General features: G+C 68.6%; 50 protein-coding genes and 2 pseudogenes (1 of these 52 running past the window's edge). 26 read left to right on the top strand and 26 right to left on the bottom strand.

The genetic code is table 11. The annotated features are described in order from the left end of the window. On the bottom strand, positions 1–426 hold the 5' portion of the coding sequence (locus ACWF7A_RS36845) for a YihY/virulence factor BrkB family protein (RefSeq protein ID WP_452255124.1). The gene continues 495 nt to the left of window position 1, outside the view; only the first 426 of its 921 coding nucleotides appear in the window; its start codon is at positions 424–426; its stop codon lies beyond the left edge, outside the window. Next, positions 413–598 (bottom strand): hypothetical protein, encoded by a 186-nt coding sequence (locus tag ACWF7A_RS36840; RefSeq protein ID WP_452255123.1) that lies wholly within the window; start codon positions 596–598, stop codon positions 413–415. The genes ACWF7A_RS36845 and ACWF7A_RS36840 overlap by 14 nt, the downstream gene beginning before the upstream one ends. Before the next feature lie 83 nt (positions 599–681). Between ACWF7A_RS36840 and ACWF7A_RS36835 the strand changes: the two genes are divergently transcribed. Next, complete coding sequence (locus ACWF7A_RS36835; protein ID WP_452255122.1) at positions 682–2,295, top strand: hypothetical protein; 1,614 nt, start codon at positions 682–684, stop codon at positions 2,293–2,295. On the opposite strand, the gene ACWF7A_RS36830 is transcribed toward ACWF7A_RS36835, so the two are convergent. Genes ACWF7A_RS36830 through ACWF7A_RS36820 form a run of 3 tightly spaced genes read right to left on the bottom strand, consistent with a single transcriptional unit; the run spans position 2,288 to position 4,684 of the window. Continuing rightward, the gene (locus tag ACWF7A_RS36830) at positions 2,288–3,430 is read right to left on the bottom strand and encodes a cysteine desulfurase-like protein (RefSeq protein WP_452255121.1); all 1,143 of its coding nucleotides are present in this window, start codon (positions 3,428–3,430) and stop codon (positions 2,288–2,290) included. The two genes, ACWF7A_RS36835 and ACWF7A_RS36830, sit on opposite strands and share 8 nt — an antisense overlap. Before the next feature lie 4 nt (positions 3,431–3,434). Continuing rightward, positions 3,435–4,031 (bottom strand): TetR/AcrR family transcriptional regulator, encoded by a 597-nt coding sequence (locus tag ACWF7A_RS36825; protein WP_452255120.1) that lies wholly within the window; start codon positions 4,029–4,031, stop codon positions 3,435–3,437. After that, positions 4,019–4,684 (bottom strand): YqeB family protein, encoded by a 666-nt coding sequence (locus tag ACWF7A_RS36820; RefSeq protein ID WP_452255119.1) that lies wholly within the window; start codon positions 4,682–4,684, stop codon positions 4,019–4,021. Before ACWF7A_RS36820 ends, ACWF7A_RS36825 begins: the two co-directional genes overlap by 13 nt. Before the next feature lie 92 nt (positions 4,685–4,776). Between ACWF7A_RS36820 and ACWF7A_RS36815 the strand changes: the two genes are divergently transcribed. The 3 genes from ACWF7A_RS36815 (at position 4,777) to ACWF7A_RS36805 (ending at position 7,494) form a co-directional block, all read left to right on the top strand. Continuing rightward, positions 4,777–5,277, top strand: coding sequence for a DinB family protein (locus tag ACWF7A_RS36815; protein ID WP_452255118.1), 501 nt, complete (start codon positions 4,777–4,779; stop codon positions 5,275–5,277). Positions 5,278–5,356: 79 nt separating this feature from the next. Continuing rightward, positions 5,357–6,262 carry an NADP-dependent oxidoreductase gene (locus ACWF7A_RS36810; RefSeq protein WP_452255117.1) on the top strand — a complete coding sequence of 302 codons (906 nt, stop codon included), beginning with the start codon at positions 5,357–5,359 and terminating at the stop codon, positions 6,260–6,262. A 98-nt stretch (positions 6,263–6,360) separates the two neighbouring features. Continuing rightward, positions 6,361–7,494, top strand: a complete 1,134-nt coding sequence (locus ACWF7A_RS36805) for an endonuclease (RefSeq protein WP_452255116.1) — start codon at positions 6,361–6,363, stop codon at positions 7,492–7,494. Here the strand turns inward: ACWF7A_RS36805 and ACWF7A_RS36800 are convergent. After that, positions 7,481–7,927, bottom strand: coding sequence for an NUDIX domain-containing protein (locus tag ACWF7A_RS36800; RefSeq protein WP_452255115.1), 447 nt, complete (start codon positions 7,925–7,927; stop codon positions 7,481–7,483). The two genes, ACWF7A_RS36805 and ACWF7A_RS36800, sit on opposite strands and share 14 nt — an antisense overlap. Before the next feature lie 10 nt (positions 7,928–7,937). On the opposite strand from ACWF7A_RS36800, the gene ACWF7A_RS36795 reads away from it, so the two are divergent. Together ACWF7A_RS36795 and ACWF7A_RS36790 are read left to right on the top strand one after the other, a co-directional pair. Beyond that, positions 7,938–8,999: a DNA polymerase IV gene (locus ACWF7A_RS36795; RefSeq protein WP_452255114.1), complete on the top strand. Its 1,062-nt coding sequence runs from the start codon at positions 7,938–7,940 to the stop codon at positions 8,997–8,999. 28 nt (positions 9,000–9,027) lie between these two features. Next, positions 9,028–9,240, top strand: coding sequence for a hypothetical protein (locus ACWF7A_RS36790; protein ID WP_253323617.1), 213 nt, complete (start codon positions 9,028–9,030; stop codon positions 9,238–9,240). Here ACWF7A_RS36790 and ACWF7A_RS36785 read toward each other — a convergent pair. Continuing rightward, positions 9,219–9,953: a class I SAM-dependent methyltransferase gene (locus ACWF7A_RS36785; protein WP_452255113.1), complete on the bottom strand. Its 735-nt coding sequence runs from the start codon at positions 9,951–9,953 to the stop codon at positions 9,219–9,221. The genes ACWF7A_RS36790 and ACWF7A_RS36785 overlap by 22 nt on opposite strands. A 45-nt stretch (positions 9,954–9,998) precedes the next feature. On the opposite strand from ACWF7A_RS36785, the gene ACWF7A_RS36780 reads away from it, so the two are divergent. The 4 genes from ACWF7A_RS36780 to ACWF7A_RS36765 all read left to right on the top strand — a co-directional run bounded on the left by ACWF7A_RS36780 (position 9,999) and on the right by ACWF7A_RS36765 (position 14,135). Next, on the top strand, positions 9,999–10,826 hold the full coding sequence (locus tag ACWF7A_RS36780) for a hypothetical protein (RefSeq protein WP_452255112.1): 828 nt from the start codon (positions 9,999–10,001) through the stop codon (positions 10,824–10,826). A 214-nt stretch (positions 10,827–11,040) separates the two neighbouring features. Beyond that, positions 11,041–11,235 carry a DUF397 domain-containing protein gene (locus ACWF7A_RS36775; RefSeq protein ID WP_452255111.1) on the top strand — a complete coding sequence of 65 codons (195 nt, stop codon included), beginning with the start codon at positions 11,041–11,043 and terminating at the stop codon, positions 11,233–11,235. A 222-nt stretch (positions 11,236–11,457) separates the two neighbouring features. Beyond that, the gene (locus tag ACWF7A_RS36770; RefSeq protein WP_452255110.1) at positions 11,458–12,312 is read left to right on the top strand and encodes a helix-turn-helix domain-containing protein; all 855 of its coding nucleotides are present in this window, start codon (positions 11,458–11,460) and stop codon (positions 12,310–12,312) included. Positions 12,313–12,542: 230 nt separating this feature from the next. Then, positions 12,543–14,135, top strand: coding sequence for a toll/interleukin-1 receptor domain-containing protein (locus ACWF7A_RS36765; RefSeq protein ID WP_452255109.1), 1,593 nt, complete (start codon positions 12,543–12,545; stop codon positions 14,133–14,135). A gap of 1 nt (position 14,136) precedes the next feature. Here ACWF7A_RS36765 and ACWF7A_RS36760 read toward each other — a convergent pair whose 3' ends face one another. Genes ACWF7A_RS36760 through ACWF7A_RS36750 form a run of 3 tightly spaced genes read right to left on the bottom strand, consistent with a single transcriptional unit; the run spans position 14,137 to position 15,824 of the window. After that, on the bottom strand, positions 14,137–15,018 hold the full coding sequence (locus ACWF7A_RS36760; RefSeq protein WP_452255108.1) for an SRPBCC domain-containing protein: 882 nt from the start codon (positions 15,016–15,018) through the stop codon (positions 14,137–14,139). A 2-nt stretch (positions 15,019–15,020) separates the two neighbouring features. Beyond that, entirely contained in the window at positions 15,021–15,332 is a 312-nt protein-coding gene (locus tag ACWF7A_RS36755) for an ArsR/SmtB family transcription factor (RefSeq protein WP_452255107.1), read from the bottom strand. A 36-nt stretch (positions 15,333–15,368) separates the two neighbouring features. Further along, positions 15,369–15,824: a GyrI-like domain-containing protein gene (locus ACWF7A_RS36750; RefSeq protein ID WP_452255106.1), complete on the bottom strand. Its 456-nt coding sequence runs from the start codon at positions 15,822–15,824 to the stop codon at positions 15,369–15,371. Positions 15,825–15,899: 75 nt separating this feature from the next. Between ACWF7A_RS36750 and ACWF7A_RS36745 the strand changes: the two genes are divergently transcribed. Together ACWF7A_RS36745 and ACWF7A_RS36740 are read left to right on the top strand one after the other, a co-directional pair. Next, complete coding sequence (locus ACWF7A_RS36745; protein WP_452255105.1) at positions 15,900–17,036, top strand: aminotransferase-like domain-containing protein; 1,137 nt, start codon at positions 15,900–15,902, stop codon at positions 17,034–17,036. A 20-nt stretch (positions 17,037–17,056) separates the two neighbouring features. Beyond that, complete coding sequence (locus ACWF7A_RS36740) at positions 17,057–17,656, top strand: class I SAM-dependent methyltransferase (RefSeq protein ID WP_452255104.1); 600 nt, start codon at positions 17,057–17,059, stop codon at positions 17,654–17,656. 326 nt (positions 17,657–17,982) lie between these two features. On the opposite strand, the pseudogene rnhA reads toward ACWF7A_RS36740, so the two are convergent. The 5 genes and pseudogenes from rnhA to ACWF7A_RS36715 form a co-directional block, all read right to left on the bottom strand. Beyond that, positions 17,983–18,426, bottom strand: a pseudogene (gene rnhA / locus ACWF7A_RS36735) (ribonuclease HI); the annotation flags it as partial. A gap of 11 nt (positions 18,427–18,437) precedes the next feature. Further along, complete coding sequence (locus ACWF7A_RS36730) at positions 18,438–18,815, bottom strand: DUF1801 domain-containing protein (RefSeq protein ID WP_452255103.1); 378 nt, start codon at positions 18,813–18,815, stop codon at positions 18,438–18,440. A gap of 44 nt (positions 18,816–18,859) precedes the next feature. After that, positions 18,860–19,507 (bottom strand): hypothetical protein, encoded by a 648-nt coding sequence (locus ACWF7A_RS36725; RefSeq protein ID WP_452255102.1) that lies wholly within the window; start codon positions 19,505–19,507, stop codon positions 18,860–18,862. 133 nt (positions 19,508–19,640) lie between these two features. Then, positions 19,641–19,961, bottom strand: a complete 321-nt coding sequence (locus ACWF7A_RS36720; protein WP_452255101.1) for a hypothetical protein — start codon at positions 19,959–19,961, stop codon at positions 19,641–19,643. Next, a complete protein-coding gene (locus tag ACWF7A_RS36715; RefSeq protein ID WP_452255100.1) occupies positions 19,958–20,908 on the bottom strand; it encodes an amidase family protein in 951 nt (316 codons plus the stop codon). Before ACWF7A_RS36715 ends, ACWF7A_RS36720 begins: the two co-directional genes overlap by 4 nt. 10 nt (positions 20,909–20,918) lie before the next feature. Here ACWF7A_RS36715 and ACWF7A_RS36710 point away from each other — a divergent pair, with 10 nt between their 5' ends. Next, a complete protein-coding gene (locus ACWF7A_RS36710; RefSeq protein ID WP_452255099.1) occupies positions 20,919–21,500 on the top strand; it encodes a DUF7711 family protein in 582 nt (193 codons plus the stop codon). A gap of 5 nt (positions 21,501–21,505) precedes the next feature. Here ACWF7A_RS36710 and ACWF7A_RS36705 read toward each other — a convergent pair whose 3' ends face one another. Further along, the gene (locus tag ACWF7A_RS36705) at positions 21,506–22,183 is read right to left on the bottom strand and encodes an MBL fold metallo-hydrolase (protein ID WP_452255098.1); all 678 of its coding nucleotides are present in this window, start codon (positions 22,181–22,183) and stop codon (positions 21,506–21,508) included. Positions 22,184–22,321: 138 nt separating this feature from the next. On the opposite strand from ACWF7A_RS36705, the pseudogene ACWF7A_RS36700 reads away from it, so the two are divergent. Then, positions 22,322–23,281, top strand: a pseudogene (locus ACWF7A_RS36700) (acyltransferase family protein); the annotation flags it as partial. A gap of 47 nt (positions 23,282–23,328) precedes the next feature. Here the strand turns inward: ACWF7A_RS36700 and ACWF7A_RS36695 are convergent. Further along, the gene (locus ACWF7A_RS36695) at positions 23,329–24,081 is read right to left on the bottom strand and encodes a maleylpyruvate isomerase family mycothiol-dependent enzyme (protein ID WP_452255097.1); all 753 of its coding nucleotides are present in this window, start codon (positions 24,079–24,081) and stop codon (positions 23,329–23,331) included. A gap of 225 nt (positions 24,082–24,306) precedes the next feature. On the opposite strand from ACWF7A_RS36695, the gene uvrA reads away from it, so the two are divergent. The 3 genes from uvrA to ACWF7A_RS36680 all read left to right on the top strand — a co-directional run bounded on the left by uvrA (position 24,307) and on the right by ACWF7A_RS36680 (position 27,966). Continuing rightward, positions 24,307–27,186, top strand: a complete 2,880-nt coding sequence (gene uvrA / locus ACWF7A_RS36690; protein WP_452255096.1) for an excinuclease ABC subunit UvrA — start codon at positions 24,307–24,309, stop codon at positions 27,184–27,186. Further along, positions 27,186–27,368: a hypothetical protein gene (locus ACWF7A_RS36685; RefSeq protein ID WP_452255095.1), complete on the top strand. Its 183-nt coding sequence runs from the start codon at positions 27,186–27,188 to the stop codon at positions 27,366–27,368. The genes uvrA and ACWF7A_RS36685 overlap by 1 nt, the downstream gene beginning before the upstream one ends. 130 nt (positions 27,369–27,498) lie before the next feature. Continuing rightward, complete coding sequence (locus ACWF7A_RS36680) at positions 27,499–27,966, top strand: SRPBCC family protein (RefSeq protein ID WP_452255094.1); 468 nt, start codon at positions 27,499–27,501, stop codon at positions 27,964–27,966. Here ACWF7A_RS36680 and ACWF7A_RS36675 read toward each other — a convergent pair whose 3' ends face one another. The 3 genes from ACWF7A_RS36675 to ACWF7A_RS36665 are packed head-to-tail and all read right to left on the bottom strand — an operon-like array spanning position 27,967 to position 31,065. Continuing rightward, on the bottom strand, positions 27,967–29,187 hold the full coding sequence (locus tag ACWF7A_RS36675; RefSeq protein ID WP_452255093.1) for a hypothetical protein: 1,221 nt from the start codon (positions 29,185–29,187) through the stop codon (positions 27,967–27,969). It lies immediately after the preceding gene. After that, complete coding sequence (locus tag ACWF7A_RS36670) at positions 29,184–30,434, bottom strand: VWA domain-containing protein (RefSeq protein ID WP_452255092.1); 1,251 nt, start codon at positions 30,432–30,434, stop codon at positions 29,184–29,186. The genes ACWF7A_RS36675 and ACWF7A_RS36670 overlap by 4 nt, the downstream gene beginning before the upstream one ends. 34 nt (positions 30,435–30,468) lie before the next feature. After that, entirely contained in the window at positions 30,469–31,065 is a 597-nt protein-coding gene (locus ACWF7A_RS36665; protein WP_452255091.1) for a TetR/AcrR family transcriptional regulator, read from the bottom strand. A 75-nt stretch (positions 31,066–31,140) separates the two neighbouring features. On the opposite strand from ACWF7A_RS36665, the gene ACWF7A_RS36660 reads away from it, so the two are divergent. Together ACWF7A_RS36660 and ACWF7A_RS36655 are read left to right on the top strand one after the other, a co-directional pair. Beyond that, positions 31,141–32,295, top strand: a complete 1,155-nt coding sequence (locus ACWF7A_RS36660) for an FAD-dependent oxidoreductase (protein ID WP_452255090.1) — start codon at positions 31,141–31,143, stop codon at positions 32,293–32,295. Between the two features lie 72 nt (positions 32,296–32,367). Then, entirely contained in the window at positions 32,368–33,531 is a 1,164-nt protein-coding gene (locus ACWF7A_RS36655; protein WP_452255089.1) for a hypothetical protein, read from the top strand. A gap of 47 nt (positions 33,532–33,578) precedes the next feature. Here the strand turns inward: ACWF7A_RS36655 and ACWF7A_RS36650 are convergent, their stop codons facing one another. The 5 genes from ACWF7A_RS36650 to ACWF7A_RS36630 form a co-directional block, all read right to left on the bottom strand. Beyond that, positions 33,579–35,669, bottom strand: a complete 2,091-nt coding sequence (locus ACWF7A_RS36650; RefSeq protein ID WP_452255088.1) for an alpha-galactosidase — start codon at positions 35,667–35,669, stop codon at positions 33,579–33,581. 95 nt (positions 35,670–35,764) lie between these two features. Continuing rightward, entirely contained in the window at positions 35,765–36,319 is a 555-nt protein-coding gene (locus ACWF7A_RS36645) for a hypothetical protein (protein WP_452255087.1), read from the bottom strand. A gap of 4 nt (positions 36,320–36,323) precedes the next feature. After that, entirely contained in the window at positions 36,324–37,727 is a 1,404-nt protein-coding gene (locus ACWF7A_RS36640; RefSeq protein ID WP_452255086.1) for a GntP family permease, read from the bottom strand. Continuing rightward, on the bottom strand, positions 37,724–39,307 hold the full coding sequence (locus tag ACWF7A_RS36635; protein WP_452255085.1) for an N-acyl-D-amino-acid deacylase family protein: 1,584 nt from the start codon (positions 39,305–39,307) through the stop codon (positions 37,724–37,726). The genes ACWF7A_RS36640 and ACWF7A_RS36635 overlap by 4 nt, the downstream gene beginning before the upstream one ends. 13 nt (positions 39,308–39,320) lie before the next feature. Then, positions 39,321–40,601, bottom strand: a complete 1,281-nt coding sequence (locus tag ACWF7A_RS36630; protein ID WP_452255084.1) for an amino acid deaminase — start codon at positions 40,599–40,601, stop codon at positions 39,321–39,323. Positions 40,602–40,698: 97 nt separating this feature from the next. Between ACWF7A_RS36630 and ACWF7A_RS36625 the strand changes: the two genes are divergently transcribed. The 3 genes from ACWF7A_RS36625 to ACWF7A_RS36615 are packed head-to-tail and all read left to right on the top strand — an operon-like array spanning position 40,699 to position 42,803. Further along, a complete protein-coding gene (locus tag ACWF7A_RS36625; protein WP_452255083.1) occupies positions 40,699–41,664 on the top strand; it encodes a sugar kinase in 966 nt (321 codons plus the stop codon). Further along, positions 41,665–42,411, top strand: a complete 747-nt coding sequence (locus tag ACWF7A_RS36620; RefSeq protein ID WP_452255082.1) for an IclR family transcriptional regulator — start codon at positions 41,665–41,667, stop codon at positions 42,409–42,411. It begins immediately after the preceding gene. 11 nt (positions 42,412–42,422) lie between these two features. After that, complete coding sequence (locus tag ACWF7A_RS36615) at positions 42,423–42,803, top strand: RidA family protein (RefSeq protein ID WP_189159655.1); 381 nt, start codon at positions 42,423–42,425, stop codon at positions 42,801–42,803. A 63-nt stretch (positions 42,804–42,866) separates the two neighbouring features. Here ACWF7A_RS36615 and ACWF7A_RS36610 read toward each other — a convergent pair whose 3' ends face one another. After that, the gene (locus ACWF7A_RS36610; RefSeq protein WP_452255081.1) at positions 42,867–44,822 is read right to left on the bottom strand and encodes a tachylectin-related carbohydrate-binding protein; all 1,956 of its coding nucleotides are present in this window, start codon (positions 44,820–44,822) and stop codon (positions 42,867–42,869) included. Positions 44,823–45,033: 211 nt separating this feature from the next. Here ACWF7A_RS36610 and ACWF7A_RS36605 point away from each other — a divergent pair, with 211 nt between their 5' ends. From ACWF7A_RS36605 to ACWF7A_RS36590, 4 genes are all read left to right on the top strand, one after another. Beyond that, positions 45,034–54,846: a LamG-like jellyroll fold domain-containing protein gene (locus ACWF7A_RS36605; protein ID WP_452255080.1), complete on the top strand. Its 9,813-nt coding sequence runs from the start codon at positions 45,034–45,036 to the stop codon at positions 54,844–54,846. 104 nt (positions 54,847–54,950) lie between these two features. Further along, on the top strand, positions 54,951–55,526 hold the full coding sequence (locus ACWF7A_RS36600; protein ID WP_452255079.1) for a hypothetical protein: 576 nt from the start codon (positions 54,951–54,953) through the stop codon (positions 55,524–55,526). Between the two features lie 167 nt (positions 55,527–55,693). After that, positions 55,694–56,284 carry a hypothetical protein gene (locus ACWF7A_RS36595; protein ID WP_452255078.1) on the top strand — a complete coding sequence of 197 codons (591 nt, stop codon included), beginning with the start codon at positions 55,694–55,696 and terminating at the stop codon, positions 56,282–56,284. Beyond that, complete coding sequence (locus ACWF7A_RS36590) at positions 56,281–56,985, top strand: hypothetical protein (RefSeq protein ID WP_452255077.1); 705 nt, start codon at positions 56,281–56,283, stop codon at positions 56,983–56,985. The genes ACWF7A_RS36595 and ACWF7A_RS36590 overlap by 4 nt, the downstream gene beginning before the upstream one ends. Positions 56,986–57,023 lie beyond the last annotated feature (38 nt).

The raw sequence follows: 57,023 nt of genomic DNA, 5'->3' as shown, positions 1-57,023 counted from the left end.
GGTCTTCCAGAACGGCCGGCCCTCTTCGACGTCGTAGACGGCGTTGCACGCGCGCATGAACGCCCCGAGGTAACCGGATGCGGTCCAGAGCGCCGTGAGCAGACCGATGATGCCGAGCAGACTGGCCGCGTTCTGGCTCTTCCGCAGTTCCTCGATGGACGACTTCACCACGTCGCCCGCCTGTCCGGGCGCGACCTGGTCGACGTACTTCAGGAGCTCCTGCGTCGTCGAGTCGCCGAGAAGTGCGAGCACGGACGTCAGCACGATGATCCCGGGGAACAGCGACAGCACCGCGTAGTAGGTGAGCGCGGCCGCCCAGTCCGTCAGGTTGTCGTCACCGAACTCCTTGACCGTCCGTTTGAGAACGCCCCACCAGGCGCGCTTCGGCAACCTGGTGGGGCCTTCGACGGTGTCACCTGCGGGCACGGCGCCAGCTGAAGGAACGGGTGCCGGTGCCGACTCCTGCGAGGTGCAACGCGAGCAGCAGCAGACCCAGCACGATGAGCGTGTTCACGGTGATCACTTCACCGAGGGCCGCTTTGGCCAGGTCCAGGATCAGCGCCAAGCCGAATGAGACAGCAGCGATGATGGCCAGCATTTGTGTCCACCTCCGTATTAGGTGAGCTGCGGATACCCGGTTTCTTGCGGAGGAATCACGCCGTTCGGAGCAATGGACGTGTCATGATCGGTCCCGTGGACCTCCAGCGCTGGCAAGCGGCCGCGGTTCCGTGGTGGGTGACCAAGGTCGGGCTCGTCGGTGGGTGGATCGCCGCCTTCTACTTCGCCGTGAGCGCGAACGAGGCACCGTGCACGGCCGCGCAGCCGTGCCTGCCGGACCCGTTGTTCTCCCTCGCGGTGGTGCCGTTGCTGGCGACACCGTTGCTGCTGGTGTTCAACCGCGTGCTCACGGGCTGCGCGATGGGCGTGGTGTTCGGAGCGATGGACATCGTGCTCGACGGCAGCGCGGTGGCGAACGTGGCGTTCGGGCTGCACGCCGCCGCGTGCGCGGTGGTGGCGGCGTGGACGATCAGGTCGCGCGCGGACCAGCACGAGGCCGCGGGCTCGGGGCTCGTCTCCCTGCCGGACCTGCCGCCGCAGCGCGGGGTCCTGCGCGTCGTCGCCGTGCTGCTGGTCGTGTTCGGGTTCCTGACGTTCGTGCAGTACAGCCTCACCAACGACGCGATCGAGCAGCACGTCGCGAACGCCAGCCGTGTCGAGGCCGAGGTCGTCGAGATCAAGAACACCTACGAGGTGTGGGTGGAGCTTCCCGACAAGCAGCGCACCGCGTTCCAGCCGCTCGCGCCGGAGACCTACCACGTGGGCGACGACGTGCCGGTGCTCGCGGACGGCACCTGGGTGCGGATGGCGAACGAGCCCGAGGACGTCACGTGGTGGCTCACGATCGGGGGCGCCGCCGTGTTCTTCTCGATCATGCTGGCCGCGCGGGAACGCCGCCGCCGCTCGCTGTGGTCGGGCCCGGTGAAGGCGATCCGGGTGCAGGCCCACCAGATCGGGCCGCGGCGCGTCCTGTTGCGGCACGGCAAGAAGGACGTCGCCACGATCACCACGTTCGCCGACCTGGGGCTCGAGGAGCCGCTCTACCACGACACCGACCAGTTCGGCCGGGTGTGGCGCGGCGAGGAGGACCCGCCGTTGCAGCACGACCCGGCCGAGGTCCTCGTCGCGGGCGAGTGGCACCACGGCGGCCAGGTGGCGTTGCTGGTCGAGGGCGAGGTCGTGGCGACGAGCACGCTGAACCGCGTCCGCCCCCGCCACACCGTCCACAGTGCACACCTGCCGGGCGTGCCGGTCACCGCGGGCACACCGGTCGAGCTGCCGCACGCGATCTGGCCTGGAGACCGGCGGCGGATCGAGGGCGTGGCGCTGCTGCTCGCGGCCGCCGGCGCGTTGGTCGCGCTGAAGTACTACCCGGAGCTGATCGTGCTCGGGCTGATCGGCGTGCAGTGCGTGCTCTCGGCGGTCACGCGGTTCCAGCCGATGCTGCGCCTCGACCACAACTCGGTCGTGCTCTACACCGGCGTCTTCACCTACCGCGTGCCGTGGGCGCAGCTGCACGGCGTGCGCCGGTCCGGCCCCCAGCTCATGCTCGCGTTCGGCCCGCACGGCGACGTCCTCACGACACCGCACCTGCCGGACGCGCAGGCCGGCGAGAAGGTGATGTGGGCCCGCGCCCGGTCGTTGGTCGCCGAGCACCACGGCGAACGCGTGACGCGCAGGCTCAACATCAGCGTCCTGGTCGGTGCGGTCTACGCCGCCCTGGTCCTGTTCATCTGAGCTTCGCCACGGCCTGGAGCAGACGGTCCACATCGGACTCGTCGGTGTAGGGCCCGATGCCCGCCCGCACGGCGCCCTTGTCACCCAGGCCGAGCCACCGCGAGCACTCGATCGCGTAGAAGTGGCCGGCCGGCGCGTTCACGCCCTCGGCCCCGAGCCGGCGGTAGACCTCGGCCGGGTCCAGCCCGTCGACGGAGAAGAGCACGGTCGGCGTGCGCGACGCGGCCTTGCTGTAGACGCGCACGCCGAGTTCCTTGAGGCCGGTCTCCAGCTGCTCGCGCAGGCCGAGCTCGTACTCCTCCAGGCCTTCGAGCGAGCGCATGAACTCGACCGCGGCGGTCGTCCCGGCCAGCAGCTCGTACGGCAGCGTGCCCAGCTCGAAGCGTTCGGGCACGGCGTTGCTCGACGGCAGCAGCTTGTCCGGCCGCAACGTCTCCAGCAGCTCCGGTGCCGCCGCCAGCACGCCGAGGTGCGGCCCGAGGAACTTGTACGGCGAGCAGACGAAGAAGTCGGCGTCCAGCGCCTCGACGTCCACCGGCACGTGCGGCGTGTAGTGCACGCCGTCGACGTAGACGAACGCCGCCATCTCGTGCGCCGCCCGAGCGATCTCGGCGACGTCCGGACGGGTGCCGAGCAGGTTCGACGCGGCCGTGATCGCGACGACGCGGGTGCGGTCGGACAGCAGCTTCGTCACCGACTCGACGGGCAGCTCACCGGTCGCGCGGTCGAACGACGCCCATCGCACCGTGGCGCGGGCTGCCTCGGCGGCCTGCACCCACGGCCTGATGTTCGCGTCGTGGTCGATCCTGGTCACGATGATCTCGTCGCCCGGCCGCCAGTTCTTCGACAGCGTGCGGGCGAAGTCGTAGGTCAGCTGGGTCATGCTGCGCCCGAACACGATGCTGCCCGCGTTGAGGAACTCCGCCATCGTGCGCCGGGCGGTCCGCACGACCTCCTCGGCCCTGCGTTCCGAGGCCGTGACACTGCCGCGGTTGGAGATCGCCGAGGTCAGCGTGCTCCTGACCGCCTCGGCGACGACGTCGGGCACCTGCGCGCCGCCCGGTCCGTCGAAGTGCGCGGCACCCTCGCGCAACGCGGGGAAGTGGGCGCGGACCGCAGCGACGTCGTAAGCCATGCCCTCATGGTGCTGGAGCACCCACGAATCGGGAAAGGATCAAACGCAGGGTCATCACCTGTTCGGTCGCGTCGAAGTCCGGGTCGATCAGCCTGCCGAACAGGCCGTCGACCAGTGCCTGCGCCCAGCTCGCCGCCGTCAGGGCGCTCACCGGGAGCACGATCTGCCCGGCGTCGTGCGCCTGCTGCAGCAGGGCGGCCAGCTCGTCGCGCACGACCTGCTCGTTGCGGCCGACCAGTTCCCACAGCTCCGCGTCCCGGCTGGCCTGCGCCACGACCTCCAGCACGAGGCCCGCCACGGCCCGGTCCAGCGCGGGCCGGCACAGGTGGTCGACCATCAGCCCGACGCCGTCCCACGGGCTGAGCTTCCTGGCCTCGGCGAACACGGCCGCGTTGTCGTCGGCGTCCTGCACGAAGATCTCGCGGAAGATCGCGCGCTTGGTGGGGAAGTAGTGGAAGAGGCTGCCGGTGCTGATGTCCGCGGCCCTGCAGATGTCCGCGACGGTCGTGCGTTCGAAGCCCTTCCGGGCGAACAACCCCGCGGCGGTGTCGGTGATGTGCCGCTTCTTCTCCGCGTGCTTGACCGGATCTACCGTTCGCACCTGTAGTACTGCCTCTTCTTCTCGTCCCGCACGGAGACGCCGCGTTTGCGGATCTCCCGCGCCAATTCTGCGGCCTCCTCGTGCTCGTACCTCGAGATGGCCTTCCGGCGCGCCGTGAACAGCGCGTTCACGTCCGAGGGCAGGTCGGGGGCGTGCTCGATCCACATCCGGAACTCCCCGGCGAACGGGTCGGCGGCGCGCCACCGGTAGCCCTGCCCGGTGAAGGCCTGTTCGAGCCTCGCCCGGCTCAGGTCGGACTTCTCGCGGGCGAGCTCGGCGCCCGCCGGGGAGAGCAGCACGAGCTGCTTGCCGTCCGTGAACACCGACTCGACCTCGTCGCGGCCGAAGCCGAACGTCTTGTCGCCCTTGTGCAGCGCGATCCGTTCGTGGGAGACCTCGACCGACAGCATGTCGTTCGCCCAGAACAGCGCGAACACGAATCCCGCGACGACGCCGACGGCCAGGGCAACGAGCGTCGCCACCGGTTCCGGCATGTCCGTGACCAGCTCGAACACGCCCTGGAACGGGAACCACCCGAGCGTCGTGATCCATCCGGCTGCCAGCGCGAGCCCCCACGCCGCGGCGCCGCCGGCGACCGGGCACGCGACCCAGATGCCGTAGCGGACCGCCGCGCTCTCCTGCACGGTCGTCATGCGCGAATACTAGACCGAGCGCTCGGTTTATTCTGGTTTTCGGTGTGGAAGGAGGACGGTGGTTGTCCGCGAACCGGTTTACGGTCGGGCGCATGGACTGGAACAAGCAGTTGACGGACCAGCTCGAGTTCCACTGGAACGTGCAGGCGAGGCCCCGTCTCGAAGGCCTGACGGACGCCGAGTACTTCTGGGAGCCCACGCCGGACGCGTGGAGCGTGCGGGGGAACTCGATCGACTGGGAGTACCCGCCGCCCGAGCCCACGCCGGTCACCACGATCGCGTGGCGGATGGCGCACATCACCGTGGGTGTGTTCGCCATGCGGTCGGCCTCGCACTTCGGCGGTCCGCCCGCCGACTACGGGAACTGGCAGTTCGCGCAGAGTGCCGATGAGGCGTTGAAGCAGCTGGACGACGCGTACGAGACGTGGATGGCCGGCGCGCGCAAGGCTGACCTCTCTCTTGCGGTCGGTCCGGCGGAGGGTCCGTTCGCCGAAGAGCCGATGGCGACTCTCGTGCTGCACATCAATCGTGAGGTGATCCACCACCTCGCGGAGGTGGCGCTGCTACGCGATCTGTATCTGAGGGAGAGTTAGGCACTTTTGAGTGCCTACTTTCTAGGAGTTGGCGCTAACTGCAGGATGGTGCCCATCGAGGACGTCGGAGGGGATCATCATGCGAGTCATCACTCAGAAGACCGTGGGCGACGCGGCCGTGCTGGAGGTCGCCGAGGTGGCGACGCCGGTGGCCGGACCCGGTCAGGTGCTGGTCAAGGTGAGTGCGGCGGGCGTGAACCCGGTCGACACCTACATCCGCTCCGGCGGGTTCCCCGCACTCGGCGAGGCGCCGTTCACGCTGGGCTGGGACGTCGCGGGCACCGTCGAGCACGACGGTGAGGGGTTCGCGGCCGGTGACGAGGTCTACGGGCTGCTCGACTTCCCCGGCGCCGGGGGCGGCTACGCCGAGTACGCCGTGCTGAAGGCCGCCAACCTGGCGCGGCGGCCGTCGTGGCTGACCGTCGAGCAGGCCGGCGCGACGCCGATGGTGGCGCTGACGGCGTGGCAGACGCTCGTCGGACGCGGTGGCGTCTCCACCGGTCAGCGCGTGCTGGTCCACGCCGCCGCCGGTGGTGTCGGGCACGTGGCCGTGCAGATCGCCAAGGCCCAGGGCGCGTACGTGATCGGCACGGCGTCCGCGGCCAAGCACGACTTCCTGCGCTCTCTCGGCGTGGACGAGGTCATCGACTACCGCCACCAGGACTTCACCGAGATCGAGCCGGTCGACGTCGTGCTGGACACCGTCGGTGGCGAGTACGCCGAGCGGTCCGCCCGCGTGCTGAGGCCCGGCGGGGTGCTCGTGTCGATCATTCCCGGCAACCCGGGTTTTGACGTTGACCGAGCCGCGGCGCTCGGCATCCGGTTCGAGTTGTTCCTGAGCGTCACCGCGTCGGGCGCCGATCTCGCCGCGTTGCCGCAGCTCAAGGTGCAGGTCGAGCACGCGGTGCCGTTGGCGGAGGCCGCGAAGGCCCACGAGCTGGTCGAGTCGGGACGCACCACGGGCAAGGTCGTCCTGCTGCCGTGACCCCTCGTTAACCGAGCGTTGACCATGTACACCGATCGTGTGCGAAACATCCACACGATCGGGGAGTGCTCATGGCACGGTGGAGTCCACTTGCATTAGTGGCCGTTTTGTTGGCGGCGGTCGGCCTGTACGGGTCGACCGCCGCTGTCGCAGCAGCTCCGCTCACTGTCGCGCAGGCGATCGCGACCCAGAACGGGTCGTCGGCGACTGTGCGCGGGTATGTCGTCGGCCAACCCACGGCCACGACGACTGTCATCCGTTCGGGTTATACCAACGACTACGCGCTGGCGCTCGCCGACTCGGCGTCGACGACCAGCACGTCGAACATGGTCTACGTGCAGATCCCCTCGGCGTTCCGCGCCTCGTGGGGCATGCGGTCGAACCCGTCGCTGCTGGGCAAGCAGATCGACGTGACCGGCTCGCTGAGCGCGTACTTCGCGCACGCGGGCCTGACGTCGTCCACGGCGTTCGCTTTCGCCGGCACGACGCCGCCGTCGTCCACGACCACGCCGCCCACCACGACCACCAGCCCACCGCCTTCGAACTGCATCGCGTACTACGCGACGGCCTGTGAGAAGAGGGGCGCGGCGTTGAAGGCGGAGTTGAACTCGATCATCCGCAACCAGACCAAGCTCGGCTACGACCAGGTCTGGGACGCGTTGAAGGTCACCGACCAGGACCCGGCCAACGCGAACAACGTCAAGCTCCTCTACAGCGGTCTGTCGCTCCCGAAATCGGCGAACGGCGGCGGGGCCGACCAGTGGAACCGCGAGCACGTCTGGGCCAAGTCGCACGGTGACTTCGGCACGGCCACCGGCCCCGGCACGGACATCCACCACCTGCGTCCCGAGGACGTGTCGGTCAACGCCGCCCGCGGCAACCTGGACTTCGACAACGGCGGTTCAGCCGTGAGCCAGGGCGGCGGCAGCCTCGCGGACGGCGACTCGTTCGAGCCGCGCGCCGCGGTGAAGGGCGACGTCGCGCGGATGATCTTCTACATGGCCGTGCGCTACGAGGGCAACGACGGCTACGTGAACCTGGAGATCAACAACTCGGTCTCGAACGGTTCGCAGCCCTACATCGGCAAGCTCTCGGTCCTCAAGCAGTGGAGTGCCGGAGACCCGCCGGACGCGTTCGAGAAGCGCCGCAACGACCTGATCTTCAGCAACTACCAGCACAACCGCAACCCGTTCATCGACCACCCGGAGTGGGTCGCCTCTATCTGGCCGTGAGTCGTTCGAGGAAGGGGCGTTGCGCGGAGACGATCTTCGCGCTCGCCTCCTCCACGCTGAACCACTGGACGCGGTCCACCTCGGGGAACGACTTCTTCTGACCCGACTTCGGCGGCCACTCCATCTCGAACGTGCCCGGCGTGACCGCCTCCGGGTCCAGGTCGCCCTCGAGCGCCCAGACCGTGATGACCTTGCCGGAGCCCTTGGTCTCGCCGAGCGCGATCAGCTCGCCGTCCGGCACCGGCAGCCCGAGCTCCTCCTCGAACTCCCGGCGCGCCGCCGCCTCGGGCGTCTCGTCATCGGTGTACTCGCCCTTGGGCACGGACCACGCGCCGGCGTCCTTGCGCGCCCAGAACGGGCCGCCCATGTGCCCCAGCAGCACCTCGAGCTGGGTCGTTCGTCTGAAGAGCAGGATCCCGGCAGACCGTTTCATACTGTCCAGCATGGCGGACTGGGTCCTGCACGTGGACCTCGACCAGTTCATCGCGGCGGTCGAGGTGCTGCGCGATCCGTCGTTGCGCGGCAGGCCCGTGGTGGTGGGCGGCAACGGCGACCCGACCGAACGCGCGGTCGTGGCCACCGCGTCCTACGAGGCGCGCGAGTTCGGCGTGCGTTCGGGACTGCCGCTGCGGACCGCGTTCAAGAAGCTGCCCGACGCCGTCTACCTGCCGGTCGACCACGCGCTGTACGAGGCCGCGTCGGCCGAGGTGATGGCCGTGCTGCGCTCGTTCCCCGTGGTCGTCGAGGTGATGGGGTGGGACGAGGCGTTCGTCGGGGCGTCCGTGGACGATCCCGAGGAACTCGCACGGTCGCTGCAGGCGGCGGTGCTCTCGGCGACGGGCCTGCACTGCTCGGTGGGCATCGGCGACACCAAGCTGCGCGCCAAGATCGCGACCGAGTTCGGCAAACCCGCCGGCGTCTACCGCCTGACCCGCGAGAACTGGGCCGAGGTGATGGGACACCGGCCGACGTCCGCGCTGTGGGGGATCGGCACCAGGACCGAGCGCAAGCTGGCCGAGATGGGCCTCCTGACCGTCGCCGACCTGGCATCCGCGCCGGTGCACGACCTGGCCGCCCGCTTCGGCCCGCGGATGGGCCCGTACTACCGCACCGTCGGCCAGGGCGCGGGGGACACCGTCGTGAGCGCGACGCCGTGGGTCCCGAAGTCCCGGTCGCACGAGAAGACCTTCCAGCAGGACCTCGCGTCGTTGGAGGACATCAGGCGTGAGGTCGTGATGCTCGCGCATCAGGTGGCCGCGGACGTGGTCGCCGAGGGGCGCGCTGCAGTGCGTGTGGGCGTGAAGGTGCGGTTCGTGCCGTTCTTCACGAAGGTCCGGCTGATGAAGCTGCCTGCGCCGACGTCGTCCGCCGAGGAGCTGGCGGCGGCCGCCCTGGTCGTGCTGGACCGGTTCGAACACGGCCGGGCCGTACGTCTTCTCGGAGTACGCGCGGAATTCTCTGACGAAGATGTCGAACCAAAGCCTTCTTCTTCGACGTATCAGTAAGTAGAGGATTCACCGCTAGGAGAAGAAGATGACTGACTCATCGCTCACGCACCGCGACCGCGCCGTTCTCAGAGCCGTTGCCGACGGCCGTTGTGAGATCGCCGGAAGTGCCCTGCTCGTCGACGGCCTGTGCTGCGCCGACCAGTTCGCCGGCCTGCGCCTGAGGACTGCGGGCCTGATCAGCACCCGTCCCGGCCCCGCAGCGCTCACCACCGCGGGCTACGAGGTCCTGGCCGCCTGACCGTTCTTGCGGAAGACCGACATCAGGTACTTGTTCGAGAACCTGTAAGTACCGTCTGAGGTTCGGAACGGTTCAACGGCGGCCTTGATTTTTTGCACGACTTCTTCCTCACCCTCGCTTTCGATGATGCGCTGATAGCTGCCCACGCTCAGGAAGCTGCGCAGCATCGTGGCCTCATCGGGGTGAACCTGGGGAATGTCGATCGTGAGTTCTTCCTGAGGCACGGGCAACGTCGCGCCCTTGCGCGCACTACCTCCCCGCACAGCCCTGCCGACGAGCAACAGATCGCTGGGCAGCTCAGGATGCCACTGGCACACGACCACGTAGTCCTTGCTGACCCTCACCGCCTCCGCGAACGCCTCATCGGGGTCGCGCGCGAAGAACAGCGCGTTGAACGCCGTGACGACGTCGAACGTGCCGTCCTCCCAAGGCAGTGGCCCCAACGGCAGCTCGCGGAACTCGGCACTGCTGGCCTGTTTCGCCACCGCGATCATGGCCGGCGAGATGTCGATCCCGGTCGCCTCCGCGCCCGCCTCCGTCGCGGCGGCGCAGAACTCACCGCTGCCGCACGCCAGGTCGAGAACCTTGGTGCCCTTGGTGATGCCCGTGCGTTCGATCGCGATCTTCCAGGCAGGCACGGACATCTTCGCGCCGAGTGCCGCCCGTTGCGCGGCGTTGCGCCCCCACAGCTCGCCTTCCTGCACTTCGGTCATGGCTCTGACCTTAATCCGCTGGCGGGCGCGTGGATCATGGCAGGCATGGGCGTCCTGGAGCGCGTACTGCGATCGGTCGGCGGCGAGCAGGTGCTGGACCGCCTGGCGGCCCTGCCCGGCAGCGATCTCACGAGCCTGCTGCTCGCGCTGGCCCGGCGCCGTGCCGGTGCGCTGTCAGGTCCGGACGTGTTGCGGCAGTACCGGTCCGACCGGTTCGTATCGCCCTCTCCGGTTCCTTTTGGGGTGTTGCGCGCGGCGGAGGACCGTTTGCTGGGCGCGCTGCCGCCGTCGTTCTCCGTACTGTGCCTCGCTCCCGTGATGCCGTTGGGGACCTGTTCAACCGTGGCCGAGATGGACCAGAACAACGTCGTGTCGACCATGCGCGGCACCGAGGTCGCCGCCGACCCGACGAACGCGCTGGCGCTGGAAGCCGCGTTGCGTCGGCAGGCTGGGCCTTCTGATGTGCGGTTGGCGGCGGTGCAGCGGGTGGTGCGGGCGCAGTTGTTCAGCGGTGCTGGGCGTTTCTCCCACTTCACGTTGTTCGCGGTGGTGTCGGCCGGGCGTGACCGTGGGTCGCTCGGGTTCGAGCTGGAACACTTTGCCGAGCACGTCGCGTTCCTGCGTGCGGCCTGTGGTGACGTCGAGTTCCGCGTGACGGTGCTGGATCCTCGGTTCGAGGTGGTGCGCGGGGATCTTCCCGCCGACCTCTCGCGAACTACCGGGTACTACAAGGGGTTGTGCTTCAAGGTTCTCCGCGACGGGGTGGAGATCGGTGACGGTGGGTTCGTCGACTGGACCCAACGGCTGACCGGGAACCGCAAGGAGCGGTTGCTGATCAGTGGTGTGGGTGTGGACCGGTTCGCCACTCTCTGATTCCATGTCATATCAACAGAATCTGTTGGTGACCGTCCTTGAATTGTCCTCTTTCCCTTGCGGCGGCGTACCTCTGGCGGATGTTGATGGACGTCTGCATTGATTTACTCTGAGCTGTGGCCTCGTCGGGTTGGAGGCGTTCCTCCCCCGCCATCCCGGGGTGCACGCGGGTGGCCGGGCCGTGGACGGTGGGTCTGGTCGGGGACCCCGTGCGATGGGAGCGACGATGGCGGCAGAGCTCAGGTGGATCCGAAGCTCCTACAGCGGTACATCCGACGCATGCGTCGAGTTCGCAGCGAGCCCGCAGAAGGGCGTACTGGTGCGTGACTCGAAGGATCGCTCCGGGTTGCTGATCGACTGCTCCTCCGCCGCGTGGGCTGCCTTCGTGCGGCTGGCCATCTCGTCCTGAGTTCATCCCACCAGCGAGTTCGCTCGATCGAGCGAACTCGCTCAAGTGTGCGTCGACTTCGGTCCGACTCTGCATGTGGCATCCCGCCGTCTGGCGGTGTAAAACATGTCACTTTAAGGTCGTTCACTTTGCATGCGTTCAGACTACTTGCAATCAAGTTGCCAGGTGGCAAAATGATGGCAGGCATGCTGGCCATGTGTGCCATAGAAGGGGCGCTGAGCCTTGACTGGTAAGGGCAATCCCGTTGCGCAGCAGCGCAAACTGCTGAGTGAGCTGAAGCAGGCCCGGGAGGGGCGGCGGCTCACCCAGGACTCTGTCGCGGAAGCGCTCGACTGGTCCACCTCGAAGGTCATCCGGATCGAACAGGGCAGGAGCGGCATCTCGGTCACCGACCTGAAGGCTCTGCTGCTCCACTACGGCATCACCGAGCCCTCACGTGTGGATGAGCTGGTCGGCCTCGCTCGCGCGACCAAGCGGCCTGCCTGGATGGCGAAGTACCGGGGGTTGCCCAAGGGGTTCGCTCAGTTCATCGAGCTGGAGTCGGTGGCGATTCGCTGCCGGTACGTGCAGACCTTGCTGATTCCGGGCATGTTGCAGACCCGTCGCTACGCGACCGCGGTCGGAGTGGCGGGCGGCGAGACCCCGGAGGCTATGCAGCGAGGTGTCGACATCCGCATGCATCGCCAGAACCTGGTCAGCCCAGACGGGCCGGAGATGTTCTTCATCATCGACGAGTCGGTGTTGCACCGGGTGATCGGCAGCGCTGAGGTCATGCGCGAACAGCTCGGCCACATCAGGGAGTTGGTCGAGAAGGATCAGATCTCCCTGCAGATCGTGCCCTTCAAAGCTGGCCTGCACCCGGCGATGAAGGCGTCGTTCTCGATCCTCGAGATCAGCGAGGACGAGGAGGACTACTCCTTGTTCCTCGAGCAGTTGTACCGGTCGTCGCTGCTGCAGGACGACTCGGAAGTGGTGCGGGAGTACCTCACGTACTTCTTCCAGCTCGAGAAGTTCGCTCTGCCCGCCAGTGAGACGCCGCGCGTCATCGACGAGCGGCTCGAACACCTGGGAGGTTGATCAAGCGTGAGTTGGACGGGTGCCTGCGCCAACAGACACCCGTCCGATGGCAAACGCCGCTTACCAGCACCACAGCGCAAAGTGAGGCGAGTAGACAACGCCGTCGTCAGCCTATGACGTTCGACCGCATCTGACTGCCGCCATCAGGGCCCTTCCTGGTCACATGGCCTCGCCTCATCGATCCAGTGTGATCGGTGGCCGCAGGTCACCCCGCCGCAAGGAGGCCCGCAATGGAGAGGAACGGTCTCTTCGTCAGTTACAGCAGCAGCGATGGCGGCGTTGTCGCCAGAGCGCTGGTGACGTCGTTGCGCTCGCGGGGGTTCGACGTGTGGTGGGACGGTGACCTGCCGGTCGCCGCACCGTTGTCCGTCCCGTCGTGGATGGAGGAGGGGTTCCGCGACCGGACGGTGCTCGTGGTCGTGTCGCCGGATTACCTGCGTGCGTTGGAGACCAACGACTTCGTGGAACGCAAGGGCGTCAGGTACGAGGCGAGGCTCTTGCGGCACAAGCTCTACCACCACGGTGAGGCCTACCGGTGCGATGTCGTGCCGGTGGTGCCGCAGGGGTTCGACAAGAACCTGTTGCCCGCGGTGCTGCAGTCGCTGGTGATTCACACCTTCGACCCGGACACCGGGGCCGGGCTCGAGGTGCTGGCGAACGCGCTCGCGGGGGGCGCGGAAGGTGGTGTGACGATGAGCGTGGAACCTTCCACCGCATCGCCGAGCGTGCGGGAGTTGTTGCGGGACCTCGAAGACCTCGATCCCGCCGAGCCGGCGGCTCTCGCGCTGGCCTGGCGGCTGGCCGAGGTCGGCAAGGGTGACATCGAACTCGCCAGGGCGTTCGACTCGGTCGTGGGGGCGGCCAAGGCGCACGGGGACGTGGAGCTGGTGAGGCGCTTCTGCGAGATGTGCCTGGCCACGCTGTCCGCGACCGAGCGTCTGCGCGGTGAGGGCGCGCTCGAAGCGAAGATCCTCGTCGAGGGACAGGCGTGGTACCTGTTGCGCGAGCACCGGTTGGTGCGAGCGGCTGCGGCGGCGGAGGACGGCACGAAGATCGCGGAGAAGTACCGCGACCTCTACACGGCCGCGCGTGGAACCCTCTGCCACGCAACGGTGTTCCTGCGCATGGCGGCCGAGGGGGCGGACTTCGATCGGGACTTCTACCTGCGCAAGAGCAAGCTCCTTCTGCTGCAGGCGATCGAGAAGTTCACCGCGATCTCCGGCAGCGTGAGCGAAGAGGTCGGACTCTGCGCCTCCCTGTGGGCGGAGTGGTGCCTGGCGCGGTTCCACCTGACCGGCGACCGGGCCAACCTCGCCACCGCGATGACGAAGGCGAGGTCGGCTGAATCGCTGCTGTCGCCGGGGAGCGAGTGGTACCACTGGTTGATGGTGCTGCGCGCCCGCCTGTGCCACGCCTCCCGGAAGTACAACGACGGCAAGGCGTTCGTCACCGGCGTCATCGACGCCGACGAGTACCCGGAGGCGGTGGCCAGGGCCCACCAGGTCCGCGCCGAGCTCTCCCTCGGCAGCCGGGAGAAGGCGGGCGCGGTCCGCGACTTCCTGCTGGCGGAGCGCAGGTTCGGCGCTCTGGGCTACGACTACGCCGCGGCGATCTCCTGGTGGGCCGTCGCCAGGCTCGACCCGGCGAGGGTCACCGACGTCCGGCTCTCCGCCGCCGACCTCGACGACCTCGAGGACCTGGCGCCGGATCCGCGGACCCGGCGGCGGGCCGTGCTCGAGTACGAGCAAGCCAGCGCGCGCCGGTTCGGGCGCCGGTGTCCGCCGGACTGGCGCTTCCTCGTGGACCGCGTGCGGTACGCGTGACTCAGCGGCCCGCGTAGCGCTTGGCCAGTTCCTCCTCCCGGGCCTCCGGCCACGGGCAGCGGATCTCGCCCTGCGTGGCTGCGAAGAACAGCTCCAGGTGCACGTGCCACGCCGCGAGGGCTTCAGGGCCGTGGGCGTTCTCCTGGACGAGGGTGACCGTGGTGCCCTGCAGTGGCACGTGGTCGAACTCCCAGCGCACCTTGCCCTTCGGCTCGCCGTCCTGCAGCCACTCGTACTCCAGCAGGCGGGGTGCCTCGGACCTCGTGACCTCGCCCGGCGTGATGCCGGGGTGTGCGGCGCGGACCGGTACGCCTCGCTCGTCGCCCTCGGTGAGGAGCTTCCAGACGTCGTCCAGCGGCGCCCAGACCAGGTCGCGTTCGAAGCGGACGCCCTGTGGTTCGTCGGTGCCCTCGTCGAGGTTGAAGTGCCGGACGTAGTGCTCGATGCGCGACAGCCGGTCCGTCGGTGGCTCGAACTTCGTGCCGTCAGCGTGAGCTACCAGTGCGTCCAGGCAGGTGGCCCAGCCGGGTGCGTCGCGGCCGATCGACAGCCTGTTCGTGACGACCGCCGTGAAGACCAGCACGCAGCCCTCGGCGTTCGGGAGGATCTCGAAGCGCAGCACGTCGTTCAGCCAGCGGAAGGCGAAGACCTTCGGCGGGTCGGACTCGAGCAGCTCGCCCTCGCCGCCGTCGGCGTCCACCGGTGCCTCGTCCGGGAACGTGAAGCGCATCGTCCGGCCGTCGATGTCGACCTCGGCCGGGAACCAGTGCTTCATCTCGGCCGGATCGGTGACGACCCGCCAGACCTTCTCCGGCGAGTGCCGCAGTGTGCGCTCGAAGCGCAGCACGGGCTTGCCCTCGATCATCCGCAGTTCGGCGTCCACGGTCAGTCCCCTTCGATCTCGTCGAGTCGGCGTTCCAGTGCGTCGAGGCTCTTCTCCCACATCCGCCGGTACGGCGCGAGCCAGGCGTCGATCTCGGCCAGCGGCGCCGGCGACACCCGGTACCAGCGTTTCTGGGCGTCGGTGCGCACCTCAACGAGGCCGGCCTCGCGCAGCACCTTCAGATGCTTCGAGACGGTCGGCTGGGTGAGGGTCAGCCGGTCGACGAGGTCGCCGACCGGCCGCTCGCGTTCACGCAGCAGGTCGAGGATCTCCCGGCGACTCGGATCCGCCAGCACAGCGAATGTAGATGCCATGCCAGCAATATAGCTCGGTCGGCATATAGCCGCCACTCAGTCCGCGATGCGGATGGCCACCTCCGTCGTCCACTTGTTCAGGTCCGCCTCCACGGCGGGGTCGGTGAAGTACGTCTCGAGGCGCGCTCCCCACCTGTCGCCGTCGCGGTCGAACCGCACGGCGTGCGCGAGCAGGCCGTCGGTGACGGCCGCCAGCCCGTCCGGACTGCCCTCGTGCAGCACGACCGCGTACTGACCGGCGGGCAGCGTGGCCGTGAACACGTCGCCCTCGCCGGGCACCTCGGCGACGGTCGGGATCCCGGCCTCCAGCTCGAACTCCTCGGCGGTGACGCGTAAGTAGCGCAGGAACGGCGCTCCGGTGACCGGTAACTCGCGATCGGCCAGCCACTGCATGACCTCGGGGAAGCGGTCGGCGACCTTGCCGAACGTCTCCAGCGTCACCGTGCCCCGGACGGCTGCGTAGGGCTGTTCCGCGCGTGTCTCGATGTCCATGTCCACCACGGTAGTCACGAGCACCGACAGAAAATCGGCGTCCGGTGGCCGGGGGTGCCGATTAACGTGAAGTTCATGCACCGCACCCTCTCCGTGGCCAGTTCCCCCGTGCGCGACCTGCTCGCGCTGACGTCCCGTCCGGAGGTCATCTCGTTCGCCGGCGGCCTTCCCGCCCCGGAACTGTTCGACCTGGACGGTGTGCGCGCCGCCTACGACCTGGCCCTGCGAGACCGCTCGGTCCTGCAATACGCGCCCACGGAAGGGAATCAGGCCCTGCGCGAGCTCGTCTCGGCCCGCCTGACCGGCCGCGGGCTGCCCACGTCGGACGTCCTGATCACCACCGGCTCCCAGCAGGCGCTCGCCCTCGTGGCCACCGCGATGCTCGGCCCCGGCGCCGTCGTGGCGGTCGAGGAACCGACGTACCTGGCGGCACTGCAGTGCTTCCGGATGACCGGCGCCCGGATCGTGTCCGTCGCGAGCGACGCCGACGGCCTGGTCCCCGAGTCGTTGAGGTCCGTCGTGGCCAGGGAGAAGCCCGACCTGCTCTACCTGGTGCCGACGTTCGCGAACCCGACCGGCCGCACCCTCTCGGCGTCCCGTCGCGTGGAGATCGCGGAGATCGCCGCCGCTCATGATCTGTGGGTCGTGGAGGACGACCCGTACGGCGAACTGCGCTACCGCGGCTCGGCCATGCCGTCGTTCGCCTCGGTGAGCGACCGGACCATCTACCTGGGCAGCTTCTCGAAGGTCGGCGCGCCCGGGATGCGCCTGGGCTGGCTGAGGGCCCCGGCGGACCTGCTGCGCACTTTGACGATCGTGAAGCAGGCAGCCGACCTCCACACGTCCACAGTGGACCAGGCGGCCGCGGCGGCCTACCTGGCGCACAACGACCTCGACGCCCACATCGCCCGCCTGTGCGTCGAGTACGGTGCCCGCCGCGACGCGATGATCGCCGCGCTGCCCGCCACCATGCCCGCCGGTACGACGTGGAGCGACCCGGACGGCGGCATGTTCGTGTGGCTGCGGCTTACCGGCGACGTGGACAGCGCTGCGCTGTTGAAGGACGCCCTGGCGCACGACGTCGCTTTCGTGCCCGGCGCGGCCTTCTTCGCGACCGAGCCGGACCACGCGACGTTGCGTATGTCGTTCACCAGCAACACGGTGGAGGAGATCGGGGAGGGCATGGCGCGCCTGGCGAAGGTGCTGCTGTAAGCCTGCTGGACGACGAGGCGTTGTGGGGCTCGTCGGTCGTCGCCAACTGCGCGATGAACCGCGAACGAGGGCTGGGGGGCTATCGCCGTGAACTGGGCGCCGACCTCACGCTCAGATCCGGCGCCCGATGGGTGGACCTGTGCTGTGGCTCGGGAAAGGCGCTGGCCGAGGCCGTTCGGGACGACGTGACGATCACCGGGGTGGACCTGGTCGACCACCACGTGCCGGCGCGTGACGGCCTCGAGTTCGTCGTCGCGCCGGTCGACCGGTGGGAGCCCGCGGAGCCTGTCGACCTCGTGACGTGCGTGCACGGTCTGCACTACGTGGGGGACAAGCTCGGCCTGCTGGCGCGTGCCGCGTCCTGGCTCGCGGCCGACGGCCGTCTCATCGCGAACTTCGACGTCGCGAGCGTACGTCGCGCCGACGGGTCCCCACTCGGGCGCGTGCTGACCAAAGCACTGCGGGACAACGGTTTCAGCTACGACAACCGCTGGCGCCTGGTCGGCTTCGAAGGGCCGGGCAGGCCGCGGCTGCCGTTCGCGTACCTGGGCGCCGACGACCGGGCCGGCCCGAACTACACCGGCCAGCCCGCCGTCTTCTCTTGCTACGAGCCGTTATGACGCCTGGGGACCGACGCCGGCCACGCGGTCGACCGCGATGCGCGTGACGAACCCATGGCGACGCCGGTTCGCGGCTATGCGAAGAGTTCCAGCGCGTCCTGGTGGTGGTCGCAGCGGCCGCCACCGGTCGCGATGGTGCAGGGAGCACCCTTCCTCGTGAGGGCACCGCACTGCAACGCCGGGTCATGGATGTGACACAGGCCGTTCGACCCCGCCGTGATCGGGCAGGGCGTGCCCTTCTTCGTGGGCGCGCCGCACGGTTCGCCGCTCAGTTCGCGCGGCTGCCTGGGCTTCGCGGCCTTCTTCGGCTTCGCCGCGGGCTGGGTGACCTCGCGTCCCGTCACTTCCTCGACGCCGCGCACGGCCAGGCGGTCGGCGCGCTCGTTCTCCGGGTGGCCCGCGTGGCCCTTGACCCAGTGCCACTCGACCTCGTGCCGGTTGGCGGCTTCCTCCAGGCGGCGCCACAGGTCGGAGTTCTTGACCGGCTCACGGGCCTTCGTCAGCCAGCCGTTCGCCTTCCAGCCGTGCACCCACGAGGTGATGCCGTTCCGGACGTACGTGCTGTCCGTGTAGAGGTTCACGGTGGACGCACGCGTGAGGCTCTCCAACGCCATGATGGGCGCCATCAGTTCCATGCGGTTGTTCGTCGTCGGGCCGATGTCACCGCCGTACATGTCCTTCTCGTGCGCGCCATAACGCAGCACGGCGCCCCAGCCGCCCGGCCCGGGATTGGGGCTGCACGCACCGTCGGTGTAGATCTCGACCTCCATGCGGCATGAGGCTACCGACGAGGTCCGACAGTCTTGCGCTGGCGGTTGTTGGCGATGATGTGGCGGAACATCTCGACGAGCGCCGGCGCGTTGATCGGCTGGTCGCGGTACACGGAGATCATGCGCGCGGTCTTGTTGCCGTGGCCGCTCGTGATGATGTTGTGCGGGTCCGGCACGATCGCCTTGTCGTAGAGCATCACGTTCACGTGGTCCTTGGTGCCGAGCAACGCGCACACGTTGCCGTCCAGCACGAAGTACGGGCGGTTGGTGAACTTGATCGTCTCCTCGACGGCCGGATCGGCCTCGTGCACGAGCCTGCGCACCTCGCGGCAGATGTCCCGCTGCCAGTCCGGCAGCCCGGCGATGTAGTCGTCCACACGTGTGTCCATAGCCCTATGTCGCAGCCCCTCGCCGTTTCTCGACATGGTGCCTTCTAACGCGGCAACCAGCTCGCCACGTCCGCCATGGCGTCCAGTGTCTCGCCGCTGACCTTGCCCGACGCGGACTCGGTCTCGGCGATGACGATCGTGCTGCCGTCGGTCCGCGACTGGTAGTGCAACCCGGTGAATCGGACGTCCGCCAGGCCGAGCAGCGGGGCGCCGAGCGGGCTGACGTCCCCGGTGCCGTGCACGTCGATCAGCTTCTTGAACTCTCCGGCGTCACGCCGGTTCGGGAAGCCGACCCACGCCACGGACACCACCGCGACGTTGCCCTGGTCGTCGCCGACGGCGAACAGCGTGCGGTCGAGCGACTTGCACGGGTTGCGGACGAAGTGGTCGCGCACCTGACCGAATGAATGCGAGACGCACTCCAACGCGGGTTTGGCCGTGCGCTTGAGCGTCCTCATGTTCAGCTGACGCCACGCGCCGTCGGCGTCACTGTTGCGAGCGGACTTCTTGCCCTCGGACCTGGCTTTGCCGAGATTCACGCCTGCCGAGTCGACGGCGGTCGTGGACGCGCCTCCACCGACCGACAGTCCGCCGGTGAGCGACATCGCCAGGACCCCGGCGGCCACCACGGCGCCCGCCGTGCCCGCGCCCTTGTCCGATCCGCCCCCGGCCCCGCCGATTCTTCGTGCCATCCGTGGCCTCCTTCGGGTGACGAGGACACTGCACGAACCGTGATCAGCGAGGTGAATTGGGTCCAAAACACTCGATCGGGTGATTTGCCTCAGCAGCGCGGACGGCGGCGACCAAGTCCGACTCACGGTTCCGTCAGTTCAGGCGGTCCGGCTCGTCACGGATCGGCGGGACAGCCTCCATGACGTGTCTCAGCAGCGCGATCGGCGTGTTCTCAGGCGTGACCGGCATGTACTCGCTGTAGATCTCCACAGCGCTCCCGTCCTCGCCGTACAGGTCGGGGTGCGCGCCGAGGGAGAAGAACGTCATGCCGTCGCGGTGGTGCGCGATCTCGACCGGCGTGTCCGGTGGGAACCGGACCAGCACCGCGGTCCCGGGCAGGAGCGTGTACTGGTTGGCCCACGGCTCGAAGCACAACCAGAGGGACTGTTGTTCCGCGCGTACGACGAGGTTCATGGCGGCCAGGGTGCAACCTCCACCGCGCTGGAGGTCAACAGCGCGGCAGCGACCAGATCCGCCTCTCGGCCGTGTCGTGCCACGGCCTGCAGCCCGACCGGCAGGCCGCACGAGTCGAACCCGGCCGGGATGCTGATCGCTGGATGTCCGCTGAGGTTGAACGCCCAGGTCAACGCCGTGTTGATGCGTGCACCCGGGCCGTCGTGGCCGTGCGGCGGGCCGGGCGTCGTCGGGGTGAGCAGCAGGTCCGCGGTCTCGAACACCGCGTCCAGGGCGGGATTCGGCCCACAACGGCCGGCGAACCAGTCGTCCGCCGGGTCCTTCAACGCCAGCGGGACGGGCGTCGGGCGTAGGGGAGCGGCTGCCTGCCAGGCGATCGACGCCTGTTCGTCGTCCACCTCGGCGAAGCCCAGGTCCGTCGACCAGACGGCGGAGGGTGTTCCGAACTCGGTGACGCCCAGGTAGGTGGCGAGCAGTGAGGGGTCGCGGGTGAACACGCCGACGGCGGCACGTTCGGCCGAGGTCGTCTTCAGGCCGAACACGCCGCACCAGGCGGCCGGGATGCGGATCGAGCCGGCGCCGTCGACGCCCGTGGCCAGCGGCACGATGCCGGACGCCACCGCGACGGCCGAACCTGCGGACGAGCCGCCTGGCGTCCGCGAGAGGTTCCATGGGTTGCGTGTGAGGCCGCGAGAGTTGCGGCCCCACGTCTGCCACGGGGTGCTGCCGTCGGGCGTTGTGGTCAGTCCGATCGGTGTGCAACCCATGGTCACCAACGACTCTCGGTGGCTGGGGCGTTCGCCTCGTTTCACGGCGATGGGCATGCCTGCGAACGGCAGCGAGGGGTCCACGTCGAGAGAGGGCGTGCGGAACACCTCGTGGAACGCACACAGGGTGGGTTCCACGAGATCCAGCCGTGCCAGCGCCTCGGCGACGCGGTCAGGCATGATCCACCTCGTGAAATGGACTCGCGCTGTGCACCACCTGGCCGAACTCACCGAGAAGTGCGGCGAGCTGCCGAGCTCGTTCTTCCGGTTCCAGGTGGTCGAGGTGTGGGTCTTCGGCGCGCTGCTCGACGTGCCGCGCGACGTCGACGCCATCGAGGTCGCGCTGGTCACCGACCTGCCGGTCGACGAGGTGCCGTGGATGAGCGAGCCCGTCGGCGCCGAGCACTGGGCGAACTCGACGCGGCTGTCGCGCAACCCGTTCGAGGCGCGCTGGCGCTCGAAGGACGCCCCGGTGTGGAACCACCGCATCGAGCGGCCCGCACTCGTCTGGAGCGCGGCGGACGGCATCAACGAGGAAGCGCTCGTGGCGGTCGGTGACGGCACGGGGGAGCTGGTGCGCCAGGCCGCGCCGTCGCCCGAGGAGCTGCGGCAACGGGTCGAGGACGAGCTCGCCGTGAGCCTTCGGGCGGTGCGGCGCGAGAACCAGGCCTACACCGACCACCGCTGGAGCCCCGGCAAGCTCACCCCGTACTCCGACGCCCTGTGGCGCACGACCACCGGGTACCTGGACCTGCTCGACGAGGTCGGCTGAGGCTCCTACCAGCCCCGCGAACGCCACTCCGCGAGTGAAGGACGCTCCTTGCCGAGCGTCGAGTCGTCGCCGTGGCCGGGGTAGAACCACGTGTCGTCCGGCAGCACCGCGAACAGCCGGTCCTCGACGTCGTTGATCAGCGACGCGAAGTTGTCGGCGGACGTGGTCTTCCCCACACCCCCCGGAAAGAGTGAATCTCCGGTGAAGAGGTGCGGGTGGCCGCTCGGGTCGTCGTAGACGACGGCGATCGAGCCCGGGGTGTGGCCCCTCAGGTGGATGATCGAGAGCGGGACTTCTCCCACGTTGATGGTGTCGCCGTGGTCCACGAGGACGTCCGGTGGGACGGGGAGGACGGCGGCGTCCAGCTCGTGCGCGACGGTGCTCGTGCCGTGGGCTCCTGCCAGGGCTCCGAGTGCCTGCCAGTGATCGGCGTGCTGGTGCGTCGTCACGATCGTGCGCAGTCTCGGGCGGTCCGGGCTGAAGCCCAGGAGGTCCGACAGGCGCTCGTGGTCGTTGGCCGCGTCGATGAGCAACGCCTCGTTCGTGGACCGGCAAACCAGCAGGTAGGCGTTGTTGTCCATCGGACCGACGGAGATCTTCGTGATGGTCAGCGCGTCCAGCGTGCGCCGGGCCGCGGGACCCTCTGGATCGACGTGACCGGTGTAGTTCTCGTGTACGTCCACGGTGGCTGACGGTAGTCGCTCGATGCGGCGAGACGCACACCTTCAGGTTGCATACAGGTCTCACTCATAGGGTAAGTAAGGATCAAGCCTCGAAGCCCGTGTACTCCGAATGAACCAGCGAACAGGTCCCCGCCTCTCGTGATTCCAGCGCAACGACAGAAGCCCCGGACGGCCCGCAGGGTCAGCTGGGACGTCCTCCGCGTCGTCGCCATCGGGTGCGTGTTGCTCCACCACGCCACGCTCACGAGCGTCAGCAGTCACCCCGATCTCGGGCCGCTGCCGTTCACCTTCCCGATGTCGATGGGTGCCAGCACGCTGATGGTCGTCTCGGCCTTCTTCGCCTGTGCCTCGCTCAACAGCGGCAAGCCAGGGCAGTTCCTGTGGAGAAGACTCGCCAGACTGCTGCCCGCGTACATGGCGGCGGTGCTGCTCACCTACGCGGTGCAGAGATGGATCGCGCCCGAGGGGTGGAGCCAGCTCGACGGCAGGGACGTCGTCTACAACCTGCTGCTGATCAACCAGTGGATGCCGGACGTCAACATCGTCGACTTCGCCTACTGGACCGTGCCCGTGCAGATCGCCGCGTTCATCGCCGGTGCGGTACTCGTGAAGGTGCTGAGAGGCACGTCGCTGCGTGTCTTCCTGTGGGCGCTCATCGTCACGCCGCTGCTGCTGCGCCCGTTGCTGGACCACTCGCACACGTTGTTCATCGTCTACAACGGGTTCGCGCTGCACAGGGCCCAGTTGTTCGCCGCCGGCATCGCCATCTGGCTGTGGCACAAGGACAGGCTGAAGACGCCGCACCTGGCCGCGCTCCTCGTGGCCACGCTGGTCGCGCAGGCGATTCACACGACCGAGTACGGATCGACGCTCGGCTTCGCCGTGCTGCTGCTCATGGTGTGCGCGGCAGCCGCGGGACCCGACTGGGTGTTCTTCAACCCGATCGCGAAGCCGGTCACGTGGCTCGCGGGCATCTCGTACGGCGTCTACCTCGTGCACCAGCAGATCGGCACCGTGGTGATGGACCGCATGCACGCCGTTGGGCTGCGGTCCTGGTGGATCCTCGCCGGGTTCGTCACCTCGGCGCTGGTGCTCGGCTGGGCGATGACGAAGTTCGTCGAACGCCCCGCCTACCGCCTGCTCACTCAGATCCAGTCGGGTAGGTCCGGCAACTCCCCGCGCAGGTCGGACCCGTCGGTCCTGCCGGTCAGCCACCCCAGGACGGCGCTGGCGGACCCGCTGACGGAGCTGCGGCTCGCCGGGCCGTTGAGCGCCCAGATGCGCTGAGTGCCGTCGGGCAGGGTCACCTCGGCGGCGAACGGCTCGGCCCTGCCCTCGAACTGCTTCACCGCGTCGTCGAGGAACTCCTCGACGAAGTCGGCGGGCAGGTCGCCGAAGCCGACGCCCGCGTTCAGGTCGATGAGGTGGACCCAGATCTCGCGCAGGCGGAACCACGGCACCGTGGACGCCGGGATCGCCTGCCCCTTGGGCGCGGTGACCTCCGAACGCCACGCGTGCGCCGGGAACTCGCGGCACGCGACGTCGAACCGCTGGCACGCGGAGTCGAGGTCGGCCTTGATCACCTGGAGCAGCCGGTGGGAACCCTCTTCGATGTCGGCGTCGCGGTCCGCGCGCGACGCGTAGGCCTGGTGCTCGACCCCGGTCTTCGCCCAGGTGAGCAGGTTCACCAACGCGTCGGCGTTGCGCGCGAGGTGGGTGATGACGTGTCCGCGGGTCCAGCCGGGGAGCAGCGACGCGCCGCGCACGGCGGCCTCGTCCAGCTCCTCGACGACCTCGTACAGCACGTCCGTCGCCTCCCTCACCGCGGTGATGTGCCGGTCCGGCACCCCTCGCGGCGCAGGTACGGACGTGTGCTGCGTGGACGGCGTGTAGGTCATGTGCTGCCTCTCCCCGACGTTGAGGCTCGTGATCGAAGCGTCCAGACTATGGGTAATCCCAGATCAGGGGAATGCGACAGCCACCCGAACCGTTTTTGTCGGGGGTGCGACCTAGCATGGTCGGCGGGTCGGTCGCAGCCTCCGAACCGATGCTAGTACTCTTCGAACGCTTGTTCGGAAGAGTGTGGCGTGAGTGACCCGCCAATCGCAGCCGAAGGGACCCCAGTGGCAGACCGTCTTGTTGTTCGCGGCGCCCGCGAGCACAACCTGCGCGGCGTTGACATCGACCTGCCGCGGGACAGCCTGATCGTCTTCACGGGGCTGTCCGGCTCCGGCAAGTCGAGCCTGGCTTTCGACACGATCTTCGCCGAGGGCCAGCGCCGTTACGTCGAGTCGCTCTCGGCCTACGCGCGCCAGTTCCTCGGGCAGATGGACAAACCGGACGTCGACTTCATCGAGGGCCTCTCGCCCGCGGTCTCGATCGACCAGAAGTCCACGAGCCGCAACCCGCGCTCGACCGTGGGCACGATCACCGAGGTCTACGACTACCTGCGCCTGCTCTACGCCCGCGCCGGCAAGCCGCACTGCCCGCAGTGCGGCGAGGCGATCGGCAAGCAGACGCCGCAGGAGATCGTCGACCAGGTGCTCGCGATGGAGCAGGGCATCAAGTTCCAGGTGCTCGCGCCGGTCATCCGCGGCCGCAAGGGCGAGTACGTCGACCTGTTCCAGAACCTGCAGGGACAGGGCTACTCGCGCGCGAAGGTCGACGGTGTCGTCTACGCGCTCGCCGACGTGCCCAAGCTCAAGAAGCAGGAGAAGCACCACATCGCGGTCGTCATCGACCGCCTGAGCGTCAAGGCCTCCTCCAAGCAGCGCCTCACCGACTCGGTGGAGACGGCGCTGCGGCTCGCGGACGGCCTCGTCGAGCTCGAGTTCGTCGACCTCCCGGAGACCGACCCGAAGCGGATCAGGGGCTTCTCGGAGAACCTGGCGTGCCCCAACGGCCACCCGCTCGCGATCGAGGACCTGGAGCCGCGGTCGTTCTCCTTCAACTCGCCGTACGGCGCGTGCGTGGTCTGCACGGGCATCGGCGTGCGCAAGGAGGTCGACCCCGAGCTCGTCGTGACGGACGACGAGCTGAGCCTGGCCGACGGTGCCATCGCGCCGTGGGCGGGCGGGCAGACCGCGGAGTACTTCCAGCGCCTGCTGCAGTCGCTCGGCGAGACCATCGGCTACCGCATGGACACGCAGTGGCGGCACCTGCCCGCCAAGGCGCAGAAGGCGATCCTGCACGGCATCGACGAGCAGGTGCACGTCCGCTACAAGAACCGCTACGGCCGTGAGCGCTCCTACTACGCGAACTACGAGGGCGTCATCCCGTTCCTCGAGCGGCGCCAGGAGCAGACCGAGTCCGACTACATGCGGGAGAAGTACGAGGGCTACATGCGCGAGGTGCCGTGCCCCGCGTGCGCCGGTACCCGCCTGAAGCCCGAGATCCTCGCCGTCACGCTGCACCACGGCAAGAAGGGTGACCGCTCGATCGCCGAGGTCTGCGCGATGAGCGTCTCGGAGTGCTCCGACTTCCTCGACGGCCTCAAGCTCGGCAAGCGCGAGTCGATGATCGCGGGCGCGGTGCTCAAGGAGATCCAGGCCCGCCTGCACTTCCTGCTCGACGTCGGCCTCGACTACCTCTCGCTCGACCGCGCGTCCGGCACCCTGTCGGGCGGCGAGGCGCAGCGCATCCGGCTCGCCACGCAGATCGGCTCCGGTCTGGTCGGCGTGCTGTACGTGCTGGACGAGCCGTCGATCGGCCTGCACCAGCGCGACAACCACCGCCTGATCGAGACGCTGACGAGGCTCCGCGACCTCGGCAACACGCTGATCGTCGTCGAGCACGACGAGGACACGATCCGCGCGTCGGACTGGGTGGTCGACATCGGTCCCGGCGCCGGCGAGCACGGCGGCAAGGTCGTGCACAGCGGCCCGTACAAGAAGCTGCTCACGAACAAGGAGTCGATGACCGGCGCCTACCTGTCGGGCCGCAAGTCGATCCCGATGCCCGCGAAGCGCCGCAAGATCGACAAGAAGCGCCAGCTCACGGTCGTCGGCGCGCGCGAGCACAACCTGCGCGGCATCGACGTCTCGTTCCCCCTCGGCACGCTGACGTCGGTGACGGGCGTGTCCGGTTCGGGCAAGTCGACGCTGGTCAACGACATCCTGGCCACGGTGCTCGCGAACAAGCTCAACGGCGCGCGCCAGGTGCCGGGCCGGCACACCCGCATCAACGGCCTGAACGAGGTCGACAAGCTCGTGCGGGTCGACCAGTCGCCGATCGGCCGCACCCCGCGGTCGAACCCGGCCACCTACACCGGTGTGTTCGACCACGTCCGCAAGCTGTTCGCGGCGACCACGGAGGCGAAGGTCCGCGGCTACCAGCCGGGCCGCTTCTCCTTCAACGTCAAGGGCGGCCGCTGCGAGGCGTGCGCGGGCGACGGCACGATCAAGATCGAGATGAACTTCCTCCCGGACGTCTACGTCCCCTGCGAGGTCTGCAAGGGCGCGCGGTACAACCGCGAGACGCTGGAAGTGCACTACAAGGGCAAGACGATCTCCGAGATCCTCGACATGCCGATCGAGGAGGCGGCCACGTTCTTCGAGCCGATCAACGCCATCCACCGCCACCTGAAGACGCTGGTCGAGGTCGGTCTGGGCTACGTGCGCCTGGGCCAGCCGGCGCCGACGCTGTCCGGTGGTGAGGCGCAGCGCGTGAAGCTCGCGTCGGAGCTGCAGAAGCGCTCGACGGGCAAGACGGTGTACATCCTCGACGAGCCCACGACGGGCCTGCACTTCGAGGACATCCGCAAGCTGCTGGGCGTGATCAACGGCCTGGTGGACAAGGGGAACAGCGTCATCGTCATCGAGCACAACCTCGACGTCATCAAGACGTCCGACTGGATCGTCGACATGGGTCCCGAAGGGGGCTCCGGCGGCGGTATGGTCGTAGCAGAGGGCACGCCCGAGCAGGTCTCGCAGGTCGAGAAGAGCTACACGGGGCAGTTCTTGCTGCAGGTGCTCGAAAACGAGGAGGTGTCGGCAGCAGGGTGATGATTCCACTCGATGCGCTGGCCCACCGCGAGCGCGCCATTCAGGCGTCGCGCGGAGAGCCCTTGGCGTACCCCTTCAGCCTCGTGGAGGCGCTCGACTCGTCGGAGCAGGCACTCCGCCGCGTCGCGGCTGTCAGCTGGTTGCGGACCCTGGAACGGCTTCCTCATCTAGTCGACAAGTGAACACCTGCGGCCTAGTGAGGCCCTTGAGCCTCACTAGAGCCGTAGTACACGCGGTGGGGAATTTCCCGGTCACCTGTGAGTTCGGTCGGGAAACTGTCACTCCGCCGAGCTATCCGGGATGATGGCGGCCGTGTCACTCAACCGCTATCGCTTCCACAGCGTGTGGCACGTCGACGCGTCTCCGGCTGATGTGTACGAGGTGCTGTCCGACATCGCGAACTACCCGCTGTGGTGGCACGAGGTCCGGAAAGCCACGAAGATCGACGACGAGACCGGCGAGCTCCGCTGCCGGTCGTTCCTGCCGTTCGACCTCGTCGTGCAGGTCAAGCACAGCATCCGCAACCAGCAGGCCGGCCTGCTCCGGGCGACGCTGTCCGGTGACCTCGAGGGCTACGCGAGCTGGGAGATCACCGGCCGCGACGGTGGCACGGACCTCCACTTCGACCAGGAGGTGGTGGTCAACAAGGCGCTGTTGCGGCGCCTGGTGCTGATCGCCAAGCCGTTCTTCCGCGGCAACCACGACATGATGATGCGTGGCGGGTTCAAGGGCCTCAAGCAGGCTCTCGAAGCCAAGGCCGCCAGCCGTCCGGAGTCCTAGTCACCAGTTGTCGCCCAGCCGCACGACCGCTCGGTCGGCGTTGCGCTCGCACTGCAGCGGGTTGGCCACGTTCGCGCGATCGGGCATCGGGTACTTGGAGCACGTCCACTCGTCGGTGATCCAGAACGTCCCGGTGCCCTGCGTCTGACCCGCGCGGGCCGCGGCGAGGTACCGGTCGGCGATGTCGATCGCGACGGGGCAGCCGACATCGTTCATGTCGGTCACCTTCGTGACGTCGTCGGCGTCACGGCAGACGACCGGGTCGGGCGTGCAGCCCATGTTCCAAGCTTTCCAGACCTCCTTGGGGATTTCGCCGCAGGGGAACCCCGCCGTGCCCGTCATCCACATCTGCCACTTCCCGTCCTTCAGTTCGAAGATGACTGGGAACGACTGAGTGACACCCGGTGGCTCGAGGGCACCGAAAGCGCTCACGTACCGGTCTTGCTGGCAGTTGATGTCGTCGTAGAAGGTCTTGTACCCGTCGACTTCCGGAGGAAGGGGGTAAGCCGCCATCAGCACCTCCTGCGTCACGAGCTCGCAGGGCGACTTCGGCAGCACGACCTCCTGCGCCACCAACGAGGTCGGCACCGACACCTCTTTCATGGTGGTGACGAGCTCGGCGGTGTCGTCGGTGAAACGGGTGGCCTGCGCCTCGGTCGCGTCGGCGACGGTCTTCAGGACCTTGGCCTGCTCGGAGGTCAGCTTGTGCCCGACGAAGCGGAAGTCGATCTTCACACCGGCTCGTCCGGCGTGCTCCCTGATGATCGTGCGCACCTCGTCGGCGCTCTTGCCGCACGCGTCGGCGCCGCCGCGGGCGACCACGACGATCCGGTTGGTCTCGCTGCCGCGCAACGGATAGGTGCGCGCGAAGTCGTCGATCGCCGCGACGACACCGCTGAGCAACGTGGGCTTGCCCTTCGGGGTGATCGCGCGGGCCACGTCGCCGATCTTCGCCGCCTGACCGGTGCCGGGCGTGACGAGTTCTTCGGTGTCGGGGGCGTCGCACGTGCCACCGAAGCGGCGCAACGCCAGCGCGTCGTCCGGCGACATGTTCGCGGCCGCCGTGCCGACGGCGTCGGCGATGTCGCGGAAGTCCGCGGACTCGGAGGAGTCGACGAGGAACGTGGTGCGGTGGGCGGGGGTCAGGACCAGGTACAGGCCGCCGCTGACCAACGCCAGCACCACGACCACCGCCGCTCCCGCGAGCCACCACCGTCTCATCGCGCGCCCCCAGGCCCCTGGGCGCGCAACGAGGTGAGCGCCTCGGTCATCTTCTGCGCCTCGGCGTTGTACGCGGCCGCGGCACGGGTGTAGACGTCGAGCGGGCCGGCCAGGTTCCCTCCCGAACGAGCTGTGCCGAGCAACGCCTCCGCGCCCGCGACCACCTCGTCCTGCAACGTGCGCAGCCGCACCGACATGTCCCGCAACCGCACCGCGTCCGGTGAGGCGGTGCGGCCGTCGAGGTCCTCGATCTCTAAGTCGACGACGGCGGCGCGGGCCTGTGCCAGCGCGGACTCGGCGAGGTCGAAACGGCCGTCCTCCACCGACTTCGTCGCCGAGTTGAGCTTGTCCACGGTCGGGTTCAGGACGTTGACGACCGACTGCGACGAGCGCAGCACCGGCTCGATGGTGGTGAACCACGCGAGCACGCGCTTCAGTTCTTCCGGCGAGTCGGTGAACGCCGGTTCCTGCTGCTCGAGCTGGGCGGCCAGCCGGGTCAGCTGGTCACCGCCGTCGCCTACCTGGTAGCCGATGAACCGGAACTCGATCGACAGCCCGGCTGCCGCGACGCGGTCGCGGATCTGGCCCTGGACGAACTCGTCGTCGGGGTCGCACGCGTCCTTGCCGTGCCTCGTCACGACGATGATCCGGTTGACCTGCTTGGCCTTCAGCGACAACGGGGTGCTGAAGTCGCTGACCGCCTCGACGATTCCGCGCTGCAGCGTGGCCTTGGTGCTCTGCCGCACCGATCGGGCGGCCTCGGCGATCTCCTGCCGGTTGCCCGTGCCGAACCCGACGAGCTGCGTCGTGTTGTCGTCCGCCCCGCACTCACCGCCGAAGCTGCGCAACGACTGGGAGTCGTTCTCGCCCGAGTTGCCGACGACGGTCGTCAGCGCACCGGTGACGCTCGCCAGATCCCCTGCCGCGGCGTCGATCAGGAACATCGTCTTGTAGGTGGGCGCGAACATCGGGACGATCCACCGCACCACGACGAAGCTCGTGCTGACGATCAGGACCCCGGCGAGCAGAACGACCAGCAGCCGTCGCACGCTCTTCGGCAGTTCCCAGAAGGTGTTCCACTGCCGGGCGTTGTCGCCGACGACGACGCCCCTGGACTTGCTGACCTTCACCGTGTACTTGGCATCGGCGGCGGACTTCGCCAGTTTCCCGTGCGCCCTCTCGATCTCCTCGGACGTCGTCGTAGGCAGCTTGTTGGCCGCGTCGACGGGGAGTCCGTTCTCGTCCATGCGAAAACGGTACAGAGTTTGGGGGGAAAGGAAGTCAGGTTCGCGCAGACAGGTGCCGCACGAGCAGTCCCAGCTGCTGCGCGTACTTCGCGGCGAACTCCGGAGTCGCGGGATCCTCTCCGGTGATCTGGCCGGCGCTCTGCCGCAGCGTCAACGGTGCGGAGGCCGCCGCCATCAGGGCGAGCAGCAGGAACGCGGGGTCGATGCCGTCCGGCAGTTCACCGGCGGCCTGCCGTGCCCGCATCTGTTCCACCTGGGCCTGGAAGAACTCCTCGTCGGTGGGCGGGCTGTCGCCCGCGAGGTTCGCCCACGCCCACATGCGGCCGTGGTCGGTGAGCGTGGTCATCACGAACCCCGCCACCACCTCGTCCAGCGCCTGGCTCCGGCTCGCGAGCTCGGCCGCGGAGGAGTGCCAGCTCGTGGCGAGCTCCTTGTAGATGCCTTCCTTGCCACCGAAGTAGTAGGAGATCAGCTGCTTGTTGACGCCCGCCCGTGCCGCGATGTCGGTGGTGCGCGTGGCCGCGTACCCCTTCGCACCGAACTCCGCCGCGGCCGCCTCCAGCAGCAGGGCCCGCGTGCGTTCCGGGTCGCGCTTGCGCTCCGAGGCGCGGGGAGAACGGCGTTGATCCACGGTGTCACGGTAGCCGACGGCCTACTTTCAACCAATGAGTTGACTTAATCAACCAAGCGGTTGAAACTTGGCGGCATGAGGATCGCAGTGATCGGCGGGGGAATCGGCGGGCTGTGCCTGGCGCACGGGTTGCGCAAGGCCGGCGTGGACGTGGCGGTGTACGAACGCGATCTCTCGCGCACGGACCGCCTGCAGGGGTATCGGGTGCACATCAACCCGCACGGTGCCGCTGCGTTGAGAGAGTGCTTACCGGCGGCGAACTGGCAGCGGTTCGAGCAGAGCGCGGGATCCAGTGAGAACGGGTTCGGCTTCCTGACCGAGCAGCTCACGCCGTTGCTCGTGCTCGACCCGGACGAGGAGAAGCACTACTCCGCCAGCCGGATCACGCTCCGGCAGGTGCTGCTCGACGGGCTGGACGTCAAGTTCGGCAAGCGGTTCGAGCGCTACGAGCACAACGGTGATGGCATCACGCTGCACTTCGAGGACGGCACGACCGTCGAGTGCGACGTGCTCGTGGGCGCGGACGGCATCCGGTCGCGCGTGCGCGGCCAGTACCTGCCCCATGCCGGAACCGAGCCGGTCGGGATCACCGCGGTCGCGGGGAAGCTCTTCCTCGACGAGCACGACTGGATTCCCGAGAGGCTGCTCGTCAGAGCCAACTCGATCATCCCGACCAGCGCGTGCGGCATGTTCCTGGTGGCGCACGACGGGTTGGGCTACTCCGACGACGACGGCGTGCTGTTCGACAACGTGCGTCCGTACCTGATGTGGGCGTACGCGGCCAAAGACCTCGACATCACCAACGGCCTGCAGTCCGAGGTGCTGCGCAGGATCGAGAGGTGGAGTCCCGACCTGCGCAGGATCGTGGGGTCCTCGCACCCGGAGACGGTCAGCGAGTGGCGCATCAGGTCGTCGAAGCCGATCGCGCGTTGGGAGAGCACGAACGTCACGCTGCTCGGCGACGCGATCCACGCGATGACGCCGATGCGAGGTGTCGGGGCGAACGTCGCTCTCCGGGACGCGCAGCTGCTCGCGCGGTGCATCGCCGAGGGCGGTGACGCGATCGCCCGGTACGAGGCGGAGATGTACGAGTACGGGTTCGCGGCGGTACGGGACTCGCTGCGGGCTGCGAGGCAGTTCGCGGAGGGTGGCCCGGTCTCGCGCACCCTGTTCCGCACGGTGCTCAGGACGGCCGCGGCGGTGCCCGCGTTGAAGCGCGCGATGTTCTAGAAAAAAGTTTGAACCGTTCTGGCCTCCCCTGCGTGTGATGGGCGTTGGAGTGCAAGAGCCAGGAGGTTCAGGATGATCCGCAAGAGCGTTGTGGTCGTCGCGCTGGGGTTGATCTCGCTGACCGCCTGCGCGGGAACGCCGGAGAGCAAGCCGGTGGCACAGCAGCAGCAAGAAGGCGTTGTGGCACTGAAGATCGCGGAGATCGCGGACCTCGGTCCAGTTGTCACCGACGACCAGGGCTTCACCCTCTACCGCTTCGACGGCGACAGGCCGGGGGAGTCCACTTGCGACGGTGAGTGCGCCGCGGCCTGGCCTCCCGCCACGGTCGAGGGCGAGAACTTCTCGGTGGACGGCGTCGACAAGGGCCTGACCGGGTCGATCGTCCGCAAGGACGGCAGCCGCCAGCTCACCGTCGACGGCATGCCGCAGTACCGGTTCGCCAAGGACACCAAGCCTGGCGAGACCAAGGGGCAGGGCCTGCAGGGCAAGTGGTTCGCCACCGGCACGAACGGCGCACGCACCCAGCTCGCCGCGCGGACCGGGGTCATCGGCGGACTCGGCGCGGTGCTGACCAACAACGCGGGCCTCACGCTCTACCGGTTCGACGGTGACACGGCCCAGCCTCCGACGTCCACTTGCGACGGTGGCTGCGCCGAGATCTGGCCGCCGGTGGTCGTCGAGGGCGACACGCCGCGGGTGAAGGGCGTCGACCCGAAGCTGCTCGGAACGGTCGACCGCAAGGACGGCAAGAAGCAGCTCACGGTCGCGGGCTGGCCGCAGTACGTGTTCAAGAACGACAGCAGGCCCGGTGAGGCCAAGGGCGTCACGGTGCCGAAGTGGTTCGCCACCGCCACCGACGGCAAGAAGGCCCAGCAGAACAAGGCGATCGCGTTGACCAGCGCGACCGTCGCGGATCTCGGTGTCGTCGCCACGGACAAGGACGGCATGACGCTCTACCGGTTCGACAACGACTCCGCGGAGCCGCCGACGAGCACCTGCTCCGGTGACTGCGCGGTGCAGTGGCCGCCCGCCTTCGTCAGCGAGGGCTTCCAGGTGCAGGGCGTGGAGGCCTCGCTCGTGGGGACGATCGAGCGGGACGGGAAGAAACAGCTCACCATCGCGGGGTGGCCGCAGTACCTGTTCGCAGGGGACGAGGTCTGCGGTGATGCCAACGGGCAGGGCGTTGGCGGAAAGTGGTGGGCCACCAAGGCCGACGGAAGTCGCGCCGGCCGGTAAGAGGGGAGAGGAAGGACCCCGGCGGCATGCCCGCCGGGGTCCTTCTTTCACTTCAGGCGCAGCAGAAGTGCCTGCTCCGGTTCGAGCACCGGCAGCTGGATCCCGACCTCCGACAGCACGGAGCCGGGCAGGTCCACCGGGGCCCAGTCCGCCGGACGGCGCTGGCACAGCGCGGGATGCCCGGCCGGAGCGTCGAACGACACCCGGTACGTCCGCGCGGGGTCGAGCCCGGGCAGCCGCACCCGGCGCGGCTTGTTCTGCACCGACGTCGCGATCTGCACGTACCCGAACAGCGCCTCGGACCGGTCGGGGGCGACGACGCCGTGCACCCACGCCGAGGAGTCCGGGTGGTCGGCGTGCACCGTGACACCGGTGTGCACCAACGACCGCACGTCCTTGTAGTACTCGATAGCGGCCTGCAGCCCAGCGCGTTCCTCGTCGGTCGCCGAGTTGATGTCCCACTCGATCCCGAAGTGCCCGAACATCGCCGTGACCACGCGGAACGACAGGTCGTGCACGCGCCCGGTCGTGTGCGACTTCGTGGGGCCGACGTGCGCGCCCATCAGCTCCGGTGGCAGGAACACGCCGGTCCACCGCTGGATCAGCTGGCGCTCCAGGGCGTCGTTGCAGTCCGACGTCCACACGCGGTCGGTGCGCGAGAGCACGCCGAGGTCGATCCGCCCGCCACCGGACGAGCAGCTCTCGATCTCCACGTGCGGGTGCCGCAGCCGCAGTTCGTCGAGCAGCCGGTAGAACGCGGCTGTCTGCTCGTGCACGCGCGACCCGATCAGGTCGCGGTTGTGGTCCCACTTCACGAACGCGATGTCGTTGTCCGCCAGCACGGACGACACCCGGTCGAGGATGTACGCGTACGCCTCGGGGTGCGCGATGTTCAGCACCTGCTGGTTGCGCGACGACGGCGGCAGCACGCCGGGACGTGGCCCGAGCACCCAGTCCGGGTGGGCGCGGTAGAGGTCGGAGTCCGTGTTGACCATCTCGGGCTCGAACCACAGCCCGAACTCCATGCCGAGCGCGCGGACGTGCTTGATCAACGGCGTCAGCCCGTCCGGCCACACCGTCTCGTCGATGAACCAGTCACCGAGGCCCGCGGAGTCGTCGCGGCGGTGCCGGAACCAGCCGTCGTCCAGCACGAACCGCTCGACCCCGATGGCGGCGGCGGTGTCGGCCAGCGAGGTCAGGCGTGCGAGGTCGTGGTCGAAGTAGACCGCCTCCCACGTGTTGAGCACGACCGGGCGGGGGCGCAGCCGCCGTTCCCGCAGCTGCTGGTGGAACGCGGCGCTGATGCCGTCGATGCCGGTGGACGAATAGGCCGCGTAGACCCACGGCGACTCGTACTCCTGGCCTGGCTCGAGGATGATCTCGCCCGGTAGCAGCAGCTCGCCGCCGCCCAGGACGGGCGAGCCGTCGACCAGGTTCTCCGCGTACGTCACGTGGTTGCCGCTCCACGCCACGTGCAGCGCCCACACCTCGCCGTCGCGGAACGAGAACCCCGGCGTGCCCGCCAGCAACCCGATCGTCGCGTCGTGCCCGGTGCGTCCGCGTCGGCTCTCGCGCACCCAGGAGCCGTACTGCAACGCCTGCCGCTGCGGCGCGCGCTCGCGGCTCCAGCGTCCGGTGAAGTCGAGCAGCTCGGTGGCGTGCGAGGGAATGGGGAGCGCGGTTTCCAGGCCCTCCACCGCGTACGGCGTCTCGCCGTCGTTGCGCACGACGTGGCGCAGCCGCAGCATGCCGGACGGCAGCAGCTCCAGCGAGCCGGTCACGGTCAGTCCGGCGGCCTCGTCCGAGGCGACGTAACGGAAGATCGAGTCGTCCTCGCCGGAGAACGACGTCACCGCCAGCTCCGGGGCGAAGTGCTCGCCGCCGCGGTGGCCGCGCAGTCCGGGCCGCCCCGCGTACCCGGCGCCGGCGTCGGGCAGCAACGCGAGCGGCACGGGCGCGTCCGGCGCGTTGTTCGGGTTGGTCCACGACACGGCGCCGACCAGGCCGCGCAAGGCCGCCTGGTCGACGTCTCCGAGCGTGCGCCCCCAGTGCGTCACGACCGGCAGGCTCGCGCCCGCGAGGGTGATGACGACGCTGGAGGTGTCGTCGTGCAGGTGCACGACCTCCGTGTTGCTCATGCGGGCCCCGTCCACATCAAACACAAATGAACATTGCGCCGATCCTCGGATGTGGAACGGGTGGTGTCAAGCGTTCGAAGCTGTTCGTTTGTGTCTTAGCTCGTGCAGTTCGGGGCTTGCTTGTACGCCTCGTCCAGCACGGGGTGGGCGTCGCGCAGATCGCCCAGGCCAGGGCCCTCCGGCAGCCACGACACGACCTCGGCGCCGGCGAGCAGCGCGGGCGCGTCGATGCCCTGAGGAGGGAACCTCTGCACGTTGTCCAGGTACTCCTGGAGCTTCGGCACGATCTCGGCCAGACCCTTGCGGTGCCCGGCGACCAGCTCGTCGCCGCGGGGGACGGGGGACGGACCGACTCCGTCGTACGCCGCCTTCGCCTGCGCGTACATGTCGCGCAGCTTGGTCACGTACGCGAGCACGGCAGGCCGGTCGGCCTCGGTCGGCTGCTGGCCCTGAGCGAACTTCGGCCCCGTCGCGACCACGGCGCTGACGGTGAGGATCGGGTCGTCGGCGGCGCAGATCTGGTCGATCCACGTCAGTACGGCGGCCTTGTCCGGCCCTGTGGGGGAGGGAGGGGGAGACGAAACCGGCGGTGGCGAGGAGCACCCCGCCACCGCCGCGATCACGAGCACGCAGATCAGGTTTCGATGCACACGGCTAGACAACCAGACTGAGCACCGCGGCGACCGCGAAACCGACCACGGAGAGGATGGTCTCCAGGACCGTCCACGACTGCAGCGTCTCCTTCACGGAGAGTCCGAAGTACCGCGACACGATCCAGAACCCGCCGTCGTTCACGTGCGAGGCGATGATCGACCCGGACGCGATCGCCATGACGACGAGCGCGAGCTGCGGCTGCGAGTAGCCCAGGTCCGCCAGCACCGGTGCCACGATGCCCGCCGTCGTCACGATCGCGACCGTCGCCGAGCCCTGCGCGATGCGGATGACGCAGCTGATCACGTACGCCAGCGCGATCACCGGCAGGCCGATGCCCGACAGCTCGTTCGCCAGCGTCTTGCCGATGCCCGTCGCGGCCAGCACGGCGCCGAAGAAGCCACCGGCACCGACCACGAGCAGGATCATCGCGACCGGCTTCAGCGACGCGGCGGACAGCTCCGCGACCTTCTCGCGGGTCATGCCGCGCCGGAAACCCAGCAGCCAGAACGCGAGCAGCACCGAGATCGTCAGCGCCACCGCGGGCGTGCCGAAGAACGTCGCCACCGAGTAGAGCTTCGAGCCCTTGGTGAGCAGGATCGAGCCGAACGTGCCGGCGAGGATCAGCACCAGAGGCAGGCCGATGATCGAGAGCACCAGGCCGAGCGACGGCGGGTCGCGGTCGTCGCCGCCGTTCTCCGCCCGCGCCACCTCGGCCGCCGCCAGCATCTCCTCCGGCACCGGCACGTTGATGCGCTTGCCGATCCAGTACGAGTACAGGACACCGCCGACGAACCACGACGGCAGAGCCACCGCGAGACCCATGATGATGATCCAGCCGAGGGACACGCCCAGCAGACCGGCCGCCGCCACCGGTCCGGGGTGAGGCGGCATGAACGCGTGCATGACCGAGAGCCCTGCCAGCAAAGGCATGGCGAACAGGACGATCGACTTGCCGGACCGCTTCGCCGCCACGTAGACCAAAGGCGCCAGCACGAAGATGCCGATGTCGAAGAAGACCGGAACGCCGAAGATCAGACCGGCGAGGCCGATCGCGACCGGCGCCTTCTTCTCGCCGAACGCGTTCATCAGCTTGTCCATCAGGACCTGCGCGCCGCCGGACGCCTCGAGGATCGCGCCCAGCAACGTGCCGAGGCCGATGATCGCGGCGATGTGCCCGAGAATGGAGCCGAAGCCCTTCTCCAGCAACGAGTCCGAGGCCTTCTGAGCCGACCCGACCAGCGTCTCCACCGGCACGCCCGCCAACAGGGCGACCAGCAGTGCGACGACGATCAGCGCGATGAACGGCTCGACCTTGAACTTGATGATCAGCAGCAACAGCACCGCGATGCTGACTACCGCGAGGGTGAGCAAGCCCCCTGTTGAGTGTTGCAACCAGTCGATCACGGGCGGCTCCTGAGTGAATGGCCTGGCAATGAGCCGGTGGCGGTTCCGTCGTCGATCACCGTCACCCCGTTGCAGAACACGTACGGGATGCCGGCGGCCTGCTGTCGCGGCTCGTCGAACGTCGCCGTGGCGGCGATCGTCTCGGGGTCGAACAGCACCAGGTCGGCCGCGTAGCCCTCGCGGACCAGACCTCGGTCGGTGAGCCGCAAACGCTTGGCCGCGCGGCCGGTGAGGTGCTCGACGCACTCCTCCAGGCTCAGCACGCCCAGTTCGCGGACGTAGCGCGCGAAGTACCGGGGGAACGTCCCCCACGCGCGCGGATGTGGCCGGTCGCCGACCAGCAGCCCGTCGGAGCCGCCGGTGTGCGCCGGGTGTTTCATGATCGCCTGCACGTTCTCCTCGTGGCCCACGTGCATGAGGCACGAGGTACCCATCCGCTCGTCGACCAACACGTCGAAGTAGAGGTCGCCCGGCGCGCGTCCCAGGCGGGCCGCCGACTGGAGCACGCTGGAGCCGACGAGGTGGGCGTTGCGCTCGTTGCGGACGCCGTTGATCTCGATGGAGTCCCAGTCGACCGGCACGCCGTGGCAGCCGTCCGACCCGGTCTCCTCGATCTCGGCCCGGATGCGCTCGCGGGTGTCCACATCGGACAACCTTGCCAGCGCCCGCTCCGGCCCGCCTTCCGTGGCCCACGACGGGAGCAGCGCCGAAAGGTAGGTGGCGCCCGGCAGGTACGGGTAGGTGTCCAGCGAGATGTCGGCGCCGTTCGCCATCGCGTCGTCGAGCAACGCCAGCAGTTCGGGCGCCTTGCCCTTGTTGACCGGGAAGTTCATCGTGGCGTGCGCGAGGTGCAGCGCGCAGCCGGAGCGCTTCGAGACGTCGACCATCTCGGCGTACGCCTCCAGCGCGCCGGCGCCGTAGCTGCGGTGGTGCGGGCTGTAGAAGCCGTTGTGCTGCCCGACGACCTCGCACAGCTGCACGAGCTCGGACGTGTCCGCGTACATGCCCGGCGTGTAGGTCAGCCCGGACGACATGCCCATCGCGCCCTCCGCAAGCGACTGCGCGAGAACGGACCTCATCGTGTCCATTTCGGACTCGGTGGGCCTGCGGTCGTCCCAGCCGACGACGAGCATCCGCAACGTCCCCTGCGGCACCAGGTACGCGGCGTTCACCGCGATGCCCTGGTCGAGGCGGTCGAGGTACTCGCCGACCGAGCGCCAGTTCCAGTCGAAGCCCGGCGGGTCGTCGTTCCAGCCGGCGAGCTGGCCGCGCAACGTCGCGAGCACCTCGTCGTTCACCGGCGCGTACGACAGGCCGTCCTGGCCGAGCACCTCGGTCGTGACGCCCTGCGAGACCTTCGCCAGGTGGTCCGGCTCGGCGAGGACGCGCAGGTCCGAGTGCGAGTGCATGTCGATGAAGCCCGGCGCGAGCACCAGCCCGTCCGCGTCGATCGAGCGGGTGGCCGAGATGCCGCTCCCGATCGACGTGACGACGCCGTCCTTGATCCCCACGTCCGCCTGGTAGGCGGGCGCGCCCGTGCCGTCGGCGATCAGCGGTCCGCGCAGGACGACGTCGTCCATCACAGCACTCCTTCTAGAAGTAGGTACGGATCAGGTCGACCACGGTCGTGCCCTGCACGACCGGGATGAGCTGCCACTTGTCGAACACCGTGCAGGGGTGGGACAGACCGAGCCCGACCCAGTCGCCGACCCGGACCGTGGACTCGGGCCCCAGGGACAGGAACGCGTGCTGGTCGTTGAGCGCGGTGACCTCCGCCTGCGCCAGCGGGGCGATCGCTCCGTCACCGCGGCGCACGAGCTGCGGTTCGGGCAGGCCCTCGTCGAACGACGCGTCGCGCTTGCCGATCGTCAGCAACGCGAGGTCGCGCTGCGGCCGTGACGTCACCTGGGCCCAGGCCCGCAGGGCGCTGCGGAACGGCTCCACGCCGTCGATCCGGGAGAACGGCGAGATCCCGCGGTAGAAGCCGTCGTCGTGCGTGATGTACGCGCCGCTGCGCAGCACCGGTGTCACGGGCATCGGCCACGGCTGCGACAACGTCGCCGCCACCTGGTCGAAGTACGCGCTGCCGCCCGCCGTGACGATCACCGAGTCCAGCTCGTCGAGCAGTCCGGCGTCGCCCAGCTGCAGCACGAGCGTGCGCAGGTCGGACAGGTAGCCGTCGACGACCGCCTGCGACGCCTCGGACGCGTCGTGCGCCAGCGCGCCCTCGTAACCGCCGGCGCCCACCAGTCGCAGCACCGGGCTCTGGTCCACGGCCCGTGCGACGGCCAGCGCCGTGTCCAGGTCGCGCGCACCCGTCCGGCCTCCCGGAGCGCCGAGCTCGACCAGCACGTCGACCGGCCGTGACGGCTGGAGCTCCTGCAGGATCTCGCTCATCAGCGCGACCCCGGCCTCGGAGTCGGCCCAGCAGCTGAACTCGAAGCCCGGATCGCCGTCGAGCTCGGTGACGAGCCAGCGCAGCGCGGCGGGGTCGAGCAGCTGGTTCGCCAGCAGGATCCGGCTCACCCCGAACGCCCGGTAGACCCGCAGCTGCGAAGCGTTGGCCGCCGTGATGCCCCAGACCCCGTGCTCGATCTGCCGCTGGAACAGCTGCGGCGCCATCGTCGTCTTGCCGTGCGGTGCCAGCTTGACGCCGTGGTTGTCGCACCACTTCGACATCGTCGTCAGGTTGTGCGTCAACGCGTCCGCGTCCAGCACGACGAGCGGCCCGACGAACTCGTCGGCGAACAGGTCGAGACGCCGGTCCGCGACCTCGCCGATCGTCGAGCCGAACGTGCTCGACGGCAGGCCCTTGAAGCGCCAGCTGATCCGTTCCGACCTGATGTCCGCGACGGCCGTGAGGTCCATCTCCATCAGATGTTGCATATTTTGCAACTCCCATTGCGCGATGTGATGCTGAGTTGTGTAGCATTCGGTCTCGCCGCCGTCAACGAACACCTCTGGAGCGCGCATGCGGTTCGATCACGTCGGCGGTGTCGTGTGTCTGGGCGAGACCATGGTGATGATGGTTCCGGCTGAACCCGGTCCCGTGCATCTGGTGCGAACCTGGCACAGGGCCGTCGGAGGCGCCGAGTCCAACGTCGCCGTGCACCTGACGCGCCTCGGCGTGCGGTCGTCCTGGGTCAGCGCCGTCGGCGACGACTCGTTCGGGATGGCGGTGCTCGACACCGTGTCCGGCTTCGGCGTCGACGTGTCCGGGGTCCGGGTGGACCCGACCCGTCCGACAGGCCTGTACGTCAAGGAGGCCTCGCCGCACGGCAGCCCGGTGCGCTACTACCGGCGCGGGTCGGCGGCGTCGGGCATGGGCCTAGAGATGATCGACCGGCTCGGGCTGGGCGAGGTCGCGTTGGTGCACCTCAGCGGCATCACGCCCGCTCTGTCCGACTCGTGCCTCGCGATGATGCGCGAGCTGTTGCGCAGGCCGCGGCACGGGTTCCGGATCTCGTTCGACCTGAACTGGCGGCCCGCTCTGTGGACCGACCGCGACCCGCGCGTGCTGCGCGAGCTCGCGGACATGGCCGACGTCGTGCTGGCCGGTTCCGACGAGGCGGAGCTGGTGTGGGGCACGGGGGATCCGCAACGGCTGAGGCGGTTGCTGCCCGGTCCGGCGTCGCTGGTCGTGAAGCAGGGCGCGGAGGGCGCGACGCTGCTGGAGGACGGTTCGTCCTACTTCGAGCCGGCGCTGAAGGTCGAGGTCGTGGAGCCGGTGGGCGCGGGCGACGCGTTCGCGGCGGGCTTCCTCGCGGCCACCCTGGCGGGGGAGAGCCCGTCCGTCCGGCTGCGCGCCGGGCACCTGCAGGCGGCGTCCGCTTTGCTCACCGCCGAGGACGTCGGAGATCCTTTGCCGGACGACGTGACGGTACCGCTGCTGCACGCCGACCCGCAGACCTGGGCGTCCGCCCGCCTGGAGGTGTAGATGAGCCAGAGTCTCGACAGAGCGCTCACCCTGGTGAGCCAGCTCGCGACGGGCCCGAAGACGCTGGACGAGCTGTCCGCCGTGATCGGCGTGCACAAGTCGACGACGCTGAGGCTGCTGCGCACGCTGGAGTCGCACCGCTTCGTGCAACGCGACGGCGTGCACCACTACCGCCTCGGCACGGCGCTGTTCGACCTCGCCAACCGGGCCCTGGAGGAACGCGACGTCCGCCGCGCCGCCGAGCCCGCGTTGCGCGACCTCAACTCCCGCCTGGGCCACACCGTCCACCTCGCGTCCTACGAGGACGGTGAGGTGATCTACATCGACAAGTACGAGTCCAGGCACCAGATGCGCATGTACTCGCGCATCGGCCGCCGCGCGCCGCTGCACTGCACGGCCGTGGCGAAGATCCTGCTGGCCGACCTGTCCGCCCCGGCGTTGCAGAAGGTGCTGGCGGGCATGGAGTTCCCGCGCCTGACCGACAACACCATCCTCGGCCCGGCCGCCTACCTGGCCGAGCTGGACCGGGTGCGCGCCAACGGGTACGCCGTCGACAACTCCGAGCACGAGGACTTCATCCACTGCATCGCGGCCCCGATCAAGGGCGCGCGAGGTGAGGTCCTCGCGGCCGTGTCGATGTCCGTGCCGAAGGTGCTGCTCGACTACGAAGGCCTGCTGTCCCACCTGCCGGACCTTCTTGCCACCGCCGAAGCTGCATCAGTCGAATGCGGTTATGTTCCGAGATAAGGGGAGTTCCGTTGTCCAAGGTTGAGATCAAGACCGCCGACGCGCCGCAGCCGGTGGCCCGTTTCTCGCAGGGTGTGCGCAAGGGCAACATCCTGCAGGTCGCGGGCCAGGTCGCGTTCGACCCGAAGTCCGGCGACATCGTCGGCACCACCGTGGCCGAGCAGACGCGCCAGACGTTCGCGAACCTGCACGCCGTCCTCGCCGCCGGTGGCGCGTCCATCGACGACGTCGTGATGATCCGCGTCTACCTCACCGACACCGCGCACTTCGCGGAGCTGAACGAGGTGTACGGCGAGTTCGTCACCGACCCGGCGCCCGCTCGCACGACCGTCTACGTCGGCCTGCCCGCCGGTCTGCTGGTGGAGATCGACGCGCTGGCCGTCGTCGACTGATCTGCCGAACGACGAAGGCGCGCCCCGAGCTCGGGGCGCGCCTTCGTCATGTCTGTTCTGGTGTCAGGGCCCTTCGACCGCCGGTGAGCTGTACCTCGGCGTGGTGACAGCAGTCAGGGAAGCGCTGTCACGGCGCACGAACGCGACTCCCAGCAGCCCGTTCGGCTTGCGCCAGCTGAAGAACGCGTTGTTCGCGTCGTCGAGCGCGGCGGTGGGATCCGTGGCCGCCTCCTCCAGCGAAGGCGTGACCCACTCTCCGTACGCCGCGGCCGGGGCCTGCTGGCTCACGACGCGGATGAAGTTGTCGCTGCCCCGGACGGCCACCTCGACCTGGTCGTTCGGCCTGACGATCGCGAACGGGTTGCCCGCGGCCACGAACTCGCCTGTGCCGACAACCGAGCCCTCGGGGTAGGCGTCGTCCTTCTTCCGCGACGAGTAGATCCTGCCGTCCGCCTTGGCGTAGAAGATCTCCAGGGCGCCGTTCAGATGCCGGACGACGGAGGGCCTGCCGAGGGCGCCGGTGATGAGGACCGGGAGACGCGGCTCGGACGACATCATCATGTCACCCGTGGAGGCGAGGTACGAGAGTGAGTGGAGTTTGATCCTGCCGTCTGCCTGGCGGGTGACGAACGACAGGATCTCCGTACCTGGACTGGGAATGACGGCGAAGTCACGAGTCCATCCGGTGCTGATCTGCTTCCACGCGGTGAACTGTCCGTTGTCGTCGACCTGACGGCGCTGCCAGAGCACGCCGGAGGCGTCGACGGCGAAGACGCGCAGCCTGTCGACGCCGTCGCGGACCATCACGGGAGCGCCGGGCATGAAACCGCCGTGGTTGTTCAGGCCCGCGCCGTAGGTGTCGTTGACGGCGGTTTGGGTCTTACCGCGGTAGACGGCGTCCTCGCTGCTGTTCGCGAGCGTCTCGACTCGGCCGTCCTTGTGCAGGGCGGCCGCGGGCTGGCCCGCGTAGCGGTGGTAGTCGGAGAAGGCCTGATACTCCCAGGTGGTGCCGTTGCCGAGGTGTCGTTGCCCGGCCACGGTCAGGGCCTTCTGCGCGTTCACGTAGAAGATCGAGAGGTGGTTGTCCGGTGTGCGGAGCATGACGTTCGGGTCGTTGAGACCCTCGGGAACGACGGGCCTGGAGGGCACGGGGAAGCCGGTGAGGCGGCAGCCGTTCGGGTCGATCGTCACGTCGAGATCGTTGTACCAGCCGGTGCCGACGATCTTGCCCCGGTTGGTGTCCGGGTCACCGGCGTCCCAGGTGTTGGTGTCCTCGCGGTAGCGGTACCAGAGGAGCTGGCCGCCGTTGATGTTCGCGGTGCCGTAGAGGACGTCGCCGGACGCGGCGACCTTGTTGAACATGTTCCAGCCGGTGCCCGCCGGGAGGCCGTACTGGACCCAGCGGTTCGCGGTGAAGTCGTGACGGAAGCGGAAGAGCTCTCCGCCGGGAGTGCGGGCGTAGAGGACGCCATCGCCGGCCGCGACGATCAGGTCGTACTTGTTCCAGTCCTGGTCGAGGACCTGGCCGCCGCCGGTCTCGGGGGTCCACATCCCGGTCGCGTCGTCGCCCTGCCAGATGTAGACGCGCAGGCGGCCCTTGTCGTCGATCGCGTAGAGCCGCCCCTTCTCGTCGACGGTCACGCGGTTGCGGTACTCGGGCGTCGAGTAGCGCTCCCAGCCGTTGCCCACCGAGCGGTACTGGGCGCCATTCCAGTTCTCCCAGATCCGGGTGCCCTCGCGGAGCTTGAAGCGCCGGAGCTCGCCGTTGTTGTCGCCGCGCAGGTGGTAGATCACACCGTCGGGGCCGGCGAGGGTGCGGCCGGTGTTCCAGCCGTTGCCCACCCCGTCCTCCTTGGCGCCCCAGACGAAGGTCCCGTTCTCGGGCTCCTGGTGCGAATAGGTGAACAGATCGCCGTTCTGCTGCACCCCGTAGAAGGTGACGCCGGTCTTGCAGGTGAACGTGGACGCCGCGGAGGCGACAGGGGTGGTGATGCCGCCCAGGCCGACACCCAGCACCATCGCGAGTCCCAGCGCGCGTCTTGAACTACCTGATGACATGTAATCCCCCAGATCGGACATCGACGGCGGGAGAGTACGCAGCGGGCATCGTGCCGACACGGACGCACTTGCACACTTGCACACACTGTGCAACCGAGCGCTTGCCGTAAGTATGCGAAACGGGCACTCTGCCCGGCGCACACCCGCTGATCGCTACTGGGGGTAGTCCAGCATGCGCTTCACACCGCGTACGAGACGTGGGCTCTTCGCTCTTGTCGCCGCTCTGGTGGTGGTGCTGTTCGTCGGCACCGTCGCCCCGTCGATGATCCAGCTGTTGCCGCAGTGGGGTGCCAACGGACAGCTCGACCCGAGCCAGCTCGCTCCTGACCAGGTGTGGGGATCGGCAGACGGCCAGCGGCACGAGACCGGCGAAGGCACCGTCAACCGGGCGATGCCGGTGTCCGAGTCCTCCAAATACCCGCAGTACAAGCCGAAGGACGCACCTGCCGGTGCCACCAACGTCGCGCGGGAAGTGGCGGCGCCGAACACGTTCACGGGGTTCGATCCCGCGAAGAGCAAGGAAGACGCGAGCAAGCGCGGCACGAACTCCCGGACGTTCGTGAACCCGGACGGCACCGAGACCACGGAGCTCTCGCAGTCGGCCGAGAACTACCGTGCCGCGGACGGTTCCTACCAGCCCATCGACACGACGCTGGTGCCCGAGGGTGACGGCTGGCGCAACAAGGCCGACTCCGTCCGAACGCGACTGTCCGGTACCGCGGCGGAAGAACCTTTCGTGAGCATGAAACTCGCGGGCGGTGAGGAGATGTCCTACGGCCTCGCGGGCACCGCGGCCGTGCGGGGCCAGGCCTCGGGCAGCACGATCGTCTACCCCGGCGTCAGCCCGCACACCGACCTGCGCCTCGACGTCATGCCGGGCGGTGTCAAGGAAACGATGGTGCTGGCGAACGGCCAGGCCTCGAACACCTGGCTGTTCCCTTTGCGGCTCAACGGACTGCGGGCGAAGATCCAGGACGGCAACGTCGTGCTCAGCGACGACCGGGGTGATGTCAAGGCGCAGATCCCGGCCGGTCACATGGTCGACGCCGCCGGTGTGCGGTCCGACGCCGTCGCCTACGAGATCACACGGCACAACGGCGCTCCCGCGCTGAAGCTGACCGCGGACCAGGGCTGGCTGCGCGACGGCGCGCGCAGGTACCCGGTCGCCGTCGACCCGTCGGTGTCCGAACAGACCAGCGGCCTTTCCATGTACAACAACGGAACGACTGCCCGCAGCGGTGACGAGATGCACGTCGGCAACGGGTGGACCGGCTACCTGAAGTTCGACGGGGTCAGGTCCGCGCTGCGCGACCACCGGGTGTTCGCGGCTCAGCTGAGCCTCGCGAACTTCTACGCCGAGCCCTCGTGCCGCCCGGAGCCGATCACGGTGCACGAGGTGCTGCAGTCGTGGGGTTCCGGCACCGCGGCGCGGTTGAGCACCGGCGCGCAGATGTCCCGTACCGCGTTCGCACACGGTCATGTCGAGTTCGGCCAGAGCCAGTCCGCCTGTCCCACCGCGAACGAGGTGATCGACCTCGGCGAGCACGGACGCAACGTCGTGCAGGCCTGGGCGAGGGGAACGACGAACAACGGGCTCGCGGTCAAGGCCGTGAGCGGGTTCAAGAAGTTCGTCGGGCACGCCGCCGCCCAGAACAAGCCCAAGCTCTACGTCACGCACACGCCGTACGACGCGAGCTACAAGATCGAGCGGGGTGTGCCGGAACCGCCCGTGCACGGTGGCTCGGCCGGTTACGTGCAGATCGCGGTGACCAACAACGGCAGCCAGACCTGGTCGAAGGCCGCCGGGTACAAGCTCGCCTACCGCGCGTTCCGCACCGACGGTTCCCCGGTCGCCTCGGTCACCTCGAACGATGAGATGCCCGAGGTCGGGCCCGGTCAGACCGTTTCACTCAAGGCGAAGATCGAGGCGTTGCGGGCGGGGGACTACCTCCTCGACTTCAGCGTGGTGCACAACAACACCTACTTCACCGACGAGCAGATCCCGCCCGCGCGGCTGTCGTTGTCGGTGATCAACATTCCACCGTTCATCACGGGTCTCTATCCGCCGGCGGGGCACAACGTGCCGACGCTGATGCCTCAGCTGTGGGCGAAGGCGATCGACGTCGACCCGCTGCCCGGTGTGCCGGTCGGTGTCGGCTACGAGTTCGAGATCTGCTCCAGCAGGGCCGACGGCACCCCCGACCACCCGAACGGCTGCCGTCGCTCGCCGAGGGTGAACACGCAGACCTGGACCGTCCCCGCAGGGTGGTTGCAGTGGAGCGAGACCTACCACTGGCGGCCTTGGGCCTACGACTCCGAGGGACAGGCCAACAACCCGCCGCTGCCGTTCAGCGCGTTGCTGACCTCGGTACCGCAGCCGGACATCACGTCCCACCTGGGCGGTGCGCCGTACAGCGCGGGTGACCTCGACTTCGACCCGCAGATCGGCAACTACTCGACCGGCGCGGTCGACGCCTCGGTCAGCGTCGCGGGACCCGAGCTCACGATCGCCCGTACCTACAACAGCCTCGACCCGCGCAAGCACAACCTGTTCGGCGCGGGATGGTCGACGCGGTTCGACACGCGGGTGATCAAGGACCTCGACCAGTCCGGCAACGTCGTCGTGACGTACCCGGACGGTCAGCAGGTCAGGTTCGGCAAGAACGCCGAGCCGGGCAGCTTCGACCCGCCGCCCGGCCGTCAGGCGACCTTCTACCAGGAGATCGGCAACGGCTCGAAGTACAAGCTGGTCGACAAGTCGAACACCGTCTACACCTTCCGGGAGTTCGACGGCAGGTTGATCGGCATCGTCGACAACGCGGGCCGCGAGGTCGAGCTCACCTACGGGCTCGGCGGTCAGATCGACCAGGCGATCAGCAAGGCCAGCGGCCGCACGCTGACCTTCGAGTGGGAGGGCGCCCACGTCAAGCGGGTCAAGACCGAGGCTCCGTCCACCGGGGCGGCGCAGATCGTCTGGACCTACGAGTACACCGGCGACCAGCTGACCAAGGTCTGCGACCCGCACACGAAGTGCACGAACTACGGCTACACCACCGGTTCGCACTACCGCTCGATGGTGCTCGACTCGAAGCCCTACTCGTACTGGCGACTCGGCGAGCCCAGCGGCGAGCACGCGGTCAGCCAGGTGCAGACGAACCTCAACCGCGACTGGGGCAAGCACCGCGACGTCACGCTGGGCCGTCCGGGCCCGCTGGAGGACAGCCCGGACACCGCGGTCTCGTTCAACGGCACCACCTCCAGGGTGGAACTGCCGCGCGCCGCGGTCATGAAGAACCGAGACCTGTCGATCGAGATGTGGTTCAAGACCACGTCGGGCGGTCCGCTGATCGGGTTCCAGCACAAGAAGTACGAGGAGACCCAGGACGGCGCGGTCCCGGTGCTCTACGTGGACCGCGACGGCAAGCTGCGCGGCCAGTTCTGGCACGGCAGGGTCGCCCCGATCACCACCACCGCCAAGGTCAACGACGGCCAGTGGCACCACGTGGTGCTGACCGGATCCGTGAACGTCCAGAAGATGTTCGTCGACGGCAGGTACGTCAACGAGACACTGGGCGAGATCGACGACAGCCGGCTCGAGTTCGGCCAGATCGGCGCGGGCTTCGCGGTCGGCCCGGCTGACTGGGAACCGGCCGGCTGGTGGCCGGGTGAGGCGAAGAAGCACTTCCAGGGCGAGATCGACGAGGTCGCGCTCTACCACTACCCGCTCGGCCAGGAGGCGGTGAGCGGTCACTTCAACGGCCGCACGCGCGCGGACCTGCTGAAGTCCGTGACGATGCCGTCCGAGCGGGTCGCGGCCGAGATCGAGTACGACAACGTCAACGACCGGATCAAGCAGTACACCGACGAGAACGGTGGTACCTGGAAGCTCGGCCTGCCCACGGTGTCCAGCACCGAGAAGCCGGTCGACCAGGAGGGGGCCACCAAGGACACCTCGATCGTCAACATGGTCAAGACGATCGGTGTGACCGACCCCGGGGGACGGCCGCACTACTTCGACTACGACCCGGTGAAGGGCCGGATCATCCGGTTCGCCGCACCGCTCGGCGTCGACGTGCGGCACGAGGACAGAGCGGATCCCTCGATCATCACGACGGTCCCGACCTCGGCACCACCCTGTTCCGGCACGCCCGCGACGAACCCCGACGGCACACCTGCCTACTGCGGCGGGACGGGCAGCGGCGGGTCGCAGTGGACGGGCGGCCCGGTCCAGGGCGTCGGCGCGCGGACCTACGAGTACGACGCGACCGGGTTCCAGCACCGGATCGTCGACGAGAACGGCTCCGTCGTCGAGCTGACCCACGACACACGTGGCAACGTCGTCAAGCGCAAGACGTGCCAGGACCCCAGTGCGTGCAACACGGAGCACTTCACCTACCAGCCGTTCACGCCCGGCAACGAGACCAACCCGAAGATCGACAAGCAGCTCACCGCGCGTGACGGCCGGTCGGCAGGTCCTGACGACACCAGGTTCCTCACCACGTCGGCCTACGACGACCTGGGGAACCTGACCTCGCAGACGATGCCGGACGGCAAGTCGGTGACGCACACCTACACCGACGAGAACACCGCGCCCGTCCCGCGTCCCGGCCAGACCACGACCAAGCCCACTCCGCCGAAGGGACTGCTGCAGTCCACAAAGGATGCTCGTGGGCAGAGGACCGAGTACCGGTACCACGACAACGGTGACCTGTACGAGAAGAAGGAACCCAACGGGCTGATCACCCGGTACGCCTACGACAACCTGGGTCGCACGACCAGTGAGAAGGAGATCTCTTCCGCCTTCCCCCTGGGCCTGGAGACCAGGACCGTCTACGACGGGGCCAACCGCCCGGTCGAGGTGACCGACGCCGCGGTGACGAACGCGGTGACGGGCAAGAAGCACACCAAGTTCACCAAGACCACCTACAACGCCGACGGGCAGCCGTCGGAGATCGTGGTCTCGGACCTGACCGGCGGCGACGCCTCTCGCACGATCTCCTACTCCTACGACGATCGCGGTCGTCAGGACTCGGTGACCGACGGCGAGGGCAACAGGACCTCCTACGGTTACGACAACTTCGGCAACCGCACGTTCGTGGTGGACGCGCTGGGCACGAAGATCGAGTACGCCTACACGGCGCGCAACAAGGTCGCCGAAGTGAGGATGCGCGGCTGGCACGGCAAGGCCGTGTCCGGAGGCGTCCAGCAGGACGACGAGGAGCCCGACGCGGGCCGCCTGCTGGTGATGGAGGCCAACACCTACGACCTCGGCGGCCGGCTCGTCCGCAGGGTCGACGCGATGGGCCGCAAGACCCTCTACGAGTACTACGGCAACGGGCTGGTGTTCCGCGTGTTCGCGGAGGTGACCGGCGCCGACGGCAAGCCGCGCAAGATCGAGCTCGAGTCGAACAAGTACGACGGCGCGGGCAACGTCGTGGAGCGGAAGTCCGCGGGCGGCAAGGTCGTCACCTACAAGTTCGACAACGCCGGCCGCATCGAGGAGTCGCTCGCCGACCCCGCGGGCCTGCAGCGGCGTGTGGGTTACAAGTACGACGAGAACGGCAACGTCAAGGAGGTCACCCGCTCCGGCAAGGGGTCCAACACGCCGGGGATCATCACCGACACGTCCGACGTGGTCACCTTCGACTACGACAACGAGGGCAACCAGATCGCGGAGACCGTGCAGAACGGCACGTTGTCCCGCAAGACGTCACGCACCTACGACCAGCGCGGCCTGAAGATCAGCGAGACGGATCCGCGCGGCAACGCCACCGGCGCCGACCCGGTGGAGTTCACCACGAACTTCACCTACGACGAGGCGGAACGGCAGGTCGCCGTCGAGCAGCCGTCGGTCAAGGTGGAGAGCGACGGCGGCGACCCCGTCGTGCGCAGGCCGAAGAGCTTCATCGGGTTCAACACCTTCGGTGACCAGACCCAGTCGAAGGACGAGAACGGGCACGTCGTCACGAGCGCGTTCGACAAGGCCGCGCGGCTGGTCCGCACGGAGACGCCCGACTACGTCGCGCCCGGTTCGACCACACCGATCAAGGGCGTGATCGAGCGCAGGTACGACGCCGTCGGCAACGCCGTCGAGGTCAAGGACCCGCGGGGCGCGGTCTCGCGCTTCCGGTACGACCAGCGAGGCCGGATGGTCGAGCGGCAGGACCCGAAGGCCGACGCCCCGACCGAGATCGGCGGTGTCTGGAAGTACACCTACACGCACAACGACGAGCAGCTCTCCGTCACCGACCCGACCGGTGCGCGCACCGAGGCGACCTACGACGAGTTGGGGCGCAAGAAGACCGAGTCGGTGCTCGAACGCAAGCCGGTCTCGGCGGCGTTCACCACCGTCTTCGAGCACAACGACGCGGGGGAGCTGAAGAAGATCACCTCACCCGCGCCGGCCGCCGACGTCACGACGTTCACCTACGACACGCTGGGGCAGCGGACGTCCGGCACCGACGCGGCGAACGTGACGACGCAGTCCGGGTACGACGGCGCCGGCCGTCCTGTCTGGCAGCGCGACGCGCTCGGCCGCACCAGCTACCTGCGCTACGACCAGACCGGGTCGATGACCGGCCAGTTCAGTCTGGACGGTCAGAGCCGGGTCCTGCGCAACACGGTCATGACGCACGACTTCGCGGGCAACGTGAAGTCGGTGACCGACGCCATGGGGCGCAAGGCGGAGTACTCCTACGACGCGCTGGGCAGGCTGATCCAGCAGAAGGAGCCGGTGTCCGACGCGGACGCCGACTCGATCACGACGTCGTTCGGCTACGACGCCGCAGGACAGCGCACCCGGTACACCGATGGTCGCGGCAACAACTTCGTCACGACCTACAACTCGTGGGCGTTGCCGGAGAAGGTGATCGAGCCGTCGACGACGGCGCATCCCGCCTTGGCCGACCGGACGTGGACCAACACGTACGACCAGGCCGGCAGTTCGAAGAAGATGACCGCCCCCGGCAACGTGACGCGGGAGCGTTCGTACGACGCGCTGGGAAGGCTGACGACCGAGACCGGCGCGGGTGCGGCGTCCGCGACGACGACGCGTGCACAGGCGTACGACCTCTCGGGCAGGCTGAAGGAGCTCGACGCGCCCGGCGGTCGCAACACCTACGACTACAACGACCGCGGTGGTCTGCTGTCGGCTTCCGGGCCGTCCGGTGCGTCGTCGTTCGAGTACGACGAGCAGGGCCGGGTGAAGACGCGCACGGACGCGGCGGGCACGGCGAGGTTCACGTACGACAAGGGCCGTCTGCACACGATGACCGACGGGGTCACCGGTGTCGGCCAGATCGTGTCGTACAACGCCGCCGGTCAGTTGTCGAAGATCCAGTACGGGTCTGTGCGCAGCCGCACCGTCGACTACGACGGACTGGGCAGGCAGAAGCTCGACGAGCTCAGGACGGCCGCCGGTGCTGTGGAGTCGTCGGCCGTCTACGAGTACGACAACAACGACAGGTTGCGACGCAAGGCCGTCACCGGTCTTGCGGGCGCCGGTGAACACACCTACACCTACGACTACGCGAACCGCCTGAAGTCTTGGACCTTCGGCGGTGCGACGACGGCCTATTCGTGGGACAAGTCCGGCAACCGCACGCAGAACGGTGCGAAGACCGCGGCGTACGACGAGCGCAACCGGCTCAGGTCGGACGGCGACTACACCTACAAGTACTCGGCGCGCGGAACGATGGATTCCCGCACGTCGTCGGGCATGGAGGAGAAGTTCTCCTTCGACGCCTTCGACCGCATGGTCGCCGTGGGCACCACGTCCTACGCCTACGACGGCGCGGATCGCATGGTGTCCCGCAACACCAAGTCGTTCGCGTACGCGGGCTTCGACATCGACCCGGTCTCGGACGACAAGGCCGTGTACGGCCGCGGCGCGTCCGGCGAGCTGATGTCCATTTCGGAGGGTGGCGCCAAGCGGCTCGCCCTGTCGGACAAGCACGGTGACCTGGTCGGTGGCTTCGACCCCACGGCCACCTCGGGGGTCGCGGACTCGGCGGCGTACGACCCGTTCGGGGTGCCCACCGCCTCCGCCGGTGCCCAGCGCCAGCTCGGTTACCAGGGCGACTGGACGGACCCGGACACCAAGCAGGTCAACATGGGTGCCCGCTGGTACCAGCCGGGCACGGGGGGCTTCGCCTCACGCGACTCGGTCACGGCTTCCTCGGGCCCGTCGGTGTTGTTCAACCGCTACACCTACGGCGCCGGCCGCCCGACGGACATGATCGACCCCGACGGCCACTGGCCGGACTGGGGCCAGGTCTGGAACGGCGTGAAGACCGTCGCGAAGGCCGGCCTGGAGGTCGTCAAGGAGGTCTCCGGCTACAACGACGTCGCGAACTTCATCCGCGAACCCAGCTGGGCCAACGCCTTCTGGGCGGCGTCGAACTTCATCCCGGGCGGCAAGCTGCTCAAGGGGGCCAAGTACCTCTACAAGTACGGCGACGACGTTCTCGGCGCAGCACGCAAGTACGGCGATGACGTCGTCGGAGGTGCTCGCCGCTACGGCGACGACGTGGTCGGCGGTGCGCGGAAGTTCGGCGACGACCTGGCCGCTGCAGGCCGCCGGGTGGGCGACTTCGCGAAATCAGCCCTGAAGGAAGCCGCTCAGCTGGCGGCGAAGAAGGCCGCGGCCGAAGCCGCGGCGAGAGCGGCACGAATAGCCGCGATGGCCGCGATCACCAAACGAGCCAAGGCGGCCATCGCCCACGCGGCGAAGAACAATCCGCTCCCGGTGCTGGCCGCGGCCCTGCGGCCGCGGATCCAGATGAAGGACCTCGTGTCGTCGTCGGCGAACCTGCCGGCCCGCAAGGTCGGCGCGCTGGCGGAGAACGTCCAGGACGTCAACAAGACGATCGACATCATCAAGGCCACGATCGTCAAGCCGGGCACCGACGTCATCAAGGCGGTCGGCGAGCAGGCGGTGTCGGACCTCGCGAACTCCGCGGTGCCCGGAGCCGGCGACTTCCTCGCGTTGCTGGGCGGTGGCAAGAAACGGGGCAACAGCGCGGCGAAGGACGCGGGGCACAAGTCACGCGGCGAGTCGAGCACAGGCTCGCCCTGCCTCGACCCGAACAGCTTCGACGGGTCGACCACCGTGCTGATGGCCGACGGCTCACGCAAGCCGATCGCGTCGCTGAAGGTCGGCGACGTCGTGCGCGCCACCGATCCGACGACGGGTGCGTCCGGTGCCAAGGCCGTGACCGACGTCCGGTCGCACGAGGCCGACGGCAGGCTCTACGAGATCACGGTGCTGACCTCGTCGGGTGTGGCCAAGATCGTCTCGACGGACGGGCACCCGTTCTGGGTCTCGTCGCTCGGGGAGTGGCGCAAGGCGCAGGAGCTGAAGTTCGGGTACCGGTTCACCACCGCCGACGGCCGTCCGGCCACGGTGCTGGGGACTCGGTCGTTCTCGAAGGTCCAGCTCGTCTACAACCTCACGGTCGACGGGACCCACACGTACTACGTGGGTGCTGCCGGGCGGGGGCAGAGCGCCGCTGCCGATGTCCTGACCCACAACTGCGGCAACGGGATCGATGGTGAGGGCTGGGCCCCTGAGGGCTACATGAAGGATGAGGTCGCGTCTCGTCGTGCCGGCCTCACCGATCGTAAGGACTTCTGGACGGAACGGGCCAGCGATCTCCCCAACGGTCTTGTCCAGAAGGATGTGCCGCGGGAGATCCGCGACCTCGTCAGCGACTACAAGGCCGACCCGAACATGCGGCCTCGTCAGGCGAAGGACGAGAACGGCAACTGGGGTGACGACTTGCTGAGAGGGACAGAACTCAGCCGTAGCAAGCGAGATCACTGGCAGGGTGCGCCGATCTACTATAACGGCGACGAGACGAGCCAGGCGCGGATCGCGGTTCATCCGGCCACCAATGAGATCGTCTGGTTTGGACTTTATCCGAAGGGACATCAAAAGGCTGGCGGGCACAACTACGGAAACATGAATCGCTATCCGTGGCGATGAACCGCAGAGCTGTCTGATCGAATAGAAGATTCCAGGTTGGCGTGGACGGTTTTCCGGCCGCCCACGCCAACCTGCGTTCTCCGGAAGGGGTGGACCGGGTGGCCGTGGCTGAGTTGGCAGCGTCGTTCGAAGAGGCGAGCCTGCGCCTGATCGGGATCGTCGGCATCGAGACCCCGCTCGTGCCGCCCAGAGTCGCCGGGCTCGTCTTCTCCTGTCGTGAGCCGGAGGTCGTGGCGAGAGAGTCGTTGCGGCTCGCCGACCCGCAGCTGGTGGAAAAGGCAAACGAAGCCTGGTACCGGACGTCTCGAGGGGTCGGTCTGCTGGCGGACGAAGGCAGGTTTCTCGTGTCGTTCGAACAGGACAGGATCGGCTGGCCGGGGGCGCGGTGGTGGGCGGAGGTCGAGCTCACCGGCCAGTGGGACGTGATGGGCAGAGGAGCGGCGAGCGGCATGCTCGGACGCGGCCGGGGGCGTCCGTTGTTCGTGGCGATGTCGCTGGACGGGAACGTGCTCGTCGGGAGCGATCACGGCGAGACCGACCTGCAAGTGGTGGCCGTACGTCATCCCGAACGGATCGCGTATCTCCGAGGCCGAGCCGAGTTCATGCTCGGCCGGGACCACGTCGACGATTTCGTGAAGGCAGGTATTCGTCGCTGGCTTGGCGCGCATCCCGCTGAATGAGACCTTTCTTCCCGGAGTGGAGGGCCTCGTTGCCGGGCGTGGGGCTTGGCTGCGACCTTGAGAGCGGCACGGCTGTCACGACGCGTGACTCCGCTTCCGGAGCATCCCGCGTTGCATGTCTCAGGTGATCATCGACGCCCGATTGGTCACGTGACACCATCCGTGCCATGAAGTGGTACGCGGACAGACCGGCAAGGTTCACGCGTCAACTGATCGCCGACCTCCTGGCCGTCGGCTGGGTCGCCCTCTGGATCTGGGTGGCCACCACGGTCCACGACTGGGTCCTGGAGCTCAGGGCCCCGGGAGACGGCCTGGTCAACGCGGGCGGCAGCATCCGTGACGTCTTCACCAACGCGGCGGCCAAGGCCAAGGGTGTGCCCTTCGTGGGCGAGGACCTGGCCGGGGCACTGGGCAACGGCAGCAAGGCCGGCGAGACGCTGACCAGTGCGGGCAACGCGCAGATCGGCGTGGTGCAGGACTCCGCGTTCTGGCTTGCCGTCGCCATCGTTGTCATCCCCGTCCTCTTCCTCCTCATGTCCTGGCTGCCGGTCAGGCTGCGGTACGCGCGCAAGGCCGCGAACACCGCGCGGCTGCGGGACAAGCCTGATCTGCTGGCTTTGAGAGCGCTCACGAGCCTGAGCCCGCGCGAGCTCGGCAAGTTCGACGGTGATCCCGCTGTGGCCTGGCGGACCGGGGACACGGACGTGATCGACGAGTTGGCCCGGCGTCAGCTCGCCTCGGTGGGGGTGCGGGCATGATCGCGCTCGCTGTGATCGCCGCTGTCGTGGCGATGTGTGCCGTGGCCATCGCCTTGTGGCAGGCCCGTGAGGCCAAGCACGCGCAGGCGGCTGCCAAGGAGGCTGCGGAGGCCGCCGCCAGGGCGCAGGAGGAGGCGGCTGCCGCGCGGAAGGCCGTCGAGCAGGCCACGGGCAGTGCGTTTCAGGCCAAGAACGCTGCTGACGAGGCGAAGAAGGCCGCCGCGAAGGCCGAGGAGGCCATCGGGAAGGCGGCGGAGGAGGCCACGGCGTCGCGGATGCTCGCCGACGAGGCCCAGTTCACCGCTCAGCAGGTGACGGCGCAGATCAACGGGATCACCGAGCTGCTGGCCGTGGAGCGGAGCAAGCGGGGGATGCCCACGTTCGCGATCACGCCCGGCGCGCCCGACGAGTTCCGGCTCAGCTACTTCGGCGGGCCCGCCGTCATCGAGCAGCTCACGGTGTCGGTGGTGCCGGGCTCGAGGGTGCTCGGGCTCCAGCAGTACGAGGACGAGCCGCCGGTCGAGCACCTGGAGGTCGGGCCGCTGCACAACGGGGCCACCGTCAGCTTCCGGGCCGCCACCGGGCAGCGGGCCAGCGCCGTGTTCCAGGTCAGGGCCGAGCCGTGGGAACCGGTCGTGGGGGGGGGGGGGGGGGGGGGGGGCCCCCCCCCCGGGGGGGGGGGGGGGGCGGGGGAGATTTAAGCCCGCCCGGCGCCCCCCCCGCGCGCGGGGGCGGGGGC

It is taken from the genome of Lentzea sp. NPDC055074 (assembly GCF_053608005.1).
The sequence above is the reverse complement of the archived record's forward strand: the minus strand, read 5'-3'. Positions and strand labels throughout refer to the sequence as shown.

Coding starts and splice junctions, on each gene's coding strand:
- ACWF7A_RS36840 (WP_452255123.1), bottom strand. CDS start 598: ATGCTGGCCATCATCGCTGCTGTCTCATTCGGCTTGGCGCTGATCCTG.
- ACWF7A_RS36835 (WP_452255122.1), top strand. CDS start 682: ATGATCGGTCCCGTGGACCTCCAGCGCTGGCAAGCGGCCGCGGTTCCG.
- ACWF7A_RS36830 (WP_452255121.1), bottom strand. CDS start 3,430: ATGGCTTACGACGTCGCTGCGGTCCGCGCCCACTTCCCCGCGTTGCGC.
- ACWF7A_RS36820 (WP_452255119.1), bottom strand. CDS start 4,684: ATGACGACCGTGCAGGAGAGCGCGGCGGTCCGCTACGGCATCTGGGTC.
- ACWF7A_RS36815 (WP_452255118.1), top strand. CDS start 4,777: ATGGACTGGAACAAGCAGTTGACGGACCAGCTCGAGTTCCACTGGAAC.
- ACWF7A_RS36810 (WP_452255117.1), top strand. CDS start 5,357: ATGCGAGTCATCACTCAGAAGACCGTGGGCGACGCGGCCGTGCTGGAG.
- ACWF7A_RS36800 (WP_452255115.1), bottom strand. CDS start 7,927: ATGAAACGGTCTGCCGGGATCCTGCTCTTCAGACGAACGACCCAGCTC.
- ACWF7A_RS36795 (WP_452255114.1), top strand. CDS start 7,938: ATGGCGGACTGGGTCCTGCACGTGGACCTCGACCAGTTCATCGCGGCG.
- ACWF7A_RS36790 (WP_253323617.1), top strand. CDS start 9,028: ATGACTGACTCATCGCTCACGCACCGCGACCGCGCCGTTCTCAGAGCC.
- ACWF7A_RS36785 (WP_452255113.1), bottom strand. CDS start 9,953: ATGACCGAAGTGCAGGAAGGCGAGCTGTGGGGGCGCAACGCCGCGCAA.
- ACWF7A_RS36780 (WP_452255112.1), top strand. CDS start 9,999: ATGGGCGTCCTGGAGCGCGTACTGCGATCGGTCGGCGGCGAGCAGGTG.
- ACWF7A_RS36775 (WP_452255111.1), top strand. CDS start 11,041: ATGGGAGCGACGATGGCGGCAGAGCTCAGGTGGATCCGAAGCTCCTAC.
- ACWF7A_RS36765 (WP_452255109.1), top strand. CDS start 12,543: ATGGAGAGGAACGGTCTCTTCGTCAGTTACAGCAGCAGCGATGGCGGC.
- ACWF7A_RS36755 (WP_452255107.1), bottom strand. CDS start 15,332: ATGGCATCTACATTCGCTGTGCTGGCGGATCCGAGTCGCCGGGAGATC.
- ACWF7A_RS36750 (WP_452255106.1), bottom strand. CDS start 15,824: ATGGACATCGAGACACGCGCGGAACAGCCCTACGCAGCCGTCCGGGGC.
- ACWF7A_RS36745 (WP_452255105.1), top strand. CDS start 15,900: ATGCACCGCACCCTCTCCGTGGCCAGTTCCCCCGTGCGCGACCTGCTC.
- ACWF7A_RS36730 (WP_452255103.1), bottom strand. CDS start 18,815: ATGGACACACGTGTGGACGACTACATCGCCGGGCTGCCGGACTGGCAG.
- ACWF7A_RS36725 (WP_452255102.1), bottom strand. CDS start 19,507: ATGGCACGAAGAATCGGCGGGGCCGGGGGCGGATCGGACAAGGGCGCG.
- ACWF7A_RS36720 (WP_452255101.1), bottom strand. CDS start 19,961: ATGAACCTCGTCGTACGCGCGGAACAACAGTCCCTCTGGTTGTGCTTC.
- ACWF7A_RS36715 (WP_452255100.1), bottom strand. CDS start 20,908: ATGCCTGACCGCGTCGCCGAGGCGCTGGCACGGCTGGATCTCGTGGAA.
- ACWF7A_RS36695 (WP_452255097.1), bottom strand. CDS start 24,081: ATGACCTACACGCCGTCCACGCAGCACACGTCCGTACCTGCGCCGCGA.
- ACWF7A_RS36685 (WP_452255095.1), top strand. CDS start 27,186: ATGATTCCACTCGATGCGCTGGCCCACCGCGAGCGCGCCATTCAGGCG.
- ACWF7A_RS36675 (WP_452255093.1), bottom strand. CDS start 29,187: ATGAGACGGTGGTGGCTCGCGGGAGCGGCGGTGGTCGTGGTGCTGGCG.
- ACWF7A_RS36670 (WP_452255092.1), bottom strand. CDS start 30,434: ATGGACGAGAACGGACTCCCCGTCGACGCGGCCAACAAGCTGCCTACG.
- ACWF7A_RS36660 (WP_452255090.1), top strand. CDS start 31,141: ATGAGGATCGCAGTGATCGGCGGGGGAATCGGCGGGCTGTGCCTGGCG.
- ACWF7A_RS36655 (WP_452255089.1), top strand. CDS start 32,368: ATGATCCGCAAGAGCGTTGTGGTCGTCGCGCTGGGGTTGATCTCGCTG.
- ACWF7A_RS36650 (WP_452255088.1), bottom strand. CDS start 35,669: ATGAGCAACACGGAGGTCGTGCACCTGCACGACGACACCTCCAGCGTC.
- ACWF7A_RS36635 (WP_452255085.1), bottom strand. CDS start 39,307: ATGGACGACGTCGTCCTGCGCGGACCGCTGATCGCCGACGGCACGGGC.
- ACWF7A_RS36630 (WP_452255084.1), bottom strand. CDS start 40,601: ATGGAGATGGACCTCACGGCCGTCGCGGACATCAGGTCGGAACGGATC.
- ACWF7A_RS36625 (WP_452255083.1), top strand. CDS start 40,699: ATGCGGTTCGATCACGTCGGCGGTGTCGTGTGTCTGGGCGAGACCATG.
- ACWF7A_RS36620 (WP_452255082.1), top strand. CDS start 41,665: ATGAGCCAGAGTCTCGACAGAGCGCTCACCCTGGTGAGCCAGCTCGCG.
- ACWF7A_RS36610 (WP_452255081.1), bottom strand. CDS start 44,822: ATGGTGCTGGGTGTCGGCCTGGGCGGCATCACCACCCCTGTCGCCTCC.
- ACWF7A_RS36605 (WP_452255080.1), top strand. CDS start 45,034: ATGCGCTTCACACCGCGTACGAGACGTGGGCTCTTCGCTCTTGTCGCC.
- ACWF7A_RS36595 (WP_452255078.1), top strand. CDS start 55,694: ATGAAGTGGTACGCGGACAGACCGGCAAGGTTCACGCGTCAACTGATC.
- ACWF7A_RS36590 (WP_452255077.1), top strand. CDS start 56,281: ATGATCGCGCTCGCTGTGATCGCCGCTGTCGTGGCGATGTGTGCCGTG.